The sequence below is a fragment of the Paenibacillus sp. sgz302115 genome, from assembly GCF_056120445.1.
This window is the reverse complement of the sequence record NZ_JBVYOK010000020.1, coordinates 57,672-100,097: the sequence shown is the minus strand read 5'-3', so window position 1 is coordinate 100,097 and position 42,426 is coordinate 57,672. Positions and strand designations below refer to the sequence as shown.

The 42,426-nt window shown below is 51.9% G+C and carries 34 protein-coding genes and 1 pseudogene (1 of these 35 cut by a window edge); 20 read left to right on the top strand and 15 right to left on the bottom strand.

Translation table 11 applies throughout. The features are described 5' to 3' along the window. A partial coding sequence (locus tag AC0LWN_RS26560) for an IS110 family RNA-guided transposase (RefSeq protein ID WP_474670726.1) occupies positions 1 to 1,101 on the top strand: 1,101 nt, incomplete at its 5' end. Positions 1,102 to 1,915: 814 nt separating this feature from the next. On the opposite strand, the gene AC0LWN_RS26555 is transcribed toward AC0LWN_RS26560, so the two are convergent. Next, positions 1,916 to 2,932, bottom strand: a complete 1,017-nt coding sequence (locus AC0LWN_RS26555) for a CapA family protein (RefSeq protein ID WP_474670724.1) — start codon at positions 2,930 to 2,932, stop codon at positions 1,916 to 1,918. 18 nt (positions 2,933 to 2,950) lie between these two features. Next, on the bottom strand, positions 2,951 to 3,904 hold the full coding sequence (locus tag AC0LWN_RS26550) for a hypothetical protein (protein ID WP_474670722.1): 954 nt from the start codon (positions 3,902 to 3,904) through the stop codon (positions 2,951 to 2,953). A 316-nt stretch (positions 3,905 to 4,220) separates the two neighbouring features. On the opposite strand from AC0LWN_RS26550, the gene AC0LWN_RS26545 reads away from it, so the two are divergent. The 4 genes from AC0LWN_RS26545 to AC0LWN_RS26530 all read left to right on the top strand — a co-directional run bounded on the left by AC0LWN_RS26545 (position 4,221) and on the right by AC0LWN_RS26530 (position 13,092). After that, positions 4,221 to 7,661, top strand: a complete 3,441-nt coding sequence (locus AC0LWN_RS26545) for a DUF5695 domain-containing protein (RefSeq protein ID WP_474670720.1) — start codon at positions 4,221 to 4,223, stop codon at positions 7,659 to 7,661. 255 nt (positions 7,662 to 7,916) lie between these two features. After that, positions 7,917 to 9,749 (top strand): acyltransferase family protein, encoded by a 1,833-nt coding sequence (locus AC0LWN_RS26540; protein WP_474670718.1) that lies wholly within the window; start codon positions 7,917 to 7,919, stop codon positions 9,747 to 9,749. A 116-nt stretch (positions 9,750 to 9,865) separates the two neighbouring features. Next, a complete protein-coding gene (locus AC0LWN_RS26535; protein WP_474670716.1) occupies positions 9,866 to 11,479 on the top strand; it encodes a sensor domain-containing diguanylate cyclase in 1,614 nt (537 codons plus the stop codon). Positions 11,480 to 11,745: 266 nt separating this feature from the next. Further along, the gene (locus AC0LWN_RS26530; RefSeq protein WP_474670730.1) at positions 11,746 to 13,092 is read left to right on the top strand and encodes an MATE family efflux transporter; all 1,347 of its coding nucleotides are present in this window, start codon (positions 11,746 to 11,748) and stop codon (positions 13,090 to 13,092) included. Between the two features lie 12 nt (positions 13,093 to 13,104). Here the strand turns inward: AC0LWN_RS26530 and AC0LWN_RS26525 are convergent, their stop codons facing one another. After that, positions 13,105 to 13,632 (bottom strand): PadR family transcriptional regulator, encoded by a 528-nt coding sequence (locus tag AC0LWN_RS26525; RefSeq protein WP_474670714.1) that lies wholly within the window; start codon positions 13,630 to 13,632, stop codon positions 13,105 to 13,107. 67 nt (positions 13,633 to 13,699) lie between these two features. Beyond that, positions 13,700 to 14,851, bottom strand: a complete 1,152-nt coding sequence (locus AC0LWN_RS26520; RefSeq protein WP_474670712.1) for a YhgE/Pip domain-containing protein — start codon at positions 14,849 to 14,851, stop codon at positions 13,700 to 13,702. 216 nt (positions 14,852 to 15,067) lie between these two features. Between AC0LWN_RS26520 and AC0LWN_RS26515 the strand changes: the two genes are divergently transcribed. The 11 genes from AC0LWN_RS26515 (at position 15,068) to AC0LWN_RS26465 (ending at position 25,661) form a co-directional block, all read left to right on the top strand. Then, the gene (locus AC0LWN_RS26515; RefSeq protein WP_474670710.1) at positions 15,068 to 15,832 is read left to right on the top strand and encodes a 4Fe-4S binding protein; all 765 of its coding nucleotides are present in this window, start codon (positions 15,068 to 15,070) and stop codon (positions 15,830 to 15,832) included. Positions 15,833 to 15,840: 8 nt separating this feature from the next. Next, positions 15,841 to 16,407 (top strand): PadR family transcriptional regulator, encoded by a 567-nt coding sequence (locus AC0LWN_RS26510; RefSeq protein ID WP_474670708.1) that lies wholly within the window; start codon positions 15,841 to 15,843, stop codon positions 16,405 to 16,407. 303 nt (positions 16,408 to 16,710) lie between these two features. Continuing rightward, entirely contained in the window at positions 16,711 to 17,742 is a 1,032-nt protein-coding gene (locus AC0LWN_RS26505; RefSeq protein ID WP_474670706.1) for a LacI family DNA-binding transcriptional regulator, read from the top strand. Positions 17,743 to 17,885: 143 nt separating this feature from the next. Beyond that, a complete protein-coding gene (locus tag AC0LWN_RS26500) occupies positions 17,886 to 18,824 on the top strand; it encodes an ABC transporter permease (protein ID WP_474670728.1) in 939 nt (312 codons plus the stop codon). A gap of 14 nt (positions 18,825 to 18,838) precedes the next feature. Further along, positions 18,839 to 19,726 carry a carbohydrate ABC transporter permease gene (locus AC0LWN_RS26495; RefSeq protein ID WP_474670704.1) on the top strand — a complete coding sequence of 296 codons (888 nt, stop codon included), beginning with the start codon at positions 18,839 to 18,841 and terminating at the stop codon, positions 19,724 to 19,726. 89 nt (positions 19,727 to 19,815) lie between these two features. Further along, positions 19,816 to 21,456, top strand: a complete 1,641-nt coding sequence (locus AC0LWN_RS26490) for a type 2 periplasmic-binding domain-containing protein (RefSeq protein WP_474670702.1) — start codon at positions 19,816 to 19,818, stop codon at positions 21,454 to 21,456. 30 nt (positions 21,457 to 21,486) lie between these two features. Continuing rightward, entirely contained in the window at positions 21,487 to 22,833 is a 1,347-nt protein-coding gene (locus AC0LWN_RS26485; RefSeq protein WP_474670700.1) for a glycoside hydrolase family 30 protein, read from the top strand. Positions 22,834 to 22,953: 120 nt separating this feature from the next. Further along, a complete protein-coding gene (locus tag AC0LWN_RS26480) occupies positions 22,954 to 23,475 on the top strand; it encodes a stalk domain-containing protein (protein ID WP_474670698.1) in 522 nt (173 codons plus the stop codon). A 122-nt stretch (positions 23,476 to 23,597) separates the two neighbouring features. Next, entirely contained in the window at positions 23,598 to 23,996 is a 399-nt protein-coding gene (locus AC0LWN_RS26475; RefSeq protein WP_474670696.1) for an Rrf2 family transcriptional regulator, read from the top strand. A gap of 94 nt (positions 23,997 to 24,090) precedes the next feature. Then, positions 24,091 to 24,999, top strand: a complete 909-nt coding sequence (locus tag AC0LWN_RS26470; RefSeq protein ID WP_474670694.1) for a class I SAM-dependent methyltransferase — start codon at positions 24,091 to 24,093, stop codon at positions 24,997 to 24,999. 233 nt (positions 25,000 to 25,232) lie between these two features. After that, a complete protein-coding gene (locus tag AC0LWN_RS26465) occupies positions 25,233 to 25,661 on the top strand; it encodes a GreA/GreB family elongation factor (RefSeq protein ID WP_474670692.1) in 429 nt (142 codons plus the stop codon). Between the two features lie 110 nt (positions 25,662 to 25,771). Here AC0LWN_RS26465 and AC0LWN_RS26460 read toward each other — a convergent pair whose 3' ends face one another. Beyond that, positions 25,772 to 27,709 carry an NAD(+) synthase gene (locus AC0LWN_RS26460; RefSeq protein ID WP_474670690.1) on the bottom strand — a complete coding sequence of 646 codons (1,938 nt, stop codon included), beginning with the start codon at positions 27,707 to 27,709 and terminating at the stop codon, positions 25,772 to 25,774. A 537-nt stretch (positions 27,710 to 28,246) separates the two neighbouring features. Here AC0LWN_RS26460 and AC0LWN_RS26455 point away from each other — a divergent pair. Together AC0LWN_RS26455 and AC0LWN_RS26450 are read left to right on the top strand one after the other, a co-directional pair. Continuing rightward, the gene (locus AC0LWN_RS26455) at positions 28,247 to 29,287 is read left to right on the top strand and encodes a LacI family DNA-binding transcriptional regulator (RefSeq protein ID WP_474670688.1); all 1,041 of its coding nucleotides are present in this window, start codon (positions 28,247 to 28,249) and stop codon (positions 29,285 to 29,287) included. Between the two features lie 151 nt (positions 29,288 to 29,438). Further along, positions 29,439 to 32,633, top strand: coding sequence for an alpha-mannosidase (locus AC0LWN_RS26450; RefSeq protein ID WP_474670686.1), 3,195 nt, complete (start codon positions 29,439 to 29,441; stop codon positions 32,631 to 32,633). Between the two features lie 309 nt (positions 32,634 to 32,942). On the opposite strand, the gene AC0LWN_RS26445 is transcribed toward AC0LWN_RS26450, so the two are convergent. The 9 genes from AC0LWN_RS26445 to AC0LWN_RS26405 all read right to left on the bottom strand — a co-directional run bounded on the left by AC0LWN_RS26445 (position 32,943) and on the right by AC0LWN_RS26405 (position 41,512). After that, positions 32,943 to 33,320, bottom strand: a complete 378-nt coding sequence (locus AC0LWN_RS26445) for a hypothetical protein (RefSeq protein ID WP_474670684.1) — start codon at positions 33,318 to 33,320, stop codon at positions 32,943 to 32,945. Between the two features lie 52 nt (positions 33,321 to 33,372). After that, entirely contained in the window at positions 33,373 to 33,600 is a 228-nt protein-coding gene (locus AC0LWN_RS26440) for a hypothetical protein (RefSeq protein ID WP_474670682.1), read from the bottom strand. An 87-nt stretch (positions 33,601 to 33,687) separates the two neighbouring features. Continuing rightward, entirely contained in the window at positions 33,688 to 34,407 is a 720-nt protein-coding gene (locus tag AC0LWN_RS26435; RefSeq protein ID WP_474670680.1) for a matrixin family metalloprotease, read from the bottom strand. Between the two features lie 123 nt (positions 34,408 to 34,530). Continuing rightward, positions 34,531 to 34,656, bottom strand: a complete 126-nt coding sequence (locus tag AC0LWN_RS26430; RefSeq protein WP_474670678.1) for a hypothetical protein — start codon at positions 34,654 to 34,656, stop codon at positions 34,531 to 34,533. Between the two features lie 161 nt (positions 34,657 to 34,817). Then, entirely contained in the window at positions 34,818 to 35,504 is a 687-nt protein-coding gene (locus tag AC0LWN_RS26425; RefSeq protein WP_474670676.1) for a rhamnogalacturonan acetylesterase, read from the bottom strand. A gap of 75 nt (positions 35,505 to 35,579) precedes the next feature. Next, positions 35,580 to 36,983 (bottom strand): glucuronate isomerase, encoded by a 1,404-nt coding sequence (uxaC, locus tag AC0LWN_RS26420; protein WP_474670674.1) that lies wholly within the window; start codon positions 36,981 to 36,983, stop codon positions 35,580 to 35,582. Positions 36,984 to 37,016: 33 nt separating this feature from the next. Further along, a complete protein-coding gene (locus AC0LWN_RS26415; RefSeq protein WP_474670672.1) occupies positions 37,017 to 38,504 on the bottom strand; it encodes a UxaA family hydrolase in 1,488 nt (495 codons plus the stop codon). A gap of 236 nt (positions 38,505 to 38,740) precedes the next feature. After that, on the bottom strand, positions 38,741 to 40,153 hold the full coding sequence (locus AC0LWN_RS26410; protein WP_474670670.1) for a tagaturonate reductase: 1,413 nt from the start codon (positions 40,151 to 40,153) through the stop codon (positions 38,741 to 38,743). Positions 40,154 to 40,516: 363 nt separating this feature from the next. After that, entirely contained in the window at positions 40,517 to 41,512 is a 996-nt protein-coding gene (locus tag AC0LWN_RS26405; RefSeq protein ID WP_474670668.1) for a LacI family DNA-binding transcriptional regulator, read from the bottom strand. 172 nt (positions 41,513 to 41,684) lie between these two features. Between AC0LWN_RS26405 and AC0LWN_RS26400 the strand changes: the two are divergent. Further along, a pseudogene (locus AC0LWN_RS26400) lies at positions 41,685 to 41,925 on the top strand (hypothetical protein); the annotation flags it as partial. Positions 41,926 to 41,930: 5 nt separating this feature from the next. Here the strand turns inward: AC0LWN_RS26400 and AC0LWN_RS26395 are convergent. Beyond that, positions 41,931 to 42,149: a hypothetical protein gene (locus AC0LWN_RS26395; protein ID WP_474670666.1), complete on the bottom strand. Its 219-nt coding sequence runs from the start codon at positions 42,147 to 42,149 to the stop codon at positions 41,931 to 41,933. Positions 42,150 to 42,311: 162 nt separating this feature from the next. Here AC0LWN_RS26395 and AC0LWN_RS26390 point away from each other — a divergent pair, with 162 nt between their 5' ends. Further along, on the top strand, positions 42,312 to 42,426 hold the start of the coding sequence (locus AC0LWN_RS26390) for a DUF3139 domain-containing protein (protein ID WP_474670664.1). It continues 245 nt past the right edge of the window; only the first 115 of its 360 coding nucleotides appear in the window; the start codon lies at positions 42,312 to 42,314; its stop codon lies off the right edge, out of view.

Sequence of the window (42,426 nt, the reverse complement as noted above, 5' to 3'; positions counted from 1 at the left end):
CTTTTGCGCTGGGTAAACGAAGCTCAAATGAAGTATGGACTGACGTCCCTTCTCATCGGCCTGGAGCCCACCGGTCATTACTGGTTTAACCTCGCGAATTGGCTGCTTCAGCAAGGGATCGAGGTCGTGTTGGTGAATCCGGTGACGACCCACCGCAACAAGGAAAACCGGGACAACAGTCCATCCAAGAACGACCCCAAGGATGCGCTTGTCATTGCGGACGTCGTGAGCCGTGGTTATTATACTGACTACGTTACTCAGGCACCCGCATTTGAGCGGCTAAAGACGCTCATGAGCGACAGAGAGTATTGGGTAAAGCAATCGACAAGCCTGGGCAACCGGATCGTCCGCTGGATCGACCTTTACTTCCCGGAATTTCGCCAAGTTTTTCCGGACTGGACGGTGCTCCGGTCGCTAGCGTCGCTCCACGCTTGCCCTATGCCATGCGATGTAAAGAGACTGAGCATCGACGAAGTCATTGACCATTGGCGCAAGCAAGGGATGAGACGTGCCTCCGGCGTCAGCGGCAGAGCGAAGGCGGAGGCCTTGCTGGCAGCAGCAACGCGCAGTATTGGCGATACGGGGGCAACGGAAGAAGCGCGGCAAGACATTCGCCGCCTGCTTCAAACCTACGAGCATGTAGTCACTATGCTCAGCGAAATGGATGAGGCCATCCAATCGATCTTGGCGGAGATCCCTTTGGCCGAGCAGTTGCGGAGCATTTGTGGGCTTGGGAACATCACGCTGGCAGCCATTCTGGGTTTAGCAGGCGACCTGCGCCACTATGCACATGGCAGGCAATTGTTGCGACGAGCCGGCCTGAATCTGGCCGAATGCACCTCCGGCAAATTCAAAGGGCAAATCAAGCTCTCCAAACGAGGCGACAGTACGCTCCGCAAACACTTATACTGGGGGATGCTGAGTCTGGTGCGGCAAAACCCCGATTTCAAGAGGTGGCATACGCACAACCAGGCGCGGGGCATGAAGAAACAAGCTTCACTTTTTAAACTGATTGGCAAGTTGGCTCGTATCCTGATCGGCATGGTGCAGCGCCGTGGGGAAACGTACCGCAGTGCCTCTCCAGCCCCAGTTGCTGCGTAAACCCGAACCACGAGAATTGACTTATTCACAGGATTGTACAGCATTACGTGCATAAGAGAACCGAATGTGCGGTCCGGAAGGGCATTGACCCGTTTACTTAACGCTATCGGTCTCCACGCCATGGACAGGTGTAACGAAGGAATGTAAGGGCATAGACCCGTTGAGATCTGGGAGGGTGAACCCCCGTGGGCCATGTGGAGTGTGCAGGAAATCGAGGATCCAAAAGCACGTCATGCGTTGCTTCTGTTCCTGCATGCCCGCTAGCATTCTGGCGGCTCCCTCTCCACCCCAAACTAACCTTCTCCACCGCTTCATTGCGATGAAATCCTGCGAATGAGTGAGTATTCGTGAGAATACCCCTTAAATACGAGGGACGGACCGTAAAGCGCTTATTACCTCTTCGGCAGGTATATTTGAGGTGAATGTCCGCCCCTAAAGGCTCTGGAGTCCGTTCACTTACGGAAAAATGACTTCCAGTAGAAATAAGAGCTGTTCGGTCCGTTACAAACGGACAGACTCTTTCGATCAGAAGATGATACTGTTCGCGGGGCCTGATACGCCTGCAGCATGATCTCCACGCCCTAATCCGTTCGGTGGAGAATAGTTTGAACTCCAATATTTAGAGTCTAACGATCTACTAGCGTTCCAGCCATAGCGTAACTTGTGAACGATCCAGAGGAAGTCGCCTGCTTAGTTCACTGTTACTGACCCCTTCAACGGATTCCAGCATGATCCGAGCACGCTGGGCTAGATATTGGGGTGTATTGCGTCGCCGGATCAGTTGCATTGTCTTATTGAACTATCGTATCCGGCCCTACCCCCTCTTCAAAATCGCCGTCGTATGCTTCAGCATCCGGTTCAGATGAATTCGCCGCCCTGTTTTTAAGTCAGAGCCGCTCCTCTTTAGCGCATCATGGATGGGGATGATCTCTGTAATTCCGCGGCCGTTTGCCATTCTTCGCTCTACGTGAGTCGGGATGTAGTCGATGTTGGTTATACTGGTGTTTCCCTTTTGATCCTTTTTGATTTTCAGAGTCAGGATGATTCCGTTTTGTGTATGAGGATTATTTTTTAGTTTCGTCGAGACAAAATTACCGAGCGAATAAATAACGAATTGTTTCTTTCCCCGGACCTCCAGCGGTTGAAGAACATGCGGGTGAGAGCCCAGGATGATGTTGGCGCCATTTTTAAAAAAGAGGTTAACCAGCTGCTTTTGAAATTTATTTGGAGTGTACCGGTATTCGTTTCCGAAATGTGCATATACCAACACCAGATCGGCTTTCTTTTTCAAAGCCCGAATCTCCCGAAGGATTTTGCCGGTTTTGATCCGGTTGACCAGCCATGGCCGGTTCGCCGGTACGGGAATCCTGTTGGTTCCTGACGTATAGGAGAGAATTCCGAGCGTAATCCCTTTTACATTTTTGATCAGTGCTTTCTGAGATTCCTGTAACGTTCTGGATGTACCGGTGTGGCTGATTCCATTACGGTCCAGTACTTGCAGCGTCCGAATCAGACCCGGGGCACCATAATCCATGCAGTGGTTGTTCGCAGTGACCAATACGTCGAATCCGGCTTCCTTCAGCGCAGGGGCCAGTTCGTCCGGGCATTTGAAGATCGGGCCGCCAGACCTTGGACTTTTCCGGCATTCCCGCCCGTTTCCGGCAAAGGTGGTTTCGAGATTTCCAATCGTCAAATCCGCCTGTCGCAGATAAGGAGCCACTTTGGCGAACAGGGGGTGGAACGAATAGGTTCCGCCGGATTGTTTGGCATCTGAAATAATATACCGCTTGACCATAAGGTCTCCCACAGCAGCTAGTTGTATTTCCGTCATCGTTATCCACCTTTTTTGTTATTTAGGAGACCACTGCAGGGCGGTAATCCGGCCACCGCTGAGGACATTTACCGGCAACTTCTTCCTGATATCGGCGATCCATAGCTGACTTGCGTTTTCTGCACCTGCGCATCCCGATAAATACGCAATTTTGCCACCGTCCGGCGACCAGGTGACGGGAGTGGAGAAACAGTCGGAGACCGCGTGCGTTCTTTGATTTTGAGCGGTACGGCTGTCGGTTTGAATGAGAGAATAATAATTTGGCGTCTTATAGTCGGTTGCGCTATAGGCAATGCTGCGGGAATCCGGGGACCATGACGGAAAATAGTTTTTCGCGAGCGGTCCGCTTTCCAGCGTGTAGATGGTGCCGGTCGCCAGATCCACCGCCCTTATGATGGAGATGCTGGCACCGGGGAACGTATAAAGCGCGAAGGTGCCGTCCGGGGAAAGGCGAACGTTGTGGAGCGGCCCATCCGTATTGTGCGTGATTTGTCTCCGGTCTGTACCATCGGTCTTGATGCGGAAGAGCTGGGTGTTACCGGTGGAATCCGCAGCCGCGAACAGAAGCTCTGTACCCGAAGGGAAGCATTGGGCATCGCTGGCGCCCGGTTCCGAGATGACATAGCTGATATGTGAGAAGGTGTCATAAATGACGATTCGTCCATTTTTTACATACACAAGAAACCGGCTGTCCGGGGACCAGTCCAGCAGCGTGTAAAGTTCGATTTGGTCAATCCGGGCAACGGTGAACGTGACGGTATCCATCAGATAGACCACATTGCGAGTGCCGATGAAAGCAATTTTCCTGTTGTCCGGGGACCAGTAGGGAACGGAAAACTCCGCGCCAAGTGCCTGTGTAAGCTGAAAATTATAACCGTCCCGCGGCCGGTACAGCCAAATGTCGAAGGTTCCGCCGAAGTCCGACGTGTAGGCGATCCATCCTTGAACGTGATCATGAGGAACAGCTTGCACAGCCAACATCCTCTCCTGAAGCATCTTATATTTCAAATGTATTCAGCGGGAGGCGGTTAGGCGACAGACTATATCATTTTTTTAGCCATTTCTACTTAGTAGGTTGAAATGATTAAAAATAAGGTTGGAATTTATGATTTTCTTTTACGGCATAGCATGTATTATTGTAGATGAATTGCTATATTTTTGAAATATCGCAATTTAGGGCAAAAATACCAGGAGAGGAGGAGTAGCAGCTAGATTCATAGAAGGCTTCGAGCAAAGTAGAGGAAGAGGAAACGTACTGTACATTCCGATTTCCAAGGAGGTTCAATCTATGCTGGAGAAGATTCAAGTCCCATTCGTGAAAAGGACATCTTTGAGTGTAGTCTTCATTGCTGCAGCCTTAAGTTTTCTATGGTTTGCCCAACCTGCTTTTGCATATGATTTGTCAAACAGCACCTTTCAGGTCAGCACCGGATCAAATGGCGACATATCCAGCCTGAAGCTGACCGGAGACAATTTCCCCACCAACTATGTTATGAATGCAAGCAATGCCCCCAACCAGAACACAGCAGATCATCAATGGCTTGGCGAGCTGATGTTCACCTACCGGCTGAATAACGGCTCCTGGACCAAAGCCTGGACCAGCAAGTCAGCCGATGCCCGCACGCAAAGCCAATCCGGCAACTCAGTCAACATCGTCTATCAAAATTCCAGCAATGCCGAAGGAATCCGTAATTTCCGGGTGAATGAAAGCTATTCTCTTGTAAACGATTATTTGCTCTGGCAGATTCAAGTGACCAACACCAGCTCGCAGACACTGGAGATCGGCGATTTTGGCCTGCCGCTTCCTTTCAATGAATTCTGGACTGGAGGAAGCAATGAGCAGATTTATGAGACACGGGTGGTTACGCAATCCTTCATTGGCAATAACAGCTCTTATGTCACTGCACAGCGGCCAAGCGGCATCGGTCCGTCCCTGCTGCTAGTACCGGATGCCACAACCGGAGCCGGCTTTGAGTATATGGACAACTGGCGCATCGAGGATCATCCCGGCAGTAAATGGGCGGGCGATCAGGGAGGCTGGGTGGAAGGCCTCTCGGTCTATTACATCCACTCCAATGTAATCAAAAGCACCGGCAGAGGCTACTTGCCAAACAGCAGCCTGACACTGGCGCCGGGAGCAAGCAAGACCTATGCCTTCAAATTTTTCAAATCGGCCAGCGAGCAGGCCACCAAGGATCGGCTGTATTCCGAAGGGCTGATTGACACCACCGTAGTTCCCGGCATGATTGTGCCAACCAACCAGACCGCCAAATTCGATCTCCGCACCTCCAAAACGATCACTTCCGTAACCGCACAATATCCGTCTGAAACAACCGTTACCTCGCTCGGCACAACATCCGGCGACCACAAGCTGTATTCGCTGCAGATGAATCACCTGGGCCAGAACAACATCACTGTCAATTACGGCAGCGGGGAAAAGACAACCCTGCAGTTCTACGCCATCGAAGCGGTGGATGCGGCACTTCAGCGTCATGCGACCTTCATGGTGAACAATCAGCAGTGGAACGTGCCGGGAGATATCCGGGATAAGGTGTTCGACGACTGGATGATGCAGACGAATTCGAAACGCAACAACTTTGCCGGGTACTGGGGCTGGGGCGACGATTGGGGCTATACGCACGCACAGTTCCTCGCCGAGAAAAACGTCCAGAAGCCAATTGCCTCGGAAATCACCGCTCTGGATCAGTATCTGGATACAGCGATTTGGAAGAATCTGATGGCTGACCATCATACCGATTATCTGGTGCCCGACTTCCTCATGGCGCCGCCGAACACTACCCCGACCTACCGGGGTTATGCCTACCCGCATATTTACAACACCTATTTCAGCATGTATAAGATTTCCAAGCTTTACCCCGGCCTGATCACCTACAAAGAACCGAGAACCACTTACCTGCTGCGGGCCTACAACATTATGAAAGCGCTCTATGACGGGCCAGTCGCCTACAACTGGAACACCGGTCTGATGGGAGAGATGACCACGCCGGATATTATCAAAGCTTTACAGGATGAAGGCTATAACACCCAAGCTAACGACATCATCGCGAAAATGAACACCAAATACAACAATTTTGCGGGTACAACTTATCCGTACGGCTCGGAGTACAACTATGACAATACGGGCGAAGAAGCCGTTTATATGCTCGCCAAGATGAAGAACAACACCAGCATCAAGAGTAAAATCAATACCAAAACCCGCGCCGTCCGTGGAAAAATGCCTGTCTGGTATTTCTATACCGATCCGGTGACCATCAACGGGGAGCCCTGGTGGCAATTCCAGTACACGGCATCTCTGGCCGGTACAGCAATGGATGATTGGGTGCGCAACAATTCCTCGGCTCCAGAGGTTGAGCAGCGGCTCAGCTACGCAGCCAAGCTTGCCAATCTGAATGCCATCAACTCCGGCCAGATCAGCAGCGATCCGGCGGATATCGGGGCTGTGTCCTGGACGTATCAAGCCATGAAAGGCAACTATGGTGCGCTCGGCCTTGACGGCGGCCCATTGTTCAACGGCTGGCGGGGAATGTCCGGTGAAGCGGATCTCGGTTTGTTCGGCGCAATCAAGCTTCTAAGCTCCGATGTGGCTGTTGACCCGATCTTCGGCCTCTACGGCTATGGCTGCGAAGTAACCGACAGCGGCAGCAATTATATTGTCATTCCTAAAGACGGAGTGTTTCAGCGTCTGAATCTGATTTCGGAAAAATGGGGCATGACCCTGGAACGCGACAGATACAGCCTGGCGACGGTCGCCAAAGCGAAGAACGCTGTCAGCTTCACGCTCAGCAACGTAACGCCGGGAACAGTCCACACCACAAAGGTGGCATTTAACGGGCTTGCCGCCGGAACCTATAATGTAACCATCAACAATGTGGCCTCCGGCAGCTTCACGGCTGCAGCCGGCCAAACGGCAACAGCCAGCCTGAATATTGGTACGGCTGCAAGCTATGATGTGAAGATTGAGCAGGGAACGGTTACCCCAGTGTCAAACATCATCGTCAAATACAACATGAACCAGTCCTCGGGAACAACGGTTACGGATTCCTCCTACGGCGGAAACAATGCAACGCTGACGGGAACGACTTCCTGGGTTGCCGGCCGCACCGGAGCAGGCAATGCGCTGAGCCTCAGCGGCGCCAGCGGTTACGCCACTCTGCCTGCCGGAGTTGTCAGTCAGCTCAATGACTTTACGATCTCGGCCTGGGTACGTATTACAGCCAATAGCGACTGGGCGAGAATCTTTGATTTTGGCACCGATACGACGACTAATATGTTCTTGGCTCCTCAAATCGGGGGAGGAGGCATGCGCTTTGCCATTACAACCGGAGGCAATGGTGCCGAAGAGCAGCTCACGGCATCTGCTCCGCTTGCTGTAGGGCAATGGAAGCATGTAGCTGTGACGCTGTCGGGCACGACCGGCCGCCTGTATGTTGATGGCGTGCAGGTTGCCGTCAATACCAGCATGACGCTGAAGCCCGCAAGTCTTGGCAATACGACTCAGAACTATATTGGCAAATCCCAATATGGCGATCCCAACCTGAACGGTGCGGTCGATGATTTCATTATCTACAGCCGTGCGCTCAGCGCATCCGAAATCGCCTCCTTGTTCAGCGGAGCGGTGATTCAGAACATTACCTCCGAGAACGCCGATGTGCTGCCGTCCCAACCGCCTGTTGAAGAAACGAACGGAGCGCAGCCTGCAGATCATTAAGGTATCTACACACAGATACAGCCCTTCTGCAGTCTGAAAAATCGCAAAAAGTCAGCAAAGCAGCGGTCCTCCCGTTATTGGAGGGTCGCTGCTTTTCATATTTTTATAGATTGCCGGGCTTTTCCCCGCTCAATCCAGCATTACAGAAATGAACGCTGATCTTAACCAATTTGCAACTTGTTTCAGTTTTCAGATACATATAATAAACTAGACAGACTGATAGTTTGAATTCAGACAAGGGCAGGTAAGAGCAGCATGGAAGAGCCAAGGGCATCAAGGGCCGCACGGATACATAACCGGAAAACAGCAGACGGTAGAGCTTACATATCAGGATTGGACGGGATTAGAGCGTTAGCGGTATCTGCAGTTATTCTATATCATCTTAATTCCGACTGGTTGCCGGGAGGGCTTCTCGGGGTCGGTATTTTTTTTGTGCTGTCAGGCTATCTCATTACTAATATTCTATTGAACGGCTGGGAGCGCAGTGGAAGACTGAATCTCAAGGATTTCTGGATAAGACGTGTAAGACGTCTGGTTCCTGCGATGCTGGTTATGGTTGCCGGGACCGGGGCCTGGATTGTGCTGGCTGCTCCAAGATTTTGGTCCCCCTACAGTAAGGATTTGCCCGGGGCTTTACTATACTTAAGCAACTGGGAGTTCATTGTGCGTAAAGTGTCCTACTTCGACAGCTTCGGGCCGCAATCACCGCTTGGGCATCTCTGGTCGCTGGCAGTGGAGGAGCAGTTCTATCTGCTGTGGCCGCTGCTGCTTGCTGCCGGACTCCTGTATATGCGCAAGCTGAACTCTCTGGCTCTATTTGTTATTATTCTTGCGTCTATATCGGCTTTGGAGATGCTGCTTCTGTATGATCCAAGCTCAGATCCAAGCCGCATCTATTATGGAACGGATACCCGGTTATTCTCACTGTTGACCGGTGCAGCACTGGCACTGGTATGGCCTTATCAAAAGCTGAAGAAAAAGGTATCGAATCAAGCGACCCTGATTCTGGATTATGCAGGGGGAGGCGGCCTGGTACTGCTGGGCTTGGCTTGCTGGTATACGAACCAGTATCAGCCTTTTTTGTACAAGGGAGGTCTGTTCCTCCTGTCGTTTATCTCCGCAGTGATGATTGCCGCCGTCGCCCATCCGGCCAGCCGGATTGGATATCTTCTGGAATATAAGCCTCTGAAGTGGATCGGAGTGCGCTCCTATGGAATGTATTTGTGGCACTATCCTGTCATTATATTGACAACCCCGGCTGCGGCATCAGGGGAGACTACTGTCCTGCGGGCGGTGTTTCAGGTATCGCTTACCGTGCTGCTTGCCGCTTTGTCGTGGCGGTATGTGGAAGAACCCGTCCGGCGCATGGGAATGAGGAGGGCCTTACATAAGCTGTGGAGTCTTCTGACAAAGAGAAGGTTCAAGGGGTTCGGCGCGATCAAGGTTAGTTTGCTCCTGCTTGCAGCTGTTATTATCGTGATCAATTTTAGAACACTCGATGAGAGAAAAGAAAGCAGTCAGGGAGCGTCTGCCGGGCAGCCAGCACTCCAGCAGCCTGCACCCCAGCCCCCTGCGAAGGTTCCCGCCACAAGCGGCGGCAGTGCCGATAACGCCCCCTCCATCACCGCGATTGGAGATTCTGTCATGCTGGATATCCAGCCTTATCTCGAAGATGATCTCAAGGATCGTTTCTCGAATGTGGTCATTGACGGTAAAATTGGGCGTCAAATGTGGGATGCCCCGGATCTGGTAAACCAATTACGCAAGGATAGAAAACTAGGCAGCTATGTGATTATCGAAATGGGAACCAACGGGGCATTTACGAAGAAGCAAATGCAATCCCTGATCGCTGCTCTTGAGGACAGCAAGCAAATTCTGCTGGTAAATACACGTGTACCCAAGCCTTGGGAGCATGTTGTCAATAAAGCGCTGGCGGATGCCGCAGCCGAAAATCCGAAAATCACACTGGTTGACTGGTATGCTGCCAGCAAAGGGAAAACATCATATTTTATCGAGGATGGCGTTCATTTGAACAAGCAGGGAGCGCAGGCGCTTGCTTCACTTATCGAGGAAAACATCAAATTATAATCTGACCGTATAACCGTTCAATTTGTCCGCTATATCTCACTGATCGTTGTCGAATAACAGCTTATTTTGTTGTATTATGATCTTAACGAGTTGCAGGAACCAGGGAGGGTTATAGTGTGCTGACATTGAGAAGGGCAGGGCCGCGCCGGAGTAAAAAGCTTAGCTTCACTTCGCTGCTTACAGGCCTAGTAACGCTGGTGGTTCTGCTAACCTCAAGTATTCTTCTGATCGGCTCTTACGAGTCCAAGAAACAATCATTGATGGAGACGACGCTCCATCTGAACTACGCCAGTGCTAACCGCATGTCTAAGACGATGGATTCCTTGTTTAAGTCTATGCGCGCCAGCCTGGAGTATAATGCTGCTGAACTCTCCGGTATTGATGCCATGACGCCGAAGCAAGTGGATAATAGCTTAGAATTGATGCGCAAAAGCAGCAATTTCTTCAACTCCATCGCAGTAGTCGGCAGCAGCGGGTTCGTCCGCAACGTAGAACCGGGCTCAATAGGAACGGCAGGCAAGCATATCACTTCCAAAGCTGCTGAGGAAGCATTGGCACTGGAGCAGCCTTACCTTTCCGCTCCATACACGACACATAACACTAAGAGGCTGATTGTGTTCATGAGCCAGCCAATTGTCAGCAAGACAGGTACATATCTTGGTATTTTGAGCGGTACGCTGTATTTGCAGGAGAATAATGTTCTGTCCCAGATTTTCGGCAACAACAGCCTGGACAATTCCGGTTCTTATTACTATATAGTGGACTCCTCCGGACATGTGGTATATCACCCGGACAAGCAGTTTATTGGAAGGGATGTCAGCAGCAATAAGGTTGTCCAGAAGCTGATGAAGAGGGAGAGCGGGGAGCAGCAAGTGCGCAACCTCCGTGGTATTGAGGTACTCGCAGGGTATTCCAGTGTCCCGGCCAACGGCTGGGGAATTGTGGTTGTCTCGCCGATTAGCATTATCCATAACCAGTTAATTGGGCATATTCGGACCATTCTTGCCTATTCGATATTACCGTTTGTTATCCTGCTGATGGGCGTTATTCTTGTAGCGCGCAGACTGGCCCGGCCTTTTGTCTCTCTGGCCGATCTGGTGAGCAAGGTGGGCAAGGAGAAGGTTATACTGCCGGAAGCAAAGCCGCATTGGAGCCGGGAGGCCGATTTGCTGACCAAGGCTGTCTATCTTGCCGTGGCGGATATTCAGAAGCAGACGGATACACTAACTCAGGAAGCCGCGACGGATGCTCTGACCGGCTTGAAGAACCGGAGATCGCTTGAGTATACGATGAATCAATGGATAGCGGCAGGGAAGCCGTTTTCAATCATTGTGCTCGATGTGGACAAATTCAAATTCGTTAACGACACCTATGGCCATCTCACCGGCGACGAAGTGCTGAAGCATGTGGCCGGAGTTATTGTCTCCTCATTGCGGCCGGACGATGTCTGCCACCGCTACGGCGGCGAAGAGTTCGTCATTCTGCTGGCCCGCACCAAACCGGAAGAAGCCTTCAATGTAGCCGAGCGGGTCCGCCGGGCACTGGAGCAAAGCAGGATGCCCATTCCGACACGGGTTACAGTCTCCCAAGGCATCGCCCATTATCCGCAGCATGCGTCAGATCCGGGGCTGCTGCTGGAGAAAGCGGACCGGGCGTTGTACTCGGCTAAAAGCAGCGGAAGAAACAGGACGATGGTCGCTGAGGATGCAACAATTACCCGAAATGCATAACTGGCTGCCTGAAAATTGAAACTATTCCCAATCCATGAAGCCCCTCACTAATGCTTATCTAACCATAGGCACTGGTGAGGGGCTTTTTATGATGTTCACCTGAGGTTTTAATTAGAGTATTGACAGTTAGAATTCTATCTATTATCATAAACTTTGTTACTTAGAGTTCTAACTAAATGGCGAAAGTGAAGACAAATCAACGAGCGATTGGAGGATTTAACGTGGCAAAACAATTTTCGAACGAGTATTATCTGGAATCTGCGCCTATGAAGAAGGCCATTGCCCATTTATCCATTCCGATGATGATCGGGATGTCTGTCGGTACGGTCTACAATGTCATCAATGCTTATTTCATCGGTCTGCTGCACAATACAAGCATGCTGACGGCTATTACGCTGGGGCTGCCGATCTTCACAGTGCTGATGGCCTTCGGGAATGTGCTGGGGGTTGGCGGAGGAACCTTTGTCACCAGGCTTGCAGGTCAGAAGGAGACGGAGAAGGGCAAGCGGATTGCCGGATACACCTTTTATGCCAGCATTATTGCCGGGATAGTGATTGCGCTGATAGCGTTTCTGGCGATTCAACCGATTACCCGGCTGCTTGGTGCGGATGCAGGGACATTTGATTTTACCAAAACCTATACCTTGACCCTGTTTGCGGGCGGCTTTGCCGTTGTACTTAATTTTGCGCTGGAGCAGCTGGTGCGCTCTGAAGGGGCCTCCAAGGAATCAATGTACGGCATATTTGTCAGTACGGCGCTCAGCCTGATCTTTGACCCGCTGTTTATCCTGATTCTGAACTGGCATGTGGCGGGAGCGGCACTGGCGATGTGCTTGGCTAATCTGGGCTCCGCGGTTTATTACATCTACTATCTGGACAAGAAAAGCGAGAATCTGAGAGGTTTCTTGAAGTACTGGAGAATCTCCCTGAAGGATCGGCTTGAAATTTATAAAATTGGAATCTCCGAGCTGCTGCTCGCCGCATTTATGATTGTGACTACGTTGCTGCTGAATAACTACTCCATCCAATATGGAGACAGCGTAGTGGCCGGCTTCGGGGTGGCGCTCAGAATTGTGCAGGTTCCCGAATTTTTGTCGATGGGCTTGTTTCTGGGGTTGATACCGCTGTTCGCCTTTACCTATTCCAGTAAAAATATCGCCAGACTCAAATCGGGCATCCGGCATGCTTTTGTCTATATTGGCAGTATGGCTGTTCTATTCGTAGGCTTGGTCTATCTTTTCAGAGATTCGGTCATCGGCTGGTTCTCAAGCGATCCTTCGGTGCTGGATATAGGCGCTTATATCATTGGCGCTATGCTGGTCTCAGCCTTGTTCAATGGCTTCACCGGTTTGTTCACAAGCATCTTTCAGGCTGCCGGCCAGGGCGTTCCGACTGCGATTATGTCCATCACCCAAGGTGTCCTGTTTATTCCAATGATCATCGTATTGCACAGGTTCTTCGGACTGCATGGCGTAATCTGGTCGATGACCGTGACCGAAGTGACCACCAGCGTCATAGGGCTAATCTTGTTTGTGATTTTTAACCGGAAGCTGAAACATCCAGCGCCTGAGGATGAGTTCAGGGAGGCTGCCAGGACTGCTTCTAGTATATAAAAAGGGACATAATCAGCTCCGTACCTCAATCAGCAGCTTTTGGAGCCAGGCAATATCATTTTGGAGGGTTTGATAGCTGTGCTCTGCGATTAGCTGAACAGCTTTTTTCCGGGCATCTGGAACATCAGAAAGCTTAGAATCAGCCTGTTCAATTAGCTGCAGCTTTTTGTTCAACCGGTTGATGCTTTCTTCTATGATAAATCCAAGCTTGTGGCGGTCCACCTTATCAAGAAACAGGAGTGAGGAATACAAGGAAGTGATGTGAGTGAAGTTTTGGAAAATCGCGTAGATCTCCTCAGCCAGTGCCTCGCGCCCCTTATCCGTTATCCCGTAGGTCGTTTTTTCCGGGCGGTTGTCAGTCTGAATCACTTTGATTTTTTGGATAAGCCCCTTTTTCGTAAGCACTTCGAAATTATAATACAACGTTCCGTCATTTATGGTAGTGTAGTGGTCCAGCGGTTTGAACACCTGCTTCTTCAAATCGTAAGGGTGGTGCTCCCCCTCGCTCAAAATCCCCAGAATAAATATCTGCAGCGTCATGTAAATCCTCCTTCAATGTATATCAAGAAGCCGGCAGGCCTATTTAGGGATGCCGGCTCTTTCTATTTTACATGAATAGAGGTTGGGGTGCAGCATCCCTGCTCACTGCTGTATAAGCTTTAAAATAATGGATTACTGCGTTTACCAGAAGTGCTAAGAGGGTGATCAAGCCAAGTCCGAGCAGCAGTCCAGCCGTTCGGCCCCCTCCGAACAGTGTATTATAGTCCAGTTGGACGGTATAGTACATCAGCGAAACATGGCTGACGGCTCTGAAGAATCCCGGCATCATGACCTGTGGCAGGACTGCGCCGCTGGCGATGGTCTGAACCAGCATGAGCGGGAGATTCAGCAGCATGCCTCCTTGACCTAGCAGCAGGCAGGGAATACTTGTGAATTGAATCGCGGTGAACAATTCCAGAGCGTGCAGCAGCCACATGTGCGTGAATGTTCCGGCACTATAGCTGTGAATGGAGAAATAGATGCCAAGTCCGAACAGCGGAGCTGTCAGGGAGAGAATCACATTAACTCCTTGGAGAGAGAGAAAGGCTTTCCATTTGCCGAGCTTGCCTTTTAGCTGATTCAATGCGCCGATGGACATCATCGAGTAGATCATCGCCCCCACGTAGCTGGCCATCGTCAAGAACATTGGAGCCATTTGATTATGCATGCCGGCAGGCTGCGGATTTGTGATCACCACGTTCGAGCTAACTTTGTCTACAATGCCTGCGGCAACCTCCTTGGATTGCGCCGCGGGCATTTTCATATTTTGCAGTACGCCCTCAATGCTGCTGGTTTGCAGCTCAGCACTGATTTTGGCGGTAAGCTGTGACGCTACATTTTGCACAGTACTGTTAGTAGCGGCCGGATTGGACTGGTTGATGTAATAATCCAGCTTTACTTGCTGGCCCTGAGCGGAAAGCTTCTGTGTGAAATCCTGAGGGATGTGCATAATCAGGTAAATATCACGGTCTTCAAGCTTCTTCTGGGCGGTCTCCAAATTATTATACGTCAGCACATGAAAAGGAAGTTCCTGCCCAAGCCGTTGTACAAATTTCTCCCCGTACTGCTGGTCCTCGTTCACAATAGCTACAGAAAGCTTATCAATGTTCTTCGGAACCGCACTATACCCGGACATGAAAATTCCAATCATTATGATCTGGTAAAAAACCATCATGAAGAGTCCGCTTGCGATCGCTTTATTCTTGAAAAAAGACTTCATTCTCCAACACCACCTTATTACTTTATTTATATTACTTTAATTAAAGTATATCTTTTCATGAAAACTGTCAACGGCTTCGAAAATAATCACAAATAGATAGTCAAAAAGCTCATTGACAGAACTATATCATCTTGATAATGTGAATCTATATCATCATGATACACTTGTCGGTTGATTTGGCATTTTAAAATTTATGCAGAATGGAATGTGATAAGCGTGAGACGACAAACCCTTAGAAAGACGGTTATGCTATTTTCGATGCTGCTATTTCCAATTACCTTGAACTACTTTTCCCCGTATCTGATTGTTCAAGGAAGCTTTGCCGGCATTGCCACCGGAAGCTTCCTGCTCTTTGCCGCGTTGTTCGGTTTCTCGCTATTCTTCGGCAGAGCTTTTTGCAGCTATGTATGTCCCGCCGGGGCTCTGCAGGATACCTGCAGCCAGGTGGTGAACAAACCGGCAAGCCCCAAACAGAACAAAATCAAATATATGATTTGGCTGCCGTGGCTGCTCTCGATTGGGGCAGGATTCGTAAGCGCCGGCGGGGTGAAGGAGCTTAATCCGCTTTATTTTACAGAGAACGGAATTTCTGTTTCCAAACCCGCGGCTTTCATTACGTACTTTGCCGTCGTATTATTAATAGTAAGTGTGTCGTTGCTGTTCGGAAGACGTTCCTTCTGCCATTCGCTCTGCTGGATGGCCCCATTCATGGTCTTGGGCAATGCCCTGAAGAACAAATTAGGCTACCCTTCACTGCGTCTTATGGCCAGAACCGAGGATTGCATCAGCTGCAAGAAGTGCGACAAGGTCTGCCCGATGAGCCTGAAGGTTAATGAGATGGTGCAAAGCAGAAAGATGGACAGCCCGGAATGCATTCTGTGCGGCAGCTGTGAAAGCGCATGTCCGAAGCAGGTGCTGCGGGTGGGCTTCGGCACTCCGAGCAAACCTGTTGCACAACGCAGCTATACGGAGGGAGTATAAGCAAAGAGATGCCCAAGGAAAATACGACGGTCTACATCATATTAGGACTGCTCAACCATGAGGACCTTAGCGGGTATGATATCAAGAAGAGGATAGATGTGATGATCAGCGGCTTCTGGGAGGTGGGGTACGGGCAAATTTACCCTACCTTGGCGAAGCTTGTCACGGAGGAGCTGGTTGTGAAGCAGAAGGGCTCCGGCTCCAAAGGACCTGATAAATACATTTATGCCATTACCGGCAAGGGGCGGGAGGTGCTGCGGGAATGGGTGCAGCTGCCCGGGCAGAAGGAGTATACCAAATATGAGATCATGCTCAAGCTGTTCTTCGGAAGTATGGTCCCGGATGAGAGCAATCTGGCACGGATTGATGAATTCAAAGAGCGGCATACGCAGAGCTTGCAGATGATTCAGATGTTCAAAAACAACCTTGAGCCTATCCTCTATACGGAGAAGGATCATTTGTACTATTACCTGACGGTTCTCTTCGGGGAACATGTCTACAAGGCCTACCTGAATTGGGCAGACGAGGCCAAGGCGCTGCTGGCCGGTAAACCAGACGGAGAACTGAATAAATGAAGTTGAAAAACTAAATGAAAAGGGTAGAAGTAACGGAGGGGAAGTTTGGATACTTACGGAGCGATAGCGTCCGCCTTTATGTTTGGATTTCTACCGCAGCTAGCGGTTTAAATCAGGAAATCCAAACATAACAGCGGCCGGAAGTCCAAACATTCCCCGCAGTTACGACCAGACCCCATATATTTCAGGGTTTCTACTTACTTTTAATCAGCTCCGATAAGCAAGAAAAACTATTGTGCTGAAAACGGTTTTATGATACTTTATAATCTATAAAAACGTTTTTATAGCGAAGGATAAATGAAGATGGGAAAAATAACAATCAGGGATGTCGCCAGGGAGGCCGGTGTCTCGATCTCAACCGTATCGAATGCGTTGAATGATGTGGATGTGCTGAATCCGGAGACCAAATCGCATGTGCTTAAAGTGGCGCAGCGGCTGAATTACGTTCCTAACCTCAACGGCAAGCAATTGAAGTCGGGGAAAACCATGATGCTGGGCTTTTTTACGACCAGTGTGGCGGGACCTTATTTCTATAAGCTTGTGGAGGCCATGTCCCGGCAGTGTGACCGGCTGGGGTACGGGCTGAACGTATTTGTTACCAAAGATAAGCAGGTCGTGATGAGCAACATCCTCGGCCGGCGTGTGGACGGCGTCATAATTTATGAAGAGCTGGGCATTGACGACAAAGACATTCAGGCGATGAACAAAGAGAAGATCAAGGCGGTGTTTCTCGACCGGGTGCTGCAGAATGAGAACATGGGCAGTATCATTTTTGACTCCTTTGAGGCCGGATATGAAGCGACCAAGTACCTAATCGGGCTGGGCCACAAGAAAATTGCCTATATTTCCGGCGTGGATACGATGTTTGACAGCGTCCAGCGCAGAGAGGGCTATTTGGCCGCATTGCGCCAGTATGGCCTGCCGGTGAGCGAAGAGTATATTTTACAAGGCTATTTCGAGGAGGAGAGCACCTATAATGCGGTGAAATCCTTCATCCGGGCGTATCCCGGGAAGCTGCCTGATGCTTTTCTGGCCGGCAATGACCTCAGTGCGATCGGCTGTATCCAGGCGCTCAAAACCCATGGCTATGAGGTTCCCCTCGACATTAGCGTGGTAGGCTTTGACGATATTGATATCGCCCAGTACTATTCACCCCCGTTAACCACGGTGCGGAATCAAATCGCCAGACAAGGAATATTGGCCATCGAGCATCTGGTCCGCATGATTCAGAAGAAGGAGCAGGGCAATGCACAGAAACTGAAGGGCGAGCTTGTGGTCAGAGGCTCAAGTCATGTGAAGTTTGACCGGAGTGATCGGAAATTAGAGCCTAGCTGAAGGATTTCCGATCCTTTTTTTTGGGCAGAGAAGCCATTTCTGTTTGCCAAAAATAAAAACGTTTTTATTGATTCGGGATGCTGATTTGGGGAGTGATGAACGTGGATAAATTAGACCTGGTGCCCTCAGCGGCAGTCCAGCAAATGACAAAAAAGCCTGTGGGACAGAGGGTTAAAGAATGGATAGCAGATTTCAAAAGGCAATGGGAAATTCAGTCGATGGTGATACCGGGCGTTATTTTTATGATTGTTTTTTGTTACATTCCAATTTACGGCTTAACGATTGCTTTCAAAAATTACACGGTCATCGATACGCTGTCCTCGGCTCCGTGGGTGGGTCTGGATAATTTCAGAATCATTCTATCCGACAAATATTTCTGGGACTCGGTCATAAATACGCTGGGCATCAGCTTCCTGAAGCTGGCTATTGGATTTGTCATTCCGATTATCCTGGGGATTATGATCTACGAATTGAACCTGGGCCGTTTCAAAAAAATTGTGCAAACCATCTCGTATCTGCCGCATTTTTTGTCATGGATCGTGCTGGGGGGCATGCTGATCACCTGGTTCTCGACCACGGGGCTGTTCAATCAGCTGCTGCTCGATCTCGGGCTGATCTCGAAGCCGTCCAACATTCTGCTGGATGCCGGGAAGTACTGGTGGATCGCCACCTTGTCGGATATCTGGAAAGAGGCCGGCTGGGGAACGATTCTGTATCTGGCAATAATGTCGAAAATTGATCCCACGTATTACGAAGCCGCCAAAATTGACGGTGCAAGCCGGATGAGACAGATTTGGAATATCACATTGCCCAACATGAAAGCGATTATCAGCCTAAATCTGATCCTTACTGTAAGCGGTTTACTTGGCTCCAATCTGGATCAGACGCTCGTGCTCATGAACTCCCAGAACCGCGAGAAAGCCGAAGTAATCAACTCCTATGTATACCGCATGGGGATGACGCAGGGAGATTTTTCGTACGCAACTGCAGTTGGACTCGGGGTCTCCATCGTTTCCGTGATTCTGCTGGTTGCTGCGAACAAGATCACCAGCAAATTAAATGACAATCAATCTGTGCTGTAAAGGAGGCATTTGCCGTGAATCGGAAGGTCGTTAAAGAAGATCTCGACAGCAGGATCTTTGATGCCATAAATATCATTTTGCTGTTTCTCGTTACGGTAGTGATTGTCGTTCCGCTCTGGAACGTAATCATCTCCTCCCTCAGCTCAGGCAAGGCACTTGCCGAAGGCGGATTCATCTTTTGGCCGAAGGAGTTTTCCCTGGAGAATTACCGGGCGGTGTTCAATGACAACACGATCTGGCAGTCCTTTCTCGTCTCGGTCTCCAAAACTTTCGTCGGCGTCGTAACGCATGTATTTTTCTGCGCCATGATCGGCTACGGGCTCAGCAAGAGATACATAAGAGGCCGCAAGCTCTATGTTGCCATGGGTGTCATTACAATGTTTTTCTCCGGCGGCATGATTCCGACTTACTTGCTGATCAAATCGCTCGGTCTGCTGGACAGCTTCTGGGTGTATATTATTCCGGCGCTGTTCAGCTACTACGATGTTGTGATTCTGATGAACTTCTTCCGCAATGTACCGGATTCCCTGGAGGAGTCAGCCAAGATCGACGGTGCGGGTGATTGGCGCATTTTCCTGAAAATCTTCATTCCGCTGTCGATGCCCGCCATGGCGACCATCGCCTTATTCAACGGGGTGGGGCAATGGAATGATTTCATGACCACCAAGCTGTATATCACCAATCAGGCGCTGTACCCGCTGCAGATGAAGCTGTACGAAATTATCGTCCAGTCGCAAACCCAGTCGATGCAGAACATCGGCGGCTCGGCGGTCATTGAAACCACCACCAAAGGGGTTCAACTCGCAACGATTGTCATTACGACCTTGCCGATTGTTGTGATATATCCACTGCTTCAAAGGTATTTTATTTCCGGAATTATGCTGGGGTCGGTGAAGGAGTAGAGAAGACAGGGGGGATTTGTGAAAGCGTATTCTTCGTAGTCACGATATTACCAAATGGAAAATATACAAACTTTGAGGAGGACTAATACATGAATAAAGCAATCGGCAAAAAAGGACTGAAGCTGTGCACGGTGCTGATGGCGGCTGTACTCGTAATGTCGGGCTGCGGCGGAGGCGGCAACTCAGCAAGCTCAGATAAAGTAGATTTGCCATCAGTTGACAACCGTTACACGGTAGACGCGGAAACTCCGGCCTGGAAGCTGGACAAAAAAGAGGAAGCCACAGACCTTACCTGGTACGTGAATGCGGATTGGTGGAATACAGATTTCGGCAAAGACGTAGTCACGAAGAAAATTAAAGAGGACCTGAATATCAATATTAAGTTTATCACCGGGGACGATACGAAGCTGAATACGTTTTTTGCAGGCGGCGATATGCCGGATTTGCTGACCATCTTTGATTCGAACTCGCCGGTGGCGCAGAAGGCTGCTACCTGGGCACTGCCCCTGAATGATCTGGCAGAGAAGTATGATCCTTACTTCAATAAAGTGGCGGCCGCCGATACGCTGAACTGGTTCAAACTCGGGGATGGCAAAACCTACGGCTATCCGAACTATTCCAATACGCAGGCCGATTATGACAAAGGCAACATCCCGGCCACAACTGCTTTTGTCATCCGCAAGGATGTCTATGAAGCCTTGGGAAGCCCTGTGGTTAGCACACCGGAAGAGTTCAAAAATGTCATGGGCCAAATCAAAACCCGGTTTCCGGAGCTGACCCCCTTTGGCTTCAACTCCATCGGTGAAGGAACCGGCTCGCTGGGAGATACGCTGCAGGATTTCATTGGAGTACCGCTAGAAACCAAAGACGGCGGATTCTACAACCGCAATCTGGATGAGGAGTATCTGACCTGGATCCGGACACTGAACAGCGTCTACAGAGAAGGCGCAATCAGTGATGACAGCTTCGCCGATGACGGTACGGCCTTTGAGGAAAAGGTGAAATCAGGCAAATACGCCACCATGCTGCTTGACGGAACGCCGCAGCGGAGCGGTAATCTGCAGATTTTCATGAGTGCGAATCCCGGCAAGGAATACATCGCCATCGACGGACCGCAGAGCACAACCGGCAATGCGCCGACGCTGAACCAGTCCGGGATTACAGGCTGGATGATCAACTACATCACCAAGAAGTGCAAGGACCCGGCCAAAGCGATACAGCTCTTCACCTACCTGCTCAGTGACGAAGGCCAGATGCTGATGAACTATGGTATTGAAGGCGAAACCTATCAGATCAATGCGGACGGCAAGGTGGAGCTGCTGCCTGCAGTGAAGGACCTGCAATTAAATAATGCCGACAAATTCAAAAAGGATTACCGGCTGGGTGAGTTCATGTTCTTCGGGCATGACCGCGATAAGGCCTTGAGCGGGGATGCATTCCCGGAATCCATCAAGCAGATGCAGGAATGGGGCAAAGGCAAGCTTAAGCCGCACTTTATTCTGGAGAAAATCAACCCGGATCAGGGGACGCCGGAAGCACGGGCGCTGACCGCTATCGACACTCAGTGGAACACAAGCCTGGTCAGCATGCTTCGCGCCAAGGACGATGCAGCCTTTGACAGTATCCTGGCTGACTATAAAGATTTCCTGGATAAAAACAACTGGGAAAAGATCGTAGAGATCCGTACCGAAAAGATGAAGAAAAACAAGGAGAAGCTGGGGCTGAAGTAGTTTATTTTATTCATTTGGAGGGAAGCCACATTGCAGCAGCTAATTATTTACAGGTCTACAGGTGAAGACGAGTTATTCATAGAGCAGCCGCCAGAGCTGCTGAACCCGGTGGCTTCAGGGCAAACGGGCGTCATCGTTACGATTGACCAGAGTCAAACCTATCAGGAGATAGATGGCTTCGGGGCTTCCTTTACCGATTCGGCGGCTTATCTGATCAACCAGGTGCTTAGCCCTGAGCAGAGAACGGATCTGATGGCGAAGCTGTTCGATCCGGCAGCCGGGATTGGCTTATCCGTGTTGCGGAATCCAATGGGCGCTTCGGATTATGCCAGAACGGTATACAGCTATAATGATCTGCCTGAAGGGCAGACCGACACAGAGCTGAGCCGGTTCTCCATCGCCCATGATGAAGAGGATATCATCCCGCTGCTTCAGCAGGCTGTGGCTCTTAATCCGCAGGTCAGGCTGATGGCTTCTCCGTGGAGTGCGCCGGGCTGGATGAAGAGCAGCGGGTCAATGATCTCCGGAGAGCTGAAGCCGGAATATTACGGAGTGTATGCCAACTATTTTGTGCAGTTCATTCAGGCTTACGCGAAGCATGAGCTTCCTGTTTATGCGATCACCCCGCAGAATGAGCCGCTGTTTGAGCCGCATCATTATCCCAGCATGCTTATGCTGCCGGAGGCGCAGGCCGGTTTTGTGCGGGATTATTTGAAGCCTGCGCTTGTGAAGCATAAGCTCCCCGTCAAAATTCTCTGCTATGACCACAACTGGGACCGGCCGGATTATCCGCTGTCTGTGCTGGAGGCTGCCGGAGAAGCAGTCGATGGGGTGGCCTGGCATTGGTATGGCGGAGAAGCCGCAGCGCAGTCGCAGGTGAAGATGGCTTTTGACAGCAAAGAAGTGCACTTCACCGAAGGCTCGGGTGGAGAATGGATTCCGCCTTTTGAGCAGGCCTTCTCCAATGTGATCCGCACAGGGATTGAGATTCTGCGCAACCACAGCAAGTCGTTCGTGCTCTGGAATATGGCGCTGGACGAAAATAACGGGCCTACGGTGCCGGGCTTCGGCAGAAGCACCTGCCGCGGCATTGTCCGGATCGACCAGCAAACTGGAGAGCTTGCCTACACCCTGGACTACTATGCGCTGGCGCATTTCAGCAAAGTGATCCGGCCCGGAGCGCTGCGGATTGATTCCGCCGCAAGTCATGAGTCCATCCGTTCTGTCGCTTTTCTCAATCTGGACGGATCGATTGCGGTAGTCCTGTTCAACGATGGGGAAGAGGAAGCGGCTGTGGCTGTGAAGTTACCGGAGACCGGTGAGGTCAGTCTGCGTATGCCGGCAAAAAGTGCCGTTTCGATCAAACTCAATGGATAACAGATATCCGTGAATCACACGTACAGCCCATGCCATCCGGCATGGGCTGTCTGCATAGTCATCAACCATCGTAAAATGGTAAACTAGGAAGTATAGTATTTTACGGGGAGTGAAAGTCATATGAAAAAGCTTGCTGCCGGATTCCTGGCCGGGGCGGTACTTATGGTAAGCACACAGGCAATTGGTGCCTCAGTGAGTCTAGTAGGCAAGAAAATTCAGGCGGAATACACCGTAAAGGTATACGGCAAAAATTTGGCCGTTCCGGCTATTGTGATCGACGGGAAAAGCTATGCGCCGGTACGGGCGATCGGAGAACTGGCAGGCTATAAAGTTACACTCTCAGGCAAGACGATCAGTCTGGATGAGAAGCCGGGCAAGTCCTCCTCTTTGCTGGCCGAGAGAAACGCAGGCATCACTATTGGCCCGGTGCCGACGCCCGTATCAGACTCTGAAGCAGCGGAGATCAAGAGTACAATCAAGGCGATTGACAGCAAGATTGATATTGTAGTGGATAACATCCTGACCACGAGCAGCAAGCTAAAGCTGGATTCCGATAATTCTGACTTGAAGGACAAGCTGGAGCAATACAAGGCGGAATATGCCGACCTGCTGAAGCAGAAGGCCCAGGAGCTGGAGAAGTAACAGGCGAGAATGACAAGCAAGGGGCATTTCTTCAGCGGCAGCAGACGGTGAAAGCCCCTTGTTTGCTTTTCACCTGATTAAGAGTTATTATAGATAAATAAAGTCTGTAATAGAGGTGGCATATGAAATACTCAAAGGCAACCGATTATGCGCTGCATACGATGCTTTTTTTGGTGGCTGCCGCACCTAACAAGCCGATAGGGGTTCAGACATTGGCGGAACGGCAGGGGGTATCGCCCACCTATCTGTCCAAGATATTAACCAAGCTGGTCAAGGCAGGATTAATTGAATCCGCATCCGGTGCGAACGGCGGGTACCGGCTCAAGCGCAAGCAGGAGGAAATTTCTTTTCTGGACGTTATTCATGCCATTGAAGGCACGGCGTCACTGTTTGATTGCACGGTCGAGCATTCCAGTGAATGTCTGATCCAGAGAGAAATGGTTGAAGCGGAGCAGCAGATGGAGCGGTATTTGCAGAACAGAAAGATATCCGAGCTTGCCGGGAAAATAACGGTGGACTGACCCTCCACTTTTATTTTGGAACAATTATAGATATAGATAGTCTTTAAAGTCTTTGAATCTGAGGAACATATGACCAGGAAAGGGATGAGCCGAAATGACAAACGAGTTATTTAATGCAGCCGTATGGGAAAAGGCCTGGAAGGAGGACCCGGCAGCGATGGGCAACGTCTTTAAGAAGTCCGGGATGGACCCGGCGCATGGCTTTGACCACAAGGCGAAAGCTTTTAACGAAGAGGTGTTCAGTGAAGAGGGAAGACGCAGAAGCGAGCGGATCATTGGCTGGCTTGAGGGCCAGGGGGTGGATTTTGCCGGGCTGTCGGTTCTTGATGTGGGAGCGGCCTCGGGCGGATTCACGGTTCCTTTCGCCGAGCGGGGAGCGCGGGTTACAGCCGTTGAGCCTAACGTTCCATTATCCGAGCTGTTTCTGGAGAATACATCCAGGTTCGGGCAGGGTCAGGTGGAGCTGGTGCATGAAGCTTTTGAGCATGTGGATATTGCCGCCAGAGGCTGGAAGGGAGCCTTCGACCTCGTCTTTGTGTCCATGTGTCCCGTGGTTGTCGATTGGGAGAGTGTGGAGAGACTGCTCAGCTGTGCGCGTCAATACTGCTATATCAGTCTGATGGCGGGGCGCAGGGAGCATAGTCTGATGAATGAGGTTGTTCCTTTGCTGACAGGAGAGAAGCTGGCTATAGACAGCTCGGATATGGCCTATTTGAACCATCTGCTGTATTTGAAGGGCTATTCCTTCGAGTCGCTGGTGACCCGTGAGATGAAAACCGGTGAAGCCACCCATGAAGAAGCCATAGAGGAAGTGATGCAGCTGCTGAAGCATTACCGGCTGCCCGCAGATGATAACTCCCGCAAAATTGTTACAGAGTACGTTCACAGCACTTATCCTGGCGGCAAGGTCGCCATCCGCCAGGGCGGACGCTTTGGCAAGGTGCTGATCCGGCTGCAGGAGCTGAATATGTACAGCAGAGCGGAGGGAGGCAAGCGCCGTTAATTCGGTCTGACCTTGTATTTCTGACAAAAGATGATATGTTATAGATAGATCCCCATCGCGGGATCTATTTTACTATTTAGGCTGAATTAATGAACTACAAAAAGGCAGTAATGATCAAAGCCGATTTGGTAAATCAATAATTCAGTCTATAGAAAAGGAAGGAATGATGGAAATGAGAGGGCAAGTGCAGGTTTTCGAGCAGGACCGGATGAAGAAGGCAGGTGAAATCTACTATGAGCCATAGTCTGATTACACATCCCATGCGTGAGGAACTTGTGCGCCAGCTGGTATATTTCGATGAGCATATATTCGCCATACTTGACCGGGTAGCTCTGGAATCGGCTGCGGAAAAAGCGGAAACCCGGGCAATGATCAAGAGCTATCAAGAGCGTGTGCAGCGGATTCTGTCCGGTGCCGGCGATGATTTGGAGCGATCCGTAGTGCTTATCGGCTCCCGCATTTCTCTGAAGATTGGCCCGGAGACGCTGAAGGAATCTTACACCATCGTAATTCCGGAGGACACCGGACTGGATGAGCACTGCATTTCACTGTGGTCTCCGATGGGCAGGGCGCTGCTCCTGGCTGAACCTGGTGAGACGGTAACGGTTCATACGCCCTTTGGCAGTGATCAGGTACTAGTGCTGAATAATGTGTACGTGTAGGAAAAAAAGAGGTTTACGCTAAAACGGCTGCGCCGTCCATTCAGGGACGGCGCAGCCGTTGCTGCTTGTTATAGAAGAAATTCCGGGCTGTCTGCTGACAGGCTGCTTGCTTACAATTCCTCCACTTCGCGCAGCCAGAGGGCGGCGGAGGCGTCGCTTGGCATGCGCCAGTCGCCGCGCGGCGAGAGGCTGACCGTCCCGACCTTAGGACCGTCCGGCAGACATGAACGCTTGAACTGCTGGGTGAAGAAGCGTTTGATGAATACCCGCAGCCAGTCTGCCAGCTGCTCTTTGGAATAGGTGTCGCCAAAGGCATGCCGCGCTAGATAGAACATCTTCGCAGGCGAAGCGCCGGTACGCAGCATGTAATACAGGAAGAAATCGTGTACGACATAAGGTCCGAGTATATCCTCTGTAAGCTGGACAATCTCTCCGGTGGCTGAAGGCGGGAGAAGCTCGGGGCTGATCCCTGTGTCGATGATGCTGTACAGCAGCTTGTTCACTGTATCGTCCGCTTCGTTGTCGGCATACCAGGCGACGACATATTGAATCAGCGTCTTCGGAATCCCCGAATTGACGGCGTACATGGACATATGGTCTCCGTTATAGGTGCACCATCCGAGCGCAAGCTCCGACAGATCGCCGGTGCCAACGACGATGCCGCCGTTCTTGTTGGCCAGATCCATCAGGATCTGCGTGCGTTCCCGGGCCTGGACATTCTCATAGGTCAGGTCGTGAACGTCCTTATCATGGCCGATGTCCTCGAAATGCTGCAGACAGGCAGATTTGATGTCCACAACCTTGAGCGAGGCCCCGAGTGCGTTGATGAGCCCTACGGCATTGTCGTAGGTGCGGTTCGTCGTGCCGAAGCCGGGCATGGTCACGGCCAGCACATCGCTGGCCGGACGGCCCAGCAGCTCCATTGCCCGTACGGCGACGAGCAGCGCAAGCGTTGAATCCAGACCGCCGGAAATGCCGATCACGGCCTGCTTGGTGCCGATGTGGCGGATACGCTTCATCAGGCCGGAGGTCTGAATCGAGAGAATCTCCCGGCAGCGCTCGTCGCGCTGCTGCGGGTTCCCGGGAACGAACGGGTTCACCGCCATGCTGCGGATCAGTTCCCGGTCTTTGTGCTTGCCGGCGGGAGGGGCATACAGCACCTCGCGGTAATTCCGGCCGCCCTTGCCGGCCCGGAACGTGCCCATCACTGTGCGGGAATACTGGATTCTCGGCACATCAATATCTGCGACGATGATCCGGCTCTCATGGGTGAAGCGCTCGGATTCGGCGAGCATCTGCCCGTTCTCGGCGATCAGCGAGTGGCCGCCGAACACGACATCCGTCGTTGATTCGCCGGTATTGCAGCCGGCGTAGACGTAGCCGGCCACGCAGGAAGCGGATTGGCTGGAGACGAGCTGGCGGCGGTAATCCGCTTTGCCTACCAGCTCATTGCTGGCAGAGGGGTTGAACAGCAAAGTGGCTCCGGCCTGGGCCAGCAGGCTGCTCGGAGGAACCGGCACCCAGAGGTCTTCGCAGATTTCCACGCCGAAGGACAAATTGCCGTCTCCTTCACTGGTGAAGATCAGATCATTGCCGATAGGAACGGCAGCTCCGTCAATACGCAGCTCCGTTACTTCAAGCTCCTCGGCTCCGGCAAACCAGCGGGGCTCATAGAATTCGCTGTAGCCAGGGATGCAGGTCTTCACCACAAGGCCCAGGATATTTCCGTGCTGCATCACGGCCGCGCAGTTGAACAGCCGGCTCTTGATTGAGACCGGCAGCCCGGCGATGACGATCAGGTCCCGCCCTTTTGTCGCTGCGGAGATTTTCAGGAGCGCCTCCATTGCAGCAGCCTGCAGCGCTGGCTGAAGGAATAAATCGGCGCACGTATAGCCGGTTATGCAGAGCTCAGGCAGGACCAGATATTCGACCTGCTGCTTGTCCGCTTGTGTGATGACCTCAATGATTTGTTCTGCATTAAATGCGCAGTCGGCAACCCGCAGTTCTGGGGAAGCGGCGGCAACTCTCGCAAATCCGAAATTCTGCATTTGTTTCACCTATCCTTTGTATGAATGACACGTACTATTAATTGTACCCATGATCTGGTACCCGTAACAAGTACATATCAGCCAAAACTCCAAGGAGATTGCTTACGGATTGAACTGAAAATAAGGAGAGCACTACCGAACGTCGCCAGGATTAAGTGGAAAAAGGAAACCTAAATCGTTGATTTTGCTGTTCTTTTGGTGATTAGTTGGAAAAAGGAGACTTAATCCTCCCCATATCCATCCATATAGAGATTTTGGGAAGAAATAGCTGGAGTTTTTCCCACTAACGATCCTCAGAGGAGGTCGCTCAGCAGATTGAAGTGGAGAAATTCCATCTCAGTTACCTGCAAAATAGACAATCGCATACGGAATCATTTATTCCTGAAATTTTGGCCGCCGCAGACGTTCATAAAAAAATCTGTAAGCGATTGCCCTGAGTATAACCCTCTTCCGGGCCGCTTCAATGGAATACAGATGCTCTGAAGTTACACTATACACATGAAATAACACGTGTTATACTCTTGCCGAGGTGCTGATATGAGCAAAAAAAGAGTAACCAGCCACGACGTAGCCAGGCTTGCGGGCGTGTCCCGCAGCGTGGTATCTGCCGTGCTGAATGATACGCCGGGTATCGGTGTAAGCGCGGAGACCCGCGAGAACGTGCTGGCGGCGATCCGGGAGCTGAACTACCATGTGGATGCCCAGGCACGCAGCATGAAGACGGGCCGCAGCATGAGCCTGGCGGCGTTCGGGGATACCCGGCATCCGCTGTTCATGCGGCTGCTGGAGGGCATGCAGAGCGAATGTGAGGCGCATGGCTATCACATTCTGCTCTGCTCGCCGGGCCACAGGCCGGACGGCAAGGCCAGAGCGGAGCTGGTGGATCTGTACCACCAGCGGAAGATCGACGGAATCGTGACGCTGGACAGCACCAGCTATCATGATGAAGCATGGGCCGCCAAGGTCAGCGAGGCGGGCGTTCCCTATGTATCCGTCGAAGGCTATGCCGAGACGGAGGGGGTCTGCTCTGTGCTGGCCGATTACAAAGGCAGCGTGCAGCTTGCACTTGATTATTTGATGCGCGATAGCGCTCTGCAACTGCAGGCTCCCCTATATGCCGAGGTGTATCATGATGGCGTCCGCAGCTGGGCGGAGCGGACGCGCCGGGATGCCTATACCGGCTGGTGCAGCGAACGGGGCATGAGCCCGTTCTCATTCCGTCTTCCCGAACGGGAAGGGCGGGTGAGATGGGAGGAGTGGCTCATGAAGCTGACGGATATCAGCAAGCCCGCGCCGCCGCTTCTGGTGAACTGGTCCAGCGGCATCCCCGATTTGTACCGGGCCGCACAAAAACTGGGCCTGCGCATCGGCGGAGACCTGCAGGTGATGGCGGCAGACAATACGATTCAGGGCCACCGGCTGAGCCTGCCGTCGCTGAGCTGTGTAGAGATCCCCTATGTGGGCATGGGAGAAGAGGCGGTCCGCCGCGTATTGAAGCAGATAGACGGCAGCAAGGCGGAAGAGGCTTCCGGGAAAATCTGGCTGCCCGCCGTCCTAAGAGCGGGAGAAAGCGCGTAAGCGCATTCTGAGGACGGCAGCCTACATAGGCGGGAATATGTTTTACGCCTGGTATCATATATTTCTGACAGAAGCGGCTCCGTCTATAGAATGGACGGAAGAGCCCTTTTGCCAGTGTATATAACACGTGTTATATAAGGAGGACAAAAGAATGTTTTGGACTGAGGAGAAGCTGGCTGCAAGGCTTCGCGAGCTGGAAGGATACCGTTACCGCGAGCTGACCAAGCTGAATGATTGGCTGATGGCGGAGGACAAGGAGGGAGCGAACGGGATGTATCCGCCGCAGCTTGGCGGAGACAGCACGCTGCGGCTGGGGGATTACTGGACCGGAAGGGATGTCTACCTCTGGCTGCAGAGAACAGTAGAAGTGCCTGCTGAATGGAAGGGAAAACGCGTGGTGGGGCTTTTTGATTTTGGCCGGACCGGCGGGGGCAACAACAGCGGGTTCGAGTCGCTGCTGTTTGTGGATGGCAAGCCTTATCAGGGGGTGGATTCCAACCACCAGGAGGTTTTTCTGGAGGAGGATGCGGCTGGCCGGGCGCTGGATTTCACCTTCCGCTTATGGTCGGGGCTGGAGGGCGGCGGCCTGCCGGTTCCCCAGGAGCACCGGATAATCCGGGCGGAGCTGGCCTGGCTGGATGAGGCGGCGGATAATTTGTATTTTACGGGCCGGGCGGCACTGGGTACTTACAAGCAGCTCGCAGACAATCAGCCGGAGAAACAGGAATTGCTGCTGGCGCTCAACCGGGCGTTTAACAGGCTGGACTGGTCGAAGCCGGGCAGCGGGGATTTTTACATCTCGGTTCAAGAGGCGGAGACGCTGCTGCTTGAGCAGCTTGCACTGCTGGAGTCCAAGCATCCTGTAACTGTAACCGCTATCGGTCACACGCATATCGACGTTGCCTGGCTGTGGCGCCTTGCCCATACCCGGGAAAAAGCGGCGCGTTCCTTCTCCACAGTGCTCCGGCTGATGAAGCAGTTCCCGGAATACGTCTTTTTGCAAACCCAGCCGCAGCTATATGCCTACATCAAGGAAGATTACCCGGACATCTATGACGAAATCCGCAAGCGGGCCCAGGAAGGACGCTGGGAAGCCGGTGGTGCGATGTGGCTGGAGGCGGACTGCAATCTGACGAGCGGGGAGTCGCTGGTGCGTCAGATTCTGTACGGGACGAAGTTTTTCCGGGAGGAGTTCGGCGTGGAGTGCAGCTATTTGTGGCTGCCGGATGTGTTCGGCTACAGCTGGGCGCTGCCGCAGATTTTGCGCAAATCGGGAATTGATATGTTTATGACCACAAAGATCAGCTGGAACCAGTACAACCGCATGCCTCATGATACGTTCCGCTGGAGAGGCATTGACGGCAGCGAAGTGCTCACCCACTTTATCACCACGCCTGATGCGCCTGACTACACTGCCTGGTGTTATACCTATAACGGACTGATTGAACCCTTCTCTGTACAGGGTATCTGGGATCAGTATCGGGACAAAAATTTGAACCGCGAGCTGCTGCTCTCTTACGGATACGGCGACGGAGGCGGCGGGGTCAACCGGGAAATGCTTGAAATGCGCCGCAGGCTGGACCGGATGCCAGGAATTCCGGCTGTGCAGACAGGGCGGGCGGATGAATATTTCGAGCGTCTGAAAGAAACCGTCAGAACTACTGACCAGTATGTTCATACTTGGGACGGGGAGCTGTACCTGGAATACCACCGGGGTACCTATACCAGCCAGGCTTATAACAAACGGATGAACCGGAAGCTGGAGCTGCTGTACCGTGAAGCAGAATGGCTGCAGGTGCTGCTGGCAGCGGAAACGGGCAGCTTCGGCAATTATCCTGTGAAATCGCTGCAGGAGGGCTGGCAAATCATTCTGCGCAATCAGTTCCACGATATTATCCCCGGCTCCTCGATCCGTGAGGTGTATGAGGATTCGCGGCTGGAGTATGCGGAAGCGGAGCAGCTCGGCAGAGCTGCGCTGGATGCGGCTGCGGCCGGGCTGGCGGAGAAGGTCGGGCAGGCAAAAAAGGTGGAGCAGTCAGCTTCGCCGCTGGGTACGGAATACACCGTATTTAACAGTGCCTTCTTTGACCGGACAGAGCTGGCGGCATTCCCTTATGATGCTGCTGACGGAGATATCGTGTGGACTGCCGCGGACGGCAGAGGGCTTCCGGCCCAGCATGTCGGCGACGAATGGCTGATTGAGGTTCCTGCTGTTCCGATGCTGGGCAGCACGGTAATCACATCCCGGCCAGCCGCTGGAGCGGCAGAAAACACAACCCTTATTGCCGCCGGTCCGGTTCCGTTCGAGTGGCAGGATTCCCGGCTTACGACGCCTTTTTATGTGCTGGAATGGAACGAGGCGGGGCAGCTTAGCCGGATTTATGACCGTCAGGAACAGCGTGAGGTGCTGGCAACGGGCGAGCACGGGAATGTGCTGCAGGTATTTGAGGATAAGCCGAAGATGTTCGATGCTTGGGACATTGATCTGTACTATCAGGAGAAAAAGCGGGAAATTACCGACCTCCGTTCGGTGGAGCTGACGGCCTGCGGCGAGCATGTGGCGGTGCTGAGATTCACCTGGAACTATATGGACTCCTCTCTGGTTCAGCAGGTCAAGGTATATGCCGCAAGCCGCCGGATCGACTTCGAGACACTGGTCGATTGGCATGAGCAGCATCAGCTGCTGAAGGTCGCTTTTCCAGTGGCGGTGCGGGCTACGGAGGCTACCTACGACATCCAGTTCGGCAACGTCAGACGGCCGACGCACTGGAATACGAGCTGGGATTATGCCCGGTTCGAGAGCGTGGGCCATCAGTGGGCCGATTTATCGGAGCGGGGCTATGGCGTGAGTCTGCTGAACGACTGCAAATACGGCTATGATATTAAGGATCATGTGATGCGGCTGTCGCTGATCAAATCGGCCACCGAGCCGGACTGGCAGGCGGATCAGGGAGAGCACCGGTTTACCTATGCCCTGCTGCCGCATAAGGGGGACTGGGCGGCGGCAGGCACGGTGCATGAAGCCTGGTCGCTGAATAATCCGCTGCATGCAGTCAAGGGCGGCTATCACGCCGGAGCCGGTAAATCACTGATCAAGACGAATGCCGCCGGCATCGCGATTGATGCTGTCAAAATGGCAGAGAATGGCGATGGCTGCATTGTCCGTCTGCATGAATATACGGGAACCCGCAGTACCGTAACGCTCGGCAGCGACTATCCGGTGCATTCCTGGCAGGAATGCGACCTGCTGGAGCGGCTGGTTGACAAAGTCAAACCGGGCCAGACGGTCACGCATGAAATGAAGCCTTATGAGATCAGCACCTTTATAGTTCGATTCTCCGGCTAAGCCGGGGGGAATGAATCAGTTTTTGCAGAACAGGCATCCCCTTTCCATTGTGAAAGAGAGATGCCTGTTTGCTGATACATTTGTAAAGCCTGTAGTTTGCGCCTTGAATACCGACCGGTAAACCAGTGGAATAAAGAGTGTTACGGACGGATATAGCGTCTAAAGGAATCGTCCATGAACCGCCGTATACCGTACTGTGGTGTGAGAGCTTGGGGGCTAACCGCCCCATGTTACTCGATTAGTTGCAAGTTTTAACTCCATTTACATGTTGTTCTAAATGACAAATATGTAGATAGAGCAACAAATCGTTTATTCGTCTTTGGTTACTATCGCTTTAATATATTGATTTTGGCCTGTTTCAACCGCTATTTCCTGTTCGGAATTGATATTTTTGATAGACCATAGCTTTGTCCCCACTTGGTAAAAATTAGAGGAATAATCAAGTGTTTCTCCCGTCTCAGTTGTTGAGTAATTCTTAATCTCTCCGAGCGGTTCATCAACCTCTTCAGCAGGTGTATCCGTAATAGTGTATATAATATTATTCCATTTAATAGAGGGGAAAGCAAAAGAACCGAATCCAACCGAGGAGGTTTTAATTTCTTCCTTGGTTTCCTTATTCCCTTTGGATTCATTTGAGCAGGATATAAGCAGCAGGAGCGAGAGTAAAAGTATGATTCGCTTATTCATGTTCGTCACCTCATCTTCTAAACGGAATTACTTCAGGAAATGTTGCCGTCGATTATTTGAGAATACTTTGGAGTGAAAGTTCTTCACTGCTATGGATGTTTTTGTAAGTATCGTTATTGCGTAAGAAAACACTATCATCCTCGTTAATAGGAATATAGTTTCCATCGTCTGTTTTATGCAAGAACAGAACAACCTCTTGATCTTTTTGTAGATGCGTGGAATGGTTGGCGATCACTTTAATTTTTCCGATAGTTCCTCCCTTTTGGGAAACAGTTATCATGGAGCCTTCTATATCTTCGCTTCCTTTTAGGACACTCTGAACTTGAATTTGACTAAGGGCCGAATACGTACCATATTCCCCGTCTTTTTAGTAATACCCTAATTTATTTACTACTTTTCCTTGAATTACTAGATCCGAGGCTTGCGCAAGATCCGCTTCATTTTCGTATACTACTGCCCATGATGGAAAGAGGTATATGCCATCTTCTTGAGGAGTGGAGTTTTCTACAGTCGAGTCACTGGCTTTAGAAGCAAAAACGGGATATAGATTATTTACAACAGAGATATCCGATGCAGAAGGATTCAAGGCTCTTGACTGTACGTAAGTTCCATTAGTATATACGAATGTACCGGGGGCCATGATAGAAGAAGTCTCTATAGATGAAGTGTGTTCTAGTCCAAGAGCGTGCCCAAGCTCATGGCCGGCTAAGCCCGCGACAATACTGCTGGTATATCTGCTTAGGGATGTGTAATACGTATTAATCCAGCACTGGGTATTAACAATTATGCCATTTGACCTTGTTACAAGAGTATAACCGTCATCACTTGTGTTCGAGTTGCTTAAGTTATAAGTGTAAAAATTTGAAGCAGCCCCAAGTGTGCTGCTAAGTTGAAAGTTGGTGTTGTTTTTCCACTTGGCTGCGCCACTTGCCCATGCGCTCGTATCACTGCTGGGTGATATAGTTACTGTTTGGTATCGACTTGACCAATGCCCATGTGTTGTTGGAGCAGCGAAACTTGTAGAAGCACTTATCACTAAACTTAGGGATAATAGGACAGCGGATACTAAATAGCTTTTTTTCTTCAAAATCGAGATCATCCTTTTTTTAGTTTTACAGTAAATAAATTCTACATAATATCTCAATACCCTTTTTCATTTGGGTAAATTTATTGTTAAAAGTAAAATGTGGATAGTCAAGGTCCTAACGCCTTAAGAAGCTAAGAAATTTACGTCAATATGAGACACAGCCTGCTTGGAAAAAATATAGGTTATGCAGGTTATATGCGTCTGGCCAAAATCATGGGCGCGGATGCCCAGATGAAGCGGAGCGGTCATGGCAATACCTCCTTTTTGTTCAACATACGATTTCTTATTTCGCAAAATACAAAATCCGCAGGCTGCAAAGCTTGCGGATTTTGATCTTCAGGCACTCCGCCGCTTGCGGATTAGAGAATGCACTGCATACCGGGGAGTCCTGACTTCATCTATGTTTCTGGCTAATCGCACAAATGTGTGCTCAAGGTGCTCAGCTCCGCAGACTGACGAATTGCATCTACTACTAAAGCGGCTATGCGGGCAGCGCCTTCCTTGCTGAAGTGGGTATCATCCGTGATGCCCTGCGGATAATTGGGATGCCCGTTCACGGGCAGATGCATGAACAGCATCCGCGAGCCTTCTTCTCCCAGCAAGCGGTATAGCTGCTGGGAGGAGGCGAAGATATCCAGCAGCGGCGTACCGGTGTCCGCAGCGACTTCGCGCATCACCTCCGGGTACGGTCCGACCGCCAGCGGGTCGGGCTCACCGCCGGGAGTGAAGCGGCGGCGGCTGACGGAGGTCAGCAGTACAGGGAAGCCGCCGCTGCTGCGGGCGAAATTGACGAATGTCAGCAGATTGCGGCGGTAATCTGTCCCCGGCTCAGTATAGCGGGCCGGATCTTCCTTCTTCTGATCGTTATGTCCAAACTGGATCAGCAGGAAGTCGCCGGGCCGGAAGTCCTTCCCGATATCGTCCAGACGGCCTTCCGCCAGAAAGGACCGGGTGCTGCGCCCGTTGATTGCGCGGTTGTCCAACGTAATCGAAGGGCTGAAATACGGCTGGAGGTATTCCCCCCAGCCGGTCATCGGCTTCTCGCCCGCCCCTTTCTGGGCGGCGGTCGAGTCACCGGCGATAAACAGCGTCGGCATTATCTGCCTCCTCTCTGCTTGCCGAAGATGTGCGGCCTGTATTTGTCTGATTTGTCCGCTTCCTTGCAATTATGCTCAATTGCCGGATGCAAAGCCGAAGTAGCCAGCGGCATTGTTGTAGGCGACATCCTCCACCAGTTGCCCCAGCAGCGCCAGGTCATCCGGCGCTTCGCCGCGCCCTGCCAGCTCGCCGACCCACTCACAAAGCACGCGGCGGAAATATTCGTGGCGCGTGTAGGACAGGAAGCTGCGCGAGTCGGTCAGCATGCCGACAAAGTTGCCCAGCAGACTGTTGTCGGCCAGTAGAGTTAACTGTCGGCGCATGCCGTCGCGGGTATCGTTGTACCACCAGCCGGAGCCGAGCTGCAGCTTGCCTGCGGTGTCCTTTTGATAGCAGCCCATCAAGGCGAGCAGGGCCGGATAATCGCCCGGATTGAGCGAGTAGAGGATGGTCTTCGGCAACCCCTTGCCGCATTCGGCCCGGTCCAGCAGCTTCGAGAGCGCTTCGGCCAGCGGCAGGTCGTTTATGCCGTCATATCCGGTATCCGGCCCCAGCCGCCGGAACATCGGCGTGTTATTGTTGCGGAAGGCGTGCAGGTGAAGCTGCATGGTCCAGTTCTTGTCATGGTACATTCCAATCAGCGCCGACAGCAGCTCTGTGCGGTAGACGGTAATCTGTTCCGGTGTCAGCACAGCGCCCTGCAGGCGTATGGCGAAGATGTGCTCCACCTCGACGGCGTCAACCGCAGCCTGATACCGCAGCACATCCAGCGCATGGTCGGAGAGGCGGCAGCCATTGTTGTGGAAGAATTCCACACGGCCACGCAAAGCCTCAACCAGCTCCGCATACGTGGTTACCGGCTGTCCGGCTGCCGCCGCAAGACGTTCCAGGTAAGCGCTGAAGCCTTCGGCGTCGATATTAAGCGCCTTGTCAGGCCGGAAGGTAGGGAAGACCTGAAAGGATTGCTCGGATTCCTTCAGCAGCTGGTGATATTCCAGTGAATCCGCCGGATCATCGGTGGTGCAGATGATTTTAACATTTGAATTCCGGATAAGACTCCGCCGGGTGTAGGCCGGTTCAGCGAGCTTGCGGTTAACCTCCTCCCAGATGGCCGGTGCGGAAGCTTCGTTCAGCGGCTCGGAAATGCCGAAGAAACGGCGCAGCTCAAGGTGGGTCCAGCTGTAGAGAGGGTTGCCGACAGCCTTAGGAAGCGTGCGTGCCCAAGCCAGAAATTTGTCATAATCCGAAGCATCTCCGGTAATATGGGATTCAGGCACTCCGTTCGCACGCATAAGCCGCCACTTGTAATGGTCTCCGGCGAGCCAGGCTTCGGTCAGATTGCGGAACGCCTTGTCTTCATAAATTTCCTTCGGGTCCAGGTGGCAGTGGTAATCAATAATCGGCATGGCTTTGGCATGATCATGGTAGAGAAGCTGCGCCGTCTGGCTGGTCAACAGAAAATGATCATCTAAAAACATCGGAAGTCTCCCTTTACTTATATTTATATAGAATTAGAGCGTAACTCCGGTCTTGAAAATAGCCAGCTCACGAACTTCGTTTTGCTCATTGCGCGTTTTTTGGCCGCTGGCCACATTGATAATATAAGTGATAAATTCCTCAAGCACATCGGCCATCGGACGCTCCAGCAGCGGTCCGGCATTGAAATCCATCCAGTGGCCCTTTTTGGCAAAAAGATCATTGTTGGTCGCTATTTTCACCGTGGGCACAAAGCTCCCGAACGGCGTTCCCCGGCCAGTGGTGAAGAGCACGAGCTGGCAGTCGGAAGCGGCGAGGGCGGAGGCTGCCACCAGATCGTTGCCCGGAGCCTGCAGCAGGCTGAGGCCTTTGCGGCGCAGCTTCACACCGTATTGGAGCACATCCACGACGGGCGAGCTGCCGGCCTTTTGCGTGCAGCCGAGTGATTTGTCTTCCAGAGTGCTGATCCCGCCGGCCTTGTTGCCGGGGGAAGGGTTCTCGTACACCGGCTCGCCGTAGGAGAGGAAGTACTGCTTGAAATTATTGATCAGAGAGACGATGTCCTCATAGACCTCGCGGCTCTCGGCACGGGCCATCAGCATTTTCTCTGCGCCGAACATTTCAGGGACCTCGGTCAATACGGAGGTTCCGCCCTGGGAGATAATAAAATCGGAAAAAGCGCCCAGCAGCGGATTGGCCGTAATGCCGGAGAAGCCGTCGGAGCCGCCGCATTTCAGGCCGATGTTGAGCTCGCTGAGCGGAATCGGCTCACGGACATCGTTCTTCGCCGATTCGTACAGCTCCTCGAGCAGCGCGAGGCCTGCCTCCAGCTCATTACCCACCTCCTGGGCGACGAGGAATTTGACCCGGCTCTTGTCATAGTCGCCCAGCATGCTGCGGAATTCGGAGACGATATTGTTCTCGCAGCCGAGGCCGAAGACCAGCACACCCCCGGCGTTGGGATGATTCACAGCATCCAGCAGAATGCTGCGGGTCATGCGGTGATCATCACCGAGCTGCGAGCAGCCGTAAGGATGCTTCAGTACGGTGAGGTTATCGAAGCCGCCAAGGTCCGGGTGCTCGGCCTTGAATTCCTGCAGCATTTGCTCGGCGATGCCGTTCACGCAGCCCACCGTGGGGATGATGAACAGATCGTTGCGGATGCCCGTCTTGCCGTTTGCCCTGCGGTAGCCTTGAAAGGTCAAATCGCGATGAGGATAAGTAACGGGATGAAGGTCGGGAAGGTACTCATACTCCTCTTCACCGGACAGATTCGTCTTAATGTTGTGCGTATGCACCCAGTCACCAGCCTGAATCGGAGCAGTGGCATGGCCGATGGGATATCCGTATTTTGTAATGACATCTCCTTCGGCAAAAGCAGTCAAGGCGATTTTATGGCCCTGCGGAATATCCTGTACGGCTTCAAGACTCAGCCCTTCGAAGGCTAGCTGCTCACCGGAGGAGATGGGACGCAGCGCAACGGCTACCGTATCCCGGGGATTCATTTTCATTAATCGTTTCATGCTGTCCCTCCTACAAGTAAATTAACTTTAGATTTTCATATGGGTCTGGCCGTAACTACGGGGAATGTTTGGACTTCCGGCCGCTGTTGTCTCCAGATTTCTTGAATTTTTCCGCTGTTCGCGGATGAAATCCGGAGACAAAGGCGGACGCGTTCGCTCCTCCAGTTCCAAACTTCCCCTCCGTCACTTCTGCCCTTTTTTTCACCTATCAAGTTATATTTAAATTCCGGCATACCTTAACTCACAAACTGCTCCAGCGCGGCCCGGCTGTCAGAGCCTTCGAGCTGCTGCAGCTTGCTGGCCACCGCTTCTGTAAGTCCAGGCACCTGTGTCAGATCCTGCCCCCACAGGCTGTCTTCCTTCAGAATCGCTGCTGCGAAGGTGGACGGATCGCTCCAGGCCTGATCAAAAAGAGCCAGCACCTCCGGGCTGTCCTGCCGCTTCACGCGGTCACCCCGGTAGCTGAGCAGCAGGGCGGCGAAGGACAAGGTGATCAGCGGCGGCAGTTGTTTACGCTCTTGCTGATACCGGAGCAGGACAGGGAGCAGCCGGGTTTTGAATTTGGAGATACTGTTCAGGGAGATGGAGGCCAGCTCATGGCGGATAAAAGGATTCTTGAACCGCTCCAGCACGGCGCTGGAATAGGACAGCAGCTCTTCCTTGGGCAGATCCAGCATCGGCAGCAGCTCCTCTTCCATCAGCTCGCGCACAAAACGGTAAAATGTTTCGTCATTCATCACATCCTCAACCGTTTCCAGACCCGCCATCATCGCCAGCGGAACCATAGCCGTATGCGGGCCGTTCAGCAGATGCACCTTCCGCTCGCGGTAAGGCGTCATATCGTCCGTAACAACCACGTTTAACCCCGCCTTCGCCAGCGGCAGCCGCTCTGATATCCACGAAGGCCCTTCAATAACCCAGAAAAGAAACGGCTCGGCGGTCACCATCAGCTTGTCGAGGTATCCCAGCTCGGATTCCAGCCCGGCAGCCTTGTCACGCGGGTATCCGGGAACAATGCGGTCAACCAGACTGCAGCAGAAGGTGTTCTCCGCATCCAGCCACTGCAGGAAATCTTCACCCAGATTCCAGTCTGCGGCGTATTGCCGCACAATCTCCTTCAGCTTCTCGCCATTGCGGTCAATCAGCTCGCAGGGAATGATCACGAAGCCTTTTTTGCCCAGTTCAAACCGCCGGTGGAGCAGGGAGGTCAGCTTGGCGGGGAAGCTTTTGGGCGGCGTGTCCTGAAGCCGGTCTCCGGGGTGATAGGCAATGCCCGCTTCTGTCGTATTGGAGGTGATGAACTCCAGCTCGTCATTTTCGGCCAGTGCGAGGTATTCCTCATATTCGCTGTATGGATTGATCACCCGGCTGACGCTTGTGATAATCTCCCGGGAATTGACCTGTTGCTGCTGCATAATGCCGCTCAGCAGCACCGTATACAGATTGTCCTGCTCGGCCATCAGACCGCTGAGTCCTTCTCCGATGGGCATGACCACAACTGCACTTCCGTTAAACAGTCCTTGCTTGTTCATTTGCTGGAGCTGCCAGTCAACAAAGGCGCGCATGAAATTTCCTTCGCCGAATTGGATCATCCGTGCGGGATACTGCGGCAGTTCGGGCATTGCGCTTCTGGATAAACGTTGTGTCATAAGCGTTCATTAATCTCCTTTATAATGGTTTTGATGGATGCACACGTGAACATTTTATGCAAAAAAAGAGAGCACCTGAGGTTGAACCGGATGAAGGATGATTTCATGCCGAAGTATCGTACTCGCTAGAGTGCATAAGTGGAAAAAGTAAACCTAGAATTGGCGATTCGGCCTCCAGAAAATCCATCTGAACACCGCTGCGGTGCGAAATTCAGTGAATTCACTTCGTCCGAGCATGAGCATACGAATCCGGTTACGAGGTGCAATCCACCAGGTAGAGCAAGTCTACCTGGCCTGCCGCATGATGTTCTCCGCTAAGTTCGCTCAGCATGTGCAGCTATGCACTCAGCACCGCTCGCCGCCTTACACTTCTCCGACAGTCTGACGAGCGACAAGCGCGGTCTTAACGAATAGCTGCTGCGGTGCGCTCTCGGGGTTCAGGAGTAACTGAATGAGCATTTTGGTGCCCAGCTCGCTGATCTCGGCAATTGGCTTGCGGACCGTTGTCAGCGCGGGGTTCGTGTAACGCGCAAACATGATATCGTCAAAGCCGATCAGCGAAATCTGATGCGGAACATCAATTTTATGGGCATAGCAGGCGTTCATCGCACCAATCGCCATGTCGTCATTGGAGCAGAACACCACAGTTGGCGGCTCATCCAGAGCGAGTAGTGCGGCCATCGCGGCATATCCGCTCTCAATACTGTAATCCCCGGGCACAAAATAGTCGGAATTCAGCGGAAGCCGCCGGGCGATCAGACTGTCCATGAAACCTTGCTTGCGTTCACTTGACGACTTGAAGCCGGGCTTGCCTTCAATAATCGCAAATCTCTGGTGCCCCTGACTGATGGCATAATCAATCGCTTCCTTCACACCTTCGCGGTCATTCGCCACCACGTTCATAATACCCGGGTCTTCCAGCTGACGGTTCAGCACCACGAGCGGGATGCCTACCTTCTTAACATGATAGATGAAGGCGTTGTCCTCGTCGCTTTGGCTCATGACCAGAATGCCGTCAAAGCGCTGCGGCTGAATATTGCCGAAATTGTGGACGCCGTCGATCCCGTTAACAGTGAGGTTGTAGTTCTCATCCAGGACATGGCTGATGCCCTTGATCGCATCGACCAGGAAGCTGGACGAGGTCCCCTGCTCAATGCTGGAGAAGAACAGCCCGATGGTGAAGGAACGTTTGGTAACCAGACTTTTGGCGCTGTAATTCGGCACATAGTTCATTTCTGCGGCGATTTTCTCAATTTTATCCCGGGTGACCTTCTTGATCAGCGGGCTGCCGTTCAGCGCTCTGGACACCGTTGTATGGGAGACGCCGGCGACGCGGGCAATATCTTTGATGGTGATCATAGCATCTCTCCGGAAAAGTGGAATTGTTAACGATTTCAGTGTACGTCCTCCACACAGTCAAGTCAAGAAATTATTAAAATGCACACGTTAAAATTATGTGACACGATGCTGCCTGCGGAGCTATAATTTGCATGCTTGCGGAAGTTCCATCGGGCTGTCGTTTGTGCTGGAAACGCAGAAAGGCCTGCTGAATCTGAACAAAACCTGTCAGGTGGCCGGCCCCGGTGGAGCGGACCGCCGTGACGGAAGTTTTGCCTACTATATCAGCGGGGCCTATCGTCAGCAATGAACAGAAGGGTCTGGGCGCGTTTGTGCTGGCCTGCGGGGAATATGAGCATTTGCAGCGCAGATGCACCCGTCTTTTCAAGTTCCAGAAGCAGGAAATGGGGAAGTTAGGCGGAATATACTTCTAGTAGAGCTAGGCTCTGTTATGCTGGAACTTCGTGACCTCACGGTCATAGTGGGAGACACTGCCGTCAAATCTTTTGAGCCGAACATAGTCCTCGGCAAATTTCTCAACAATTCCGATGCCAACCTGGGAGTACATACCATCGGGGTCAAGCTGCAGCGCGGACACATAGGTTTGTGAAAGGGCAGCGACAAAAAAATCAACATTTTTGACAAGAGTCTGCGGCATAGCTGGATTCCTCCGTTCTGTTAGCTTTAGCGCTTCAACGTGACCTGAGTCCAAAGCTTTTTACCTATTTTACGACAGCCTTTGCATTTTGAAAACAAGAATAATTTGCAGAATGTGTGAAAATAACGCTTGAATTTGCAAACGAAGGAGTGGTGGCCTCATTTGAGACCTGCAAAGAGAACACTTGCCATCATACTGGCAGTTCTGGCTGTATTGATTGTGCTTACTCCCATAGTGTACGTGCAGGCTGGAAAAATCATCTACGCTCACAGGGTGA

Excerpts from the sequence above, each read along its gene's own strand:
- AC0LWN_RS26465 (WP_474670692.1), top strand. The coding sequence starts at position 25,233 with ATGAGCCATAGTCTGATTACACATCCCATGCGTGAGGAACTTGTGCGC.
- AC0LWN_RS26430 (WP_474670678.1), bottom strand. The coding sequence starts at position 34,656 with ATGACCGCTCCGCTTCATCTGGGCATCCGCGCCCATGATTTTGGCCAG.
- AC0LWN_RS26410 (WP_474670670.1), bottom strand. The coding sequence starts at position 40,153 with ATGACACAACGTTTATCCAGAAGCGCAATGCCCGAACTGCCGCAGTAT.
- AC0LWN_RS26525 (WP_474670714.1), bottom strand. The coding sequence starts at position 13,632 with ATGACGCTGCAGATATTTATTCTGGGGATTTTGAGCGAGGGGGAGCAC.
- AC0LWN_RS26490 (WP_474670702.1), top strand. The coding sequence starts at position 19,816 with ATGAATAAAGCAATCGGCAAAAAAGGACTGAAGCTGTGCACGGTGCTG.
- AC0LWN_RS26520 (WP_474670712.1), bottom strand. The coding sequence starts at position 14,851 with ATGAAGTCTTTTTTCAAGAATAAAGCGATCGCAAGCGGACTCTTCATG.
- AC0LWN_RS26395 (WP_474670666.1), bottom strand. The coding sequence starts at position 42,149 with ATGCCGCAGACTCTTGTCAAAAATGTTGATTTTTTTGTCGCTGCCCTT.
- AC0LWN_RS26440 (WP_474670682.1), bottom strand. The coding sequence starts at position 33,600 with ATGATAACTGTTTCCCAAAAGGGAGGAACTATCGGAAAAATTAAAGTG.
- AC0LWN_RS26545 (WP_474670720.1), top strand. The coding sequence starts at position 4,221 with ATGCTGGAGAAGATTCAAGTCCCATTCGTGAAAAGGACATCTTTGAGT.
- AC0LWN_RS26415 (WP_474670672.1), bottom strand. The coding sequence starts at position 38,504 with ATGAAACGATTAATGAAAATGAATCCCCGGGATACGGTAGCCGTTGCG.
- uxaC (WP_474670674.1), bottom strand. The coding sequence starts at position 36,983 with ATGTTTTTAGATGATCATTTTCTGTTGACCAGCCAGACGGCGCAGCTT.
- AC0LWN_RS26475 (WP_474670696.1), top strand. The coding sequence starts at position 23,598 with ATGAAATACTCAAAGGCAACCGATTATGCGCTGCATACGATGCTTTTT.
- AC0LWN_RS26480 (WP_474670698.1), top strand. The coding sequence starts at position 22,954 with ATGAAAAAGCTTGCTGCCGGATTCCTGGCCGGGGCGGTACTTATGGTA.
- AC0LWN_RS26505 (WP_474670706.1), top strand. The coding sequence starts at position 16,711 with ATGGGAAAAATAACAATCAGGGATGTCGCCAGGGAGGCCGGTGTCTCG.
- AC0LWN_RS26460 (WP_474670690.1), bottom strand. The coding sequence starts at position 27,709 with ATGCAGAATTTCGGATTTGCGAGAGTTGCCGCCGCTTCCCCAGAACTG.
- AC0LWN_RS26530 (WP_474670730.1), top strand. The coding sequence starts at position 11,746 with ATGAAGAAGGCCATTGCCCATTTATCCATTCCGATGATGATCGGGATG.
- AC0LWN_RS26555 (WP_474670724.1), bottom strand. The coding sequence starts at position 2,932 with ATGACGGAAATACAACTAGCTGCTGTGGGAGACCTTATGGTCAAGCGG.
- AC0LWN_RS26450 (WP_474670686.1), top strand. The coding sequence starts at position 29,439 with ATGTTTTGGACTGAGGAGAAGCTGGCTGCAAGGCTTCGCGAGCTGGAA.
- AC0LWN_RS26445 (WP_474670684.1), bottom strand. The coding sequence starts at position 33,320 with ATGAATAAGCGAATCATACTTTTACTCTCGCTCCTGCTGCTTATATCC.
- AC0LWN_RS26510 (WP_474670708.1), top strand. The coding sequence starts at position 15,841 with ATGCCCAAGGAAAATACGACGGTCTACATCATATTAGGACTGCTCAAC.
- AC0LWN_RS26540 (WP_474670718.1), top strand. The coding sequence starts at position 7,917 with ATGGAAGAGCCAAGGGCATCAAGGGCCGCACGGATACATAACCGGAAA.
- AC0LWN_RS26470 (WP_474670694.1), top strand. The coding sequence starts at position 24,091 with ATGACAAACGAGTTATTTAATGCAGCCGTATGGGAAAAGGCCTGGAAG.
- AC0LWN_RS26500 (WP_474670728.1), top strand. The coding sequence starts at position 17,886 with ATGACAAAAAAGCCTGTGGGACAGAGGGTTAAAGAATGGATAGCAGAT.
- AC0LWN_RS26455 (WP_474670688.1), top strand. The coding sequence starts at position 28,247 with ATGAGCAAAAAAAGAGTAACCAGCCACGACGTAGCCAGGCTTGCGGGC.
- AC0LWN_RS26425 (WP_474670676.1), bottom strand. The coding sequence starts at position 35,504 with ATGCCGACGCTGTTTATCGCCGGTGACTCGACCGCCGCCCAGAAAGGG.
- AC0LWN_RS26405 (WP_474670668.1), bottom strand. The coding sequence starts at position 41,512 with ATGATCACCATCAAAGATATTGCCCGCGTCGCCGGCGTCTCCCATACA.